Source organism: Variovorax sp. P4_B11, assembly GCF_056402355.1.
The window spans coordinates 55367-110986 of record NZ_JBFUHO010000021.1; the positions used below are offsets into that span (position 1 = coordinate 55367).

Below are 55620 nucleotides of genomic sequence, written 5' to 3' on the forward strand. Positions count from 1 at the left end.
TCGACTTGTCGACACGGTGCGTGAAGGTCAGGTCATCCACGGTCGCCTTGCCCGCCCCGCCGCCGCTGCCGGCGTGCATGGAAGAGTTCTGCGAAATTTTCCAAGACCAGTCGATCACCTCGATCTCGTTCTTGTGACTGGAATCCTGGCTCTCGCCATCGATGCCATCGAGCTTCAGAAAAATGTCTTGTGCCATTGGCTCATCCCTTTTTTAATAGGTGTTGAAAATGCCAGCGAGGAATCGCCGGCCTACTCAGTCTTGCAACTGATCCCTTCGAAGGCAAATTCGCCTTTTGTTTTTTTGAAACGATCCACGCATTGCGTCACGTTGTCGGGCACTCTCGTTGCCATGGAAACCACCTGCATTCCATAGTCGCACCGCATCCATACACCATCCTTTGAGGCCGCGTCTGAACCGAAATCCCATCGGCTCCGAGACACCCCCCTTTCCTTCGAAGACATGGGATCAGGCTTCAGTTCGGCCATTTCACTCGGCGCCCCCGAATAGAATCGAACCCCGAGCAATTTCAATCGCCCATCCGATGGCTCAGCGATCCAGTTCGTCGGCACATCCGTCAGTGCGACCGACACGATGCGTGTCGAAGGCGGGCAAGCGAGGGGCTCTGCGCTGCAAGAAGCGCCGAGCCAAGCCAGCGTGCCGACGACAAGAGAGTTCCACCATATTCCTTCGCTCATCGGGAGGCCTGCTCGATGATTGAGAACGCATCGGCGTTGTTGCTGGGGCGAACAAAGGTCCCATCCTTGTTTGCCCCCAGCGCTTTGATGTAGCGCTTCGTGACTTTCAGCTTTTCAGGGTGCTTCCACTGATCGATCACCCAGATGCCGCCGGCGTTCTGGTTCAGATAAAAGGCGGCATGGTTTCCGCTGCTCTTGTTTGGATACTTCCCTTTGACGAAGGTGGCAATGGCGGTTCCCCTTGCGATTTTGGAATTGCCCAGCACCTTGGATCCTTCTGTCCAACTGCTGGTGTGCGGCACTTTGGCGTAATGCTGCAGCAATGCCACGCATTGGTGCGTGCCCACCAGCTCGGTATCGTGCAACTCTTCGGCCCTTGAGTAGGTATATGGCATGGCGTCCTTTGTGTCTGTGATCTGCGCCCTCAGCGGCCAGAGGGCCTTGCGCCCTCATGACCACGACAGGAATGCCTGGCGTCCTAGGCGGCTTCCTTGAGCGAAGGCAGCTTCGCGACCAGGCGCAGCGAGACTGTGAGGCCTTCGAGCTGGAAGTGCGGACGCAGGAAGAACTTGGCGCTGTAGTAGCCCGGATTGCCTTCGATGTCCTCGACCACCACCTCGGCGGCGGCGAGCGGCCGGCGGGCCTTGGTTTCCTGGGACGAGTTGGCAGGATCGGCGTCGACGTAATGCATGATCCATTCGTTGAGCCAGCGCTGCATTTCGTCGCGCTCCTTGAAGGTGCCGATCTTGTCGCGCACGATGCACTTGAGGTAGTGCGCAAAACGCGTGCTCGCGAACAGGTAGGGCAGCCGTGCCGACAGGTTGGCATTGGCGGTCGCGTCCGGGTCCATGTACTCCTGCGGCTTCTGCATCGACTGCGCGCCGATGAAGGCCGCGTGGTCGGTGTTCTTGCGATGCACGAGCGGAATCAGGCCGGCCTTGGCGAGTTCGGCTTCGCGCCGGTCGGAGATCGCAATCTCGGTCGGGCACTTCATGTCGAAGCCGCCGTCGTCGGTCGGGAAGGTGTGGCACGGCAGGTTCTCGACCGTGCCGCCCGATTCCACGCCGCGGATCATGGTGCACCAGCCGTAGAGCTTGAAGCTGCGGTTGATGTTGACGGCCATGGCGTAGGCCGCATTGCTCCACACGTAGTTGCGGTGGTCGGCGCCTTCTGTTTCTTCCTCGAAGTCGAACTCGTCGACCGGGTTGGTCTTCACGCCGTAGGGCAGGCGCGCCAGGAAGCGCGGCATCGCCAGGCCCACGTAGCGCGAGTCCTCGGTCTCGCGCAGCGAATTCCACGGCGCATGTTCGAGGTTCGAGGTGATCTTGGCCAGGTCGCGCGGGTTGGCGAGTTCCTGCCACGACTCCATGCCGAGCAGCGCCGGCGACGAGCCCGCAATGAAGGGCGCATGCGATGCGGCCGAGATCTTGGCGATGGCGGCCAGCAGCTCGACGTCGGCCGGCGTGTGATCGAAGTAGTAGTCGGCGACCAGGCAGCCGTAGGGCTCGCCGCCCAGTTGCCCGAATTCCTCTTCGTAGACGCGCTTGAAGATCGGGCTCTGGTCCCAGGCGATGCCCTTGTGGCGGCGCATGGTGCGGCGCATCTCGTCCTTCGAGATGTCCATGAAGCGGATCTTGAGCTTCTCGTCGGTCTCGGTGTTGTAGACCAGGTGGTGCATGCCGCGCCAGGCGGACTCGAGCTTCTGGAATTCTTCCTTGTGCATCACGAGGTTGATCTGCTCGGACAGCTTGCGATCGATCTCGGCGATGACCGCCTCGATGTTGCTGTAGGCGTCGTCGGTCATCGTGGCCGCGTTGACCAGCGCCTGCTCGGCCAGGGTACGGACCGCGGCCTCGACGGCATCGCGGGCCTCTTCGGTCTTCGGCTTGAATTCCTTGTCGAGCAAGGACGAGAAATCGGAGATCTCGGCGAATGGGGTCGCGGCGCCGGCGGCCTGCTTGGTATTTGGCTTCATGGGTTTCTCCCTGTCAGACTGGATGTGAATCGGCGCGGTATCAGGCCGTGGCGGCTTCGGCGCCGCTCTCGTCCGCTGCCTTGGGCTTCGGTGCCGCAGCGAGCGACTTCATCAGCGCCGGGTCCTGCATGAGCTTGTTGATCAGGCTCTCGGCCCCGGCCTTGCCATCCATGTAGGTCTGCAGGTTCGAGAGTTGCGTGCGGGCGTCGAGCAGTTGCTTGAGCGGGCCGACCTTGCGCGCCACCGCAGCCGGCGAGAAGTCGTCGATGCTCTCGAAGCTCATGTCGACCATCAGGCGGCCTTCGCCAGTCAGGGTGTTGGCCACCGAGAACGCGACGCGCGGCTGGATCGCCTTCATGCGCTCGTCGAAGTTGTCGATGTCGATGTCGAGGAACTTGCGCTCGCTCACCGTGGGCAGCGGCTCGACCGGCTTGCCCGACAAGTCGGCCAGAACGCCCATGACGAAAGGCAACTCGATCTTTTTCTCCGAGCCGTAGATCTCGACGTCGTATTCAATCTGCACGCGCGGCGCTCGGTTGCGAGCAATGAATTTCTGGCTGTTCTGGTAGCTCATGAAGACTCCGGGGGGTGGATGAAATGAAACAAAGGGGAGTGAAGGGTCGGGCTGCGATGTCTTCAGCCGTACTCGACTTCGCAGGCGAAGTCTCCGTTCGACATGTCGACCGCCAGCCGAACGATCCGTCGCCGCGCCTGCAAGGCACCCAGCCAATGCCGCGAAAGCACCGGCAACAGGTTCTGCTCGATGAAGCCGATCAGGCGGCGCGCGCCTGTCTCGTGGGTGCCGCATCGGTCGATGACGTGCTTGACCAGCGCCGGCGAGTAGCTCAGCGCGATGCCGTGCTGCGCCTGCATGCGGTCGACCACGCGATTCAGGTGCAGCGTGACGATGTCGCCCAGCGCGCTCTCGGCCAGCGGCAGATACGGCACGACGGTCAGCCGCCCGATGAAGGCCGCCGGAAACACCTGTCGCAGTGGCGGCTGCAGGGCCTCGCGCAGCGCGGCTGCGCCAGGAATCAGCGCCGGGTCTTCGCACAGCGACGTGATCAGATCGGAGCCGGTGTTGCTGGTGAGCAGGATCGTGCAGTTGCGGAAGTCGATGCGCCGCCCTTCCCCGTCTTCCATCCAGCCCTTGTCGAAGACCTGGAAGAAGATCTCGTGCACGTCGGGGTGCGCCTTCTCGACCTCGTCGAGCAGGATCACGCTGTAGGGCTTGCGGCGCACGGCCTCGGTCAGCACGCCGCCCTCGCCGAAGCCCACGTAGCCCGGCGGCGCGCCCTTGAGCGTCGACACGGTGTGCGACTCCTGGAACTCGCTCATGTTGATGGTGATGAGGTTCTGCTCGCCGCCATACATCGCCTCGGCCAGCGCCAGTGCGGTTTCGGTCTTGCCCACGCCCGATGGACCCACCAGGAGAAAGACACCCACCGGCTTGTCGGGATCGGTCAGGCGCGCACGGGCCGTCTGGACGCGCTCGGTGATCACCTTGAGCGCATCACCCTGGCCGATGACGCGGCGGTCGAGCGTCGCGTGCAGCTGGAACACGACGGCCACATCGTCCTGCACCATGCGCCCGACCGGGATGCCCGTCCAGTCGGCGACGATGGCGGCGACCACGTCTTCGTCGACCTGCGGGAAGATCAGCGGCGCCTCCTGCTGGCGATCGGCGAGTGCGGCTTCGAGCGCCGTCAGTTCGGCGGACGGCACCGGCACGGCGTCGGCCGCATGCTCGGTGCGCAATGCCTGGATCTTTCGGACCATGGCGAGTTCGTCCTGCCAGCGTCGTTCCTGCGCCGACAGTTCGTCAGTCACGCAAGCTTGCTCCGCCTGGATGGCGGCAATGCGTGCCGAACGGCCTTCCCGGCCCTGGGCGACCACGCGTTCTTTTTCGAGCAGGTCGAGTTCGGTCCGCAAGGCCGCGATGCGCTGGCGCAGATGCTCCACCGCGGCCGGCGGCGTTTGCAGCGACATGGCGACACGGGCGCAGGCGGTGTCGAGCAGGCTGATGGCCTTGTCGGGCAATTGCCGCGCCGGAATATAGCGATGCGACAGCAGCACTGCGGCACGCACGGCTTCGTCGAGCACGGCAACGCCGTGGTGCGCAGCGAAGGTGACGACCAGGCCACGCACCATCTCGATCGCCGAGGCTTCCTCGGGCTCGGCGACCTGCAGCACCTGGAAGCGTCGCGTAAGCGCCGGGTCCTTTTCGATATGGCGCTTGTATTCGCTCCATGTGGTCGCGCCGATGGTGCGCAAGGTGCCGCGCGCCAATGCCGGCTTGAGCAGATTGGCCGCATCGCCGGTGCCGGCCTGGCCGCCGGCACCGATCAAGGTGTGCACTTCGTCGATGAACAGGATGACCGGCTGCGGCGAGCGGCTCGCCTCTTCGAGCAGGCTCTTGAGGCGCGACTCGAATTCGCCGCGCATGCTGGCACCCGCCAGCAGCGCGCCGACGTCGAGGCTCAGCAGGCGGACCTCGCGCAGGCTTGCCGGCACTTCGGCGCGAGCGATGGCGAGCGCCAGCCCCTCCACCACCGCGGTCTTGCCGACGCCCGCCTCGCCGGTGAGCAAGGGGTTGTTCTGCCGCCTGCGCAGCAGGATGTCGACCATCGTGCGAATCTCGTGTTCGCGCCCGATCACGGGATCGATCTCGCCGGCACGTGCGCGCAGCGTCAGGTCGACGCAGTATTTGGCGAGCGCCGACTTTCCGTCGGCTTCCTGCGCGATGGCGCTACTGGCTTCGCCGGGCACGGCCGATGCCAGGCCCGAGCCATCATGGGGCCCTTCGTTCGATTCCGGGGAACCGGCAATCATGGCCGCCACCGACTCGGTCAGCTCGTCGGCCGGTATCTTCTTGAAGGCAGGCGAGATGGCCAGCAGCACGCTGCGCAGTTCGGGGGTTTGCAGCAATGCAGCGAGCAACCAGGCGCTGCGGACGCAATGACTGCCGAACTCGAGGCTGGAAAGGATCCAGGCCCGTTCGATCGCGGTGCCGATGTGATGAGAGAAGTCGCTGAGTGACGAAGCCCCGGAGGGCAACGCAGCCAGCGCCGACCTCAGATCGCGTTCGACCGATTGCGGCTCGATTCGATAGTGGCGGCAGACCCGGTGCAGGTCGCTGTCGCTGAGCTGCCAGAGCTGATGCAGCCAGTGCGTCAGCTCGACATGGGGATTGCCTCGGAGCTTGGCGAATGCCGTGGCCGATTCGATGGCGCGGAACAGGGTGAGGTCGAGCTTGCCGAACAAGGCTCGTCGCGAAATCGCCATGCGCGGCCCTTAGCGTGCGCTGCGCGGAAGCAAGGCGGCGCGGCCATTGCAGCAGTGCGCGAGGGCAGCTGCTCTCGAGTGTGTCTTCATCGGCCCGGCTCCCGTCCTCACGTTCATTCTTGTCGACGCACACTTTAGGTGCGCAAGACAAACGTGTCCGTAGGCCTATTCCGGAAGTCGGCAGCGAAGCATCGAACACATGCAGAGAAATATCTGCATGCGTACTTTCAGCGGAAAATCAGCAGCCCAGCAGATCCGCCAGCGCCCCGATGTCCCGTGCATGCAGCGTGTTGTCGGGCCGCGGCGAGACATCCTTCGGCCGCCCGGGGCCGAACTCCAGGGGCCGCTCGATGTAGCCGGTGCGCAGGCCGCAGGCGCGGGCCGCCGCCAGGTCGTCGTGGTGCGCGGCCGCCAGCATCACCTGCCCTGGCGTGACATCGAACACCGCGGCCACGCCGATGTAGGTACGCGGGTCGGGCTTGTAGGCCTTGAACACCTCCGCCGACAGCACGCAGTCCCAAGGCAGGCCGGCGCGCTTGGCCATCTCGGTGAGCAAACCGATGTTGCCGTTGGACAGCGTGCAGATCGTGTACTTGCGTTTGAGCCGGGCCAGCCCCTCGACCGCATCGGGCCATGCCGGCAGCCGGTGCCAGGCCTTGTTGAGCTCGCGCTTCCTGTCGGCGTCGAGATCGGCCGCGCCGAATTCGCGCAGCACGTCGCCGAGGATGCCCATGTGCAGCTCGTCGAGCAGCGTGAAGCCGCCCTCGCCGGCCGCCAGGCGCTCCATCACGCCCTGCATCGCGGGCTGGTAGCCGGCGCGCCAGGCCAGCGCGAAGGCGCCGCCATCGACACCGGGCAGCAGCCGCTCGGCCTCGGCGGCAATGCCGGAATACCAGTCGACCACGGTGCCGAAGACGTCGAAGGCGATGACCTTCAGTTCGCTGCCTTCCAGGATCTCTCCCATGCCCCGGCCCTCAGCGCGCCAGCTGGCTGGCCTCGCGCGCCAGCGCCTCGATGCGGCCCCAGTCGCCGGCGGCGATGGCGTCGGTCGGCACGATCCACGAGCCGCCGACGCAGGCCACGTTGGACAGCGCGAGGAACTCGTGCGCGTTGCCGGCATGGACGCCGCCCGTGGGGCAGAACTTGACGTCGCCGAAGGGCCCTTGCCAGGCCTTGAGCATCGCCAGGCCGCCGGCCTGCACGGCCGGGAAGAACTTGAGTTCGGTCAGGCCGTCTTCCTGGGCCAGCATGATCTCGCTGCCGGTCGCGACGCCGGGCAGCAGCGGCAGGCCGAGGTCGTGGCAGGCCTTGCCGACCGCCCGCGTGTAGCCGGGGCTGACGCCGAATTTCGCGCCGGCCAGCGCCGAGGCCTGGGCGTCGGCGGCGCTGCGGATGGTGCCCGCACCGGCCACGGCCTCGGGCACTTCCTTGGCGATCAGCTCGATGCACTCGAGCGCCTCGCGGGTGCGCAGCGTCACTTCGAGCATGCGGATGCCGCCGGCCACCAGCGCGCGCGCCAGCGGCACCGCGTCCTTGACGTCGTGCAGCACGATCACCGGGATCACCGGGGCGTCGCGCATCACGTCGAGCGCGGAAATCGAATCGTTCACAGCCATGAGCAGGCTCCTTCTTCAGCAGTCAATGCATTGCGCCGCATGCCGGCGAACAGGTCACGGCCGAGGCCGCGGCCATTGGCGGCACGCGCTTCGTCGGGCATGGTCGCGGTTTCGCGGGCCGCCCATTCGTCCTCTGGCAACAGCACGGCGAGCGTGCCAGCCACGCCGTCGAGCCGGATCAGGTCGCCGTCGCGCAGCTTGGCCAGCGGCCCGCCGGCGGCGGCCTCGGGCGAGACGTGGATCGCGGCCGGCACCTTGCCCGAGGCGCCGCTCATGCGGCCGTCGGTCACCAGCGCCACCCGGAAGCCCTTGCCCTGCAGCACCGACAGCGGCGGCGTGAGCTTGTGCAGCTCGGGCATGCCGTTGGCCTTCGGGCCCTGCCAGCGCACCACGCAGACCACGTCGCGCTCCAGTTCCCCAGCCGTGAAGGCCTGCTGCAGCGCGGCCTGCGAATCGAAGACCCGCGCCGGCGCCTCGATCACGTGGCGGTCGGCCGGCACCGAGGAGATCTTGATCACGCTGCGGCCCAGGTTGCCCTGCAGCAGCTTGAGTCCGCCAGTGGCGCTGAAGGGCGCCGAGACCGGGCGCGCGACCGTGTCGTCCTTCGAGGGCGCGGCGGACTCCCACTTGAGCGGTCGTTCGTCCGTGGGTGCGCCGGCCAGCACCGGGATGCCGGCGAACTCGCGGATGCCGCCGGCGCGCACGCTGAGCACGTCGGCATGCATCAGGCCGGCGTCGAGCAGTTCGCCGATCACGAAGCCCGGGCCGCCGGCGGCCTGGAAGCCGTTGACGTCGGCGACCCCGTTGGGATAGACCCGCGTCAGCAGCGGCACCACCTCCGAGAGTTCGGCGAAATCGTTCCAGTCGATCAGGATTCCGGCGGCCCGCGCCACCGCCACCCAGTGGATCAGGTGGTTGGTCGAGCCGCCGGTGGCCAGCAGCGCCGCCATGGCGTTGACGATCACGCGCTCGTCGACCAATTCGCCGATCGGCGGCACCGCGAAGGCGCTGTCGGACGCCCGGCCCAGCACGGTGCGAACCGCCTCGCGCGTGAGCGCCTCGCGCAGGTTGTCGCCGGGCTGGATGAAGGCCGAGCCCGGCACATGCAGGCCCATCGCCTCGAGCAGCATCTGGTTGCTGTTGGCCGTGCCGTAGAAGGTGCAGGTGCCCTGCGCATGGTAGGCCTGCATCTCGGCGTCGAGCAGGCCCTGGCGGCCCACCAGGCCCTGCGCCGCCTGCTCGCGGACCTTGGACTTGGCGGTATTCGAGAGGCCCGAGGGCATCGGGCCGGCCGGCACGAAGACGGTCGGCAGGTGGCCGAAATGCAGCGCGCCGATCAACAGGCCGGGCACGATCTTGTCGCAGACGCCGAGCAGCAGCGCGGCATCGAACATGTCATGGGTGAGCGCCACCGCGGTCCCCATCGCGATCACGTCGCGGCTGAACAGGCTCAGCTCCATGCCCGGCGTGCCCTGGGTGACGCCGTCGCACATCGCCGGCACGCCGCCCGCCACCTGGGCGGTGGCGCCGAGCCGGCGGGCCTCGTGCTTGACGATGTCGGGGTAGGCCTGGTACGGCGCATGGGCCGAGAGCATGTCGTTGTAGGCGGTGACGATGCCGATGTTGGGCGCCCGCTCGCTCACCACCCTGAACTTGTCGTTGGCCGGGATGCCGGCCACCGCGTGCGCGACGTTGGCGCAGCCCATGCGGTCGGAACCGCGATCGCGGCCGCGGGTCTCGGCCAGGTCTTGCAGGTAGGCGCTGCGCAGGCTCAGGCTGCGCGCGCGGATGCGCTCGGTGACAGCGCGGACGGTGGAATGAGTGGTCATGGGGCTTTGTCGCTCTGCCGGTGAGCCAACGTGGGCGGCTCGGAAGCGCATGGTAACAAGCCCGCATGAAAAAGCCCGGACACACCCGGGCTTTTTCCGAAATGAAGAACACCCTCTTGCGCTGCGGCTTCAGTCGAGCAGCTTGACTTCGACCCTGCGGGCCTCGGCGTTGTTGCCGGTGCCGGCGGTCACGGCCGGCTTCTGCAGCTCGACCTTGTCGGCCGGCACGCCCAGGCCGGTCAGCACGTCGCGCACCATCTCGGCGCGCTTCTTGGCCAGCGCCTCGTTGATCGCCGGATCGCCGGTGGTGTCGTGGAAGCCCGAGATCACCGCCTTGCGGCCGCTCTCGACGCCCTTGATCACCGCCGCCAGGGCCTCGGCGGCGCCCGGCGCCAGGTCGGCGCTGGCAGTCGCGAAATAGAAGTTCACGACCCCGCCGACGACCCGGATGCTGGCACCGTCGGGAATCACCACCGTCACGGTCTCGGTGACCACCGCCAGGGTGGTCGCCGGCGCGGCCGCGGCCACCGGCGCCGTCGCCGCCGCCGGGCCCGGTGCGTGGCTGCGGGCGTACAGCACCATCGCGATCACGAACAGGATCACCAGGGCGATCAGGCCGAGCACGAAAGCGAGGATGAAGTTCTGCTGGCTCTCGTCATGGCTGGTGGCGGACATGGGCGGGTCTCCGTAGTTGAGGGGTCGGTAAATAATGGTGCGGTGAACCATGACCGCGAAATTGTAGGTGTCGCCTCCCCGGCCCCGGGCGGCGACCCCGGGCCGCCCGGCCTGGACCCCCTGCCGAAGCCCCTGCGCGACCCGCAGCCGATGCTGGAGCGCGTGATCGACGAATGGGGCGGCCACGAGGATCTCTGGCTGTTCGGCTACGGCTCGCTGATCTGGCGGCCCGACTTCGGCTTCGTCGAACGGCATCCGGCCCGGGTCCACGGCTGGCACCGGGCGCTCAAGATGTGGAGCCGGATCAACCGCGGCACGGTCGAGAACCCGGGACTGGTCTTCGGGCTGCTGTCGGGCGGCAGTTGCCGTGGCATGGTCTTCAGGGTGCCGGCCGCCGACGGGCTGGAGACGCTCGGCCGCCTCTGGCTGCGCGAGATGCCCACCGGCGTCTACGACCCGCGCTGGCTCGAATGCGCGACGCCGCATTCGACCGTTCGGGCGCTGGCCTTCACGCTGTCGCGGCGCAGCCCGAACTTCACCGGTGAACTGAGCGACGAACGCTATGCCCACATCTTCGCCAATGCGGTCGGCCGCTACGGCAGTTCGCTCGACTACGCCCAGCAGACCCTGCTGGAACTGCGGCGGCACGCGATCCACGACGCGGCGCTGGCGCGGCTGGTGAAGCTGGCCGATGCCCGCCTGTCGGCCCAGACCCACAGCGGCGAGCGGCTCGCTCGGGTATACCCTTGCGGGTCAGCCTCAACCAATGACATCAAGGAGTAACCCGACCATGCGCCCTCGCCTCATCGCCCCTGCCCTCGCCGTTGCCGTGGCCAGCCTGCTCGCCGCCTGCGGCACCCTGGGCCCCAAGGCCGGCGCCACCGCCGAGCTGGCGCCGACCGGCGCGATCTCGCCGAATCCGACCATGGGCAAGGTGAGCTTCACGGCGCTGGAGCACGGCGTGCGGGTCAAGGGCGAGGTGCGCGGCTTCGCGCCGGGCACCGAGCACGGTTTCCACATCCACGAAAAGGGCGATTGCGGCGACAACGGCAATGCCTCGGGCGGCCACTTCAACCCGGCCGGCGGCACCCATGGCAAGTTCGCCGCCCCGGGCAGCCATGCGGGCGAGCTGCCGAGCCTGGTGGCCGATGCCGCCGGCGTGGCGCGCTTCAGCGTCGACGTGCACAACATCTCGATGACCGAGGGCGCCGCCAACAACGTGATCGGCCGAGCGCTGGTGGTGCACCGCGATCGCGACGACTTCACGACCCAGCCGGCCGGCAATTCGGGCCCGCGGATCGCCTGCGGGATCATCGCCCGGAACTAGGGCCGCGCCTTCATCAAGGCCTCGGCGCGCGCGAGTTCGTCGGGCGTATCGATGTCGGTCACGACACCGATGTCGTCGACCTCGATGTCGGCCACCTGCCCTGCCTCCCTGAGCGCACGCAGCACGGGGGCAGCGCCCTGGTTGCCCGACAGCTGCGAAAGCGGGTCGAAGCAGCTGGCGGCGAAGCCCACCGGGTGGCCGCGCTGGCCGCCGTAGTGCGGCTGCGCCGCCTGCACCGCCGGACCCAGCGCACGCGCCACGGCATTCAGGGTCGCGGGCTGCACCAGCGGCAGGTCGGCCGGCAGGATCAGCCAGCCCGCGGCGTCGGCCGTGGCCCGCACCGCGGCGGCGATCGAGTCGCCCATGCCCGGATGGCCCGCGTCCTCCAGATGCCAGGGCAGGCCGCTTGCGCGCACCGCGGCCAGCGTGTGCGCGAGCACGGTGGCGCCGGCCAGCGGCGCCCTCAGCTTGTGGCCTTCGCCGCCGGCGGCACGGAAGCGCTCGCCGCGCCCCGAGGCGAGAACGATGACGGTCGGCGGGCGGAATTCGGGCGTGGCGGCATTCATGGCCGCAGTATGTCCGCTTCGCTTGGGCAACAATGACGGCATGAGTTCCTCCAATGAATCGCTGGCCGCACTGCGCAAAAGCTACGAGCGCGCCGCGCTCGACGAAACCAGCAGCGCCGCCGACCCGCTCGACCTGTTCGAACGCTGGCTTGCCGAGGCGATCGACGCCCAGGTGCCGGAACCCAACGCGATGACCCTGGCCACCGTCGGCGGCGACCTGCGCCCCTCCACCCGCATCGTGCTGATCAAGGGCTACGGCGCCCGCGGCATCGTCTGGTACACCAACTACCAGAGCCGCAAGGGCCAGGAGCTGGCCGGCAATCCCTACGCGGCGCTGCAGTTCCACTGGGTCGAGCTCGAGCGCGTGGTGCGCATCGAGGGCCGGGTCGAGAAGGTCGATGCCGCCGAGAGCGACGCCTACTTCGCGAGCCGCCCGCTCGATTCCCGCATCGGCGCCTGGGCCAGCCCACAGAGCGAGGTCATCAGCGGACGCGACGTGCTGGTGAAGAACGCCGCGGTACAGGCCGCGAAGCACCTGTTCTCGCCGCCGCGGCCGCCGCATTGGGGCGGCTTCCGGCTGGCGCCCGACCGCTGGGAGTTCTGGCAGGGGCGCAAGAGCCGGCTGCACGATCGGCTGCGCTATCGCGCCGAGGGCGGCGCCTGGGTGCGCGAGCGGCTGGCACCCTGACAAGGCCTCAGAGCCGGCCCGCGAGCGCCATCACCACCGAGACCGAGGCCAGCGCCATCACGGTCGAGACCACCACGCTGGCGGTGATCAAGCCTTCCGAGCTCCGGTAGCGCTGCGCGAACAGGAACACGTTGGCGCCGATCGGCAGCGACGCCGCCACCACCATCACGGTCAGCGGCAGGCCGCGCAGGCCGAAGGCCAGTGCGAACGCGGCGACCAGCGCCGGATGGACCAGATTCTTGATCGACGCGTGGGCCAGCGCCTGCCGCCAATGCCGGCCGACCGGCGTCAGCGCCAGCGTGATGCCGACCAGCATCAGCGCCACCGGGCTGAAGGCCTGCCCCAGCAGGGCGAGCGGCCGGTCGAGGACCGCCGGGATCGCGAGCCCGGTCTGCGCGAACAGCAAGCCCAGCAGGATCGGCGCCTGCACCGGATGGATGATCGCGTTGCGCAAGGCGCGCCCCACCGTGCGCGCCATCGGCGGCCGCCCTTCGCCACCGGACGGCAGGCGCTGCGCATCCTCCTGCGCCAGCGCGAGCTCGAGGAACACGGTGGCGCTGGTCAGCAGCACCAGCGAATGCAGCGAGATCAGCGTCAGCAGCACCACCATGCCCTCGGGCCCGTAGGCCAGGCCCACGAGCGCGATGCCGATCATCACGGTGTTGCTGTAGGTGTTGGCCAGCGCCAGCACGACGCCGGTGCGGTTGAAGCCGCGCCACACCAGCGTGGCCGCGAAGATCAGGCCGGCGGCGAGGAAATAGGCCGCCACCGGCTTCAGGCTCAGCTGCTCGACGCGCACCGCGCTCATCGAGCGGAACAGCAGCGGCGGCGCCAGCAGCAGAAACACCAGGTTGGACAGGTCCTTGACCGAATCGCCGCGGATCCAGCGCTTCCTCCCCGCCAGCCAGCCGACCGCGATGAGGATGACCACGGGCAGCAGCGAGGAAACGACGGGACCATTCATGCCCGTCGAGAATAGCCGACGGACCCGACCGCTGCCGGGCCCTAGAAAGTCGCGCGCAGCCCCAGTTTCAAGCTGCGCCCCGGCAGCGGCGCATTCGGATACACGGTCGTCGTCAGGATCGAGGTCGCGCTGTAGGCCAGCGCGTTGCCGATGTTGTCGACGCGCGCATACCACGTGAGGTTGGCGCGCTGCACCTGCTGCTTGTAGCTGATCGACGCATTCCACAGCGTGTAGGCCGCGGTCGCGCGGTCGCCCATCGGCGGCACCCGGTTCTGCGCCGCGTTGTAGTCGAAGCCCAGCCGTGCGGTCCACGCGCCCCGGCCCCAGGCCAGCGTGCTGCCGATCCGCCAGGGCGCGATCCGCGGCAACGGCTCGCCGGTGTCGGTGTTGGTGGCCCGCACCAGATCGCCACGCCATTCGAGATCGAGGGTCGAGCCGTCGCCCGCGCGGGAGAAGCCCTCGGCACCGAGCAACTGCAGGTTGCCGTTGGCTTCGAGGCCGGTGAAGCGGGCTCGCACGCCGTGGTAGACGTAGTCTGCGAAGACCTCGGGGAACAGCAACTGCCCGTCCGCCGTCTCGACCGGCGGCGGATTGAGTTCGCCGTCCGCACTGCGCACGTTGCCGGTGGCCGTGAGCCCGATGTAGTTGCTGAAGCGGGTCACGTAGGCATTGAACTTGGCCGTGTTGGCGCCGGACCTCCATTGGGCGCCGAGGTCGAGGCCGGTCGACGCCTCCTTCCGGAGGTTCGGGTCGCCGGTCTCCCAGGCCGCCGTCGCCACGTGCGGGCCGTTGGCGAACAGCTCGTAGTCCTTGGGCGCCCGCTCGGTGTAGGCCAGGTTGGAAGTCAGCTGCCACTGCGGCGTCAGGTTCACCAGCGCGCCGAAGGCCGCGCTGTTCGGGTGGAAGTCGCGCTCGCCGACGAAGAAGCGCGTGACTTCCGGGTTGGTCGGATCGCCGAGCGACCGCACCTTGACCTCTTCGGTGCGGGCGCCGAAGCTCAGGCGCCCCCACGAAGTGCCGAGCTCCTCGTGCAGGAACAGCGCGTTCGACTTCGTGCGGCTGTCGGGCGCGAAGGCCTCCTCGCCATTGGCCGAGAAGCGGCCGCTTTCGCTCGTGAAACCGACCACGCCCTCGAGCTTGCCGATCCGGCGATGCCGCGCCTCGATGCGCAGGTCGTTGCTGTCGTTGGCGAAGGTGGTGCCGGGCAGCGGACCCTCGTACTCGGTGTGCTGGTACTCGGTGCGGCTGAATTTCGCGTGCACGTTGCTGAAGAAGCCGCCGGCCCGCCATTCGCCCTCGAGCGCGTAGCGGTCGGACTTCATGCCGATCGTGACGTCGTCCTCGGCCACCGTGCCATAGGTGCTGCGGTAGGTGCTGGCCGAGGCGCCGATCCAGCCCTGGTCGAAGAACAGCGTGCCACCGAATGCGCCGCCGTCGGCCTGGTTGGCCGAGTTGCAGATCTTGCGCGCGAAGCCCGGCCGCTTCGGGTTCTCGCAGGCCAGCTCGATCGGCACCGAGACGTCGTCGGAATCGCGGTGGAAGGCATCGACGTGCAGCGCATAGCGGCCGGTGCCACCTTCCAGCACCACACCGCCCGCCTTCTCCCGGTTGCCGGTGGCGTAGCCGAGATCGGCCCGCCCCCCGAAGCCCTCGATCGGTTCGGTCGGGATCCGGTTGTCGATCACGTTGACCACGCCGCCGACCGCGCTGCCGCCGTACTGCAGCGCGGCCGGTCCGCGCAGCACTTCGAGCCGGTCGGTGACCAGCGCATCGACCGGCACCGAGTGGTCGTAGCTCAGGGCCGAGGCATCGGGCGCGCTGCCGCCGTTCTGCAGGATGCGGATGCGATCGCCGTCCTGGCCGCGGATCGTCGGCCGGCTGGCGTTGGGGCCAAAGTTGGTGCTGGCGACGCCCGGCAGGCCGTTCAGCGTCTCGCCAAGCGTGGATTGCGAGCGCAGCAGCAGCGACTCGTTCGACAGCGAAGTGGTCGGCGCGATCAGCTCGGTGGCGCCGAGCGGATTGCCGGTGACGGTGATCTCGGCGAGCGAGGGGGCGGGCGCCTCGGGAGCGGCCTGCTGCGCCCAGGCAGTGAGGGACGTGCAGGACAGGAGGGACAGCACCGCGACGCCGACGCGATGGCGAGGAAAGGGAGAAGGCATGAAAAACACTCGTTGAATCGATGAACAGCCGGCCGCGACCCCGCCACGCGGGATCGGCAACCGGAACACAGGGGGTTCAGCGAGTGGAAGGCGGACCGCGCGCGTCGAACAGCGCGATCCAGCGGGCGAAGACTTCGCCCTCGAGCCAGACGAAGCTGGCGGCCGGCAGCAGCACCGGCAGGAAGACCGGGGGCACGCAAGGCGCGGCCGACCCGTGGGACAGCTGGTCGTAGAGCCGGCACTCGGCCTCGGTGTGGACACCGAAAAGCGCCGACAGCCCCCGCGGGGCCTCTTCCTCGGCGACATGCGCAGAGACGGCGGCCGCCGGCGCCGGAGGCGCACCGTGCAGCGTGCCGTGCAGCGTGCCGTGCATGAGGCCCAGCGTGGTCGCGGCCCAGAGCGCGAACGCCAGCACGCACAACAGGGTGCGGCTGCGGAGGGAGCGCTGGGCAAAAGGCATCTTTAGTCAGTCGAGGACAGAGCAAAAACTGCTTCGCAGTTTCTTGGTCTGTCCCGCGAGGTCTCAGGTTGGTCGAGGACAGAGCAAAAACTGCTTCGCAGCTTCTTGGTCTGTCCCGCGAGGTCTCAGGTTGGTCGAGGACAGAGCAAAAACTGCTTCGCAGCTTCTTGGTCTGCCCCGCGAGGTCTCAGGTTGGTCGAGGACAGAGCAAAAACTGCTTCGCAGCTTCTTGGTCTGCCCCGCGAGGTCTCAGGTTGGTCGAGGACAGAGCAAATGCTTCGCAGCTTCTTGGTCTGTCCCGCGAGGTCTCAGGCCTTGACGCGGGCCGCGAAGGTCTTCTGGAACTTCTCGACCTTGGGCCCGACCACGAAGGCGCAGTAGCCCTGGTTCGGGTTGTTCAGGAAGTAGTCCTGGTGGTAGGCCTCGGCGGCCGAATAGTTGGCCAGCGGCTCGACCTCGGTCACGATCGGCGAGCTGTAGGTCTGGCTGTCGCCGATCTCGCGGATCACCTCCTCGGCCACCCGCTGCTGCGCCGGGCCGACGGTGTAGATGCCGCTGCGGTACTGGGTGCCGACATCGTTGCCCTGCCGGTTCAGCGTGGTCGGATCGTGCACCACGAAGAAGATCTCGAGGATCTCGCGCAGCGAGATCTGCGCCGGATCGAACACCACCTTGACGACCTCGGCGTGCCCGGTGCGGCCGGTGCAGACCTGCTCGTAACTCGGATTCGGAGTCTGGCCGTTGCTGTAGCCGGACTCGACGTCGACCACGCCCTGCACGCGGTCGAACACGGCTTCGGTGCACCAGAAGCAGCCGCCGCCGAGGACGATGGATTCAGTGGACGAGGATGGCGATGACATGGCAGCTCCGGCGAAATTCGAGACCTATCGCACATTGTGCCGGCTTGACGCAGTGCAACGGCCTCACTACATTACTAACCCGCCAGTCATTAATTAACATGCCCGCCTCCCGATTCCTGAAGGACAAGCTCTGTCCCGTGAGCGCCAAGCGCGAACGGCGCAAGGAAGCCCGTCCCGGCGAGCTGCTGGAGGCGGCGCTCGACCTGTTCGTCGAGAAGGGCTTCGCCGCCACCCGATCGGAAGAAGTCGCGGCCCGCGCCGGCGTCTCCAAGGGCACCCTCTTCCTCTATTTCCAGAGCAAGGAAGAGCTGTTCAAGGCGGTCGTGATCGAGAACCTGGCCGGCCGCTTCACCGAGTGGAACCGCGAGTTCGACGAATTCGAAGGCAGCACCGCCGACATGCTGCGCTACTGCATGCGCGTCTGGTGGGAGCGGGTCGGCGCCACCAAGGCCTCGGGCCTGACCAAGCTGATGATGAGCGAGGGTCGGAACTTTCCCGAGCTGGCCGATTTCTATCGCCGCGAAGTGGTGAAGCCGGGCCACGAACTGCTCCGGCGCATCGTCCAGCGCGGCATCGACCGCGGCGAGTTCGCGCCGGTCGAGGTCGACCTGGCGATCTACACCGTCGTCGCGCCGATGATCTTCCTGATGCTCACGAAGCATTCGCCTGCCATCTGCTTCGACCACACCGCCGACATCGACCCCGAGAAATACCTGGCGCTCCAGGCCGAGACCGTGCTGCACGGACTCAGCCTGCCGCCGAAGGCTGCCGCATGAAAAGAACGATGAAGTGGGCCATTGCGGCACTGATCCTGGTGCTGCTCGTCGGCGGCGCGCTGCGCGCCATCGGCGCGCGCAAGGCGCAGCAGGCCAGGCTGGCGGCCGGCAGCACGGCGGCCGAAACCGTGGTCGAGCTGTCGTCGGCCGACGTGGTGCGGGTGGCCCGCCGCGAGCTGGCCGAGATGCTGCCGGTCTCGGGCACGCTGCGCGCAGTCGATTCGGCACAGGTCAAGGCGCGCGTCGCCGGTGAATTGATCGGCCTCACGGTGCGCGAAGGCGACACCGTCGCAGCCGGACAGGTGATCGCGCGCATCGATCCGGTCGAGTACCAGTCGCGCCTGCGGCAGGCCCAGGAGCAGGCCGATTCGTCGCGCGCCCAGGCCGAAGTGGCGCAGCGCACCTTCGACAACAACAAGGCGCTGGTCGAGCAGGGATTCATCTCGCGCAACGCGCTCGAAACCTCGCAATCGAACCTCAATTCGGCCTTGTCGACGCACCGCGCCGCGCTGGCGGCGGTCGAGATGACCCGCAAGTCGCTCGACGACACGGTGCTCAAGAGCCCGATCGCGGGCCAGGTGTCGCAGCGTCTCGCCCAGTCGGGCGAGCGCGTCGGCATCGACGCGAAGATCATCGAGGTGGTCGATCTGAGCCGGATCGAGGTCGAGGCCACGCTGGCCGCGGCCGACTCGGTGGCGGTGCGGGTCGGCCAGCGCGCCAGCCTGCAGATCGAGGGCAGCAGCGCGACCGACCCGAAGAGCGGCGAACGCAGCGTCGGCGCCAGCGTGGTGCGCGTCAATCCGAGCGCGCAGGCCGGCAGCCGCAGCGTGCTGGTCTATCTGCGGCTCGACCGCTCCACCGGCTTCCGCCAGGGCCTGTTCGCGCAAGGCACGATCGACGTCGGCCGCACCGAAACCCTGGCCCTGCCGTTGACCGCGGTGCGCACCGACAAGCCGGCGCCCTATGTGCAGAGGGTGGTCGACGGGCGCATCTTGCATCGCCCGGTCGAGACCGGCCTGCGCGGCCAGGTCGACGGCCAGACGATGGTCGCGGTGCGGGGCATCGACGACGGCGCGCTGGTGGTGGCCGGCAGCCTCGGGCCGCTGCGCCAGGGCACGGCGGTGCGGCTGATGCCGGTCGCCGCGACGCCGGCGCCGACCGCCTCCCCTTCGGCGCGCAGCGCGCCCTGAGGGTCGACCAGCATGTGGTTCACCCGCGTCAGTCTCAAGAACCCGGTCTTCGCGACCATGCTGATGCTCGCGCTGGTGGTGCTGGGCGCCTTCTCGTATCAGCGGCTGCAGGTCGACCAGTTCCCGAACATCGACTTCCCGGTGGTGGTGGTGATCACCGAGTACCCGGGCGCCTCGCCCGAGATCGTCGAGAGCGAGGTCACGAAGAAGGTCGAGGAAGGCGTCAATTCGATCGCCGGCATCAACGCGCTGACCTCGCGCAGCTATGAAGGCCAGTCGGTCGTCATCATCGAGTTCCAGCTCTATGTCGACGGCCGCAAGGCGGCCGAGGACGTGCGCGAGAAGGTGGCCGGCGTGCGGCCGCTGTTCCGCGACGAGGTCAAGGACCCGCGGGTGCTGCGCTTCGACCCGGCCTCGCGCGCGGTGTGGTCGGTGGCGGTGCTTCCGGAAGGCCCGAAGGAGACCCAGCCCAGCGCCGTCGAGCTGACCAACTGGGCCGACCAGGTGCTCAAGAAGCGGCTCGAGAACGTGCGCGGCGTCGGCTCGGTGACGCTGGTCGGCGGCACCAAGCGCGAGATCAACATCTATCTCAACCCGCAGGCCATGGAGGCCTTCGGCGTCAGCGCCAGCCAGGTGGTCGATGCGGTGCGCAGCGAGAACCAGGCGCTGCCGGTCGGCTCGGTGCGTTCGCTCGAACAAGACCGCGTGGTCCAGATCGACGCCCGCATGGAGCGGCCCGAGGACTTCGGCCGCATCATCGTCGCCCGCAAGGGCGGCGCGCCGATCCGCGTCGACCAGGTCGCGACCGTGCGCGACGGCGCCCAGGAGATCGACAGCCTGGCGCTCTTCAACGGCCAGCGCACGCTGCTGCTGTCGGTGCAGAAGGCGCAGGACGAGAACACCATCCAGGTGGTCGACGGCCTGGTCAAGGCGATCGCCGAGATCAAGCCGCAGCTGCCGCCCGGCGTGCGGCTGGAGCCGATCGCCGACGCTTCGCGGCCGATCCGCGTCGCCGTCGACAACGTGCGCCGGACCCTGATCGAAGGCGCCCTGCTGACCGTGCTGATCGTGTTCCTGTTCCTGAACTCCTGGCGCTCGACCGTGATCACCGGCCTGACCCTGCCGATCGCGCTGATCGGCACCTTCTGGTTCATGGCGATGTTCGGCTTCACGATCAACATGATCACGCTGATGGCGCTGTCGCTGTGCGTCGGCCTCCTGATCGACGACGCGATCGTGGTGCGCGAGAACATCGTGCGCCACGTGCAGATGGGCAAGGCGCCCTACCAGGCCTCGCTCGACGGCACCCAGGAAATCGGCCTGGCGGTGCTGGCGACCACGCTGTCGATCGTCGCGGTGTTCCTGCCGATCGGCTTCATGGAAGGCATCATCGGCAAGTTCTTCCACGAGTTCGGCATCACGATCGTGGCCGCCGTGATGATCTCGATGTTCGTGAGCTTCACGCTCGACCCGATGATGTCGAGCATCTGGCACGACCCGGCCATCAAGTCCGGGTCCGCTCATGGTTCGCCGGCGATCGGCCTGCACGGCGAGAACGAGGCCCCGGCCGGCTTCTACGACAAGACCATCGGCCGCGTGACCGGCTGGTTCGACCGCGCCACCGAGCGGCTCGCCGAGGGCTACCAGGGCATCCTGCGCTGGTCGCTGGTGCACAAGCTGGCCACGGTGCTGGCGGCCGTCGGCATCTTCGTCGCCAGCATCTTCATGGTGCCGCTGCTGGGCACCGAGTTCGTGCCCAAGGCCGACTTCTCCGAGACCGCGATCAGCTTCTACACGCCGGTCGGCTCCTCGCTCGAAGTGACCGAGGCCAAGGCGCAGCAGGTCGAGGCGGTGCTGCGCGAGATGCCGGAAGTGCGCTATACGCTCACCACCATCAACAGCGGCGACGCCCAGGGCAAGATCTACGCGAGCCTCTACGTGCGGCTGGTCGACCGCCGCTCGCGCAGCCGCAGCGTCGACCAGATGTCGACGGTGCTGCGCGAGCGCCTGCGCTCGATCCCCGGCATCACCGTGACGCACGTCGGCCTGCGCGACTCGGTCGGCGGCAACAAGCCGATCGAGTTCTCGCTGCAGGGGCCCGACCTGAAGGAACTCGAGCGCCTGACCCGCAAGGTGATGGAGTCGATCCGCCCGATCCCCGGCCTGGTCGACCTCGACTCCAGCCTGAAGCCCGACAAGCCGACGGTCAGCGTGGTGATCCGGCGCGATGCCGCCTCCGACCTCGGCCTCGGCGTGGCGCCGATCGCGGCCGCGCTGCGCACGCTGGTGGCCGGCACCACGGTGGGCAACTGGCGTGCGCCCGACGACCAGACCTACGACGTCAACGTGCGGCTGGCACCCGAGGTGCGCAACTCGCCGGCCGACCTGGCCCGCCTGCCCTTCCTGAGCACCGCGGTGGGCGCCAACGCCGACGGCTCGAGCCGCATCGTGCGCCTGGCGCAGGTGGCCGAGGTGCGCGAATCCGCCGGCCCGAACCAGATCAACCGCCGCGCGCTGGCGCGCGAGGTGAGCATCAACGCCAACGTCGACGGCCGCTCGGCCGGCGAGGTCTCGGCCGACGTCCGCGCCGCGCTGGCCGGCATCGCCTTCCCGCCGGGCTACGGCTGGCAGTTCAGCGGCTCGACCAAGAACATGCAGGAATCCTTCGGCTATGCGGTCTCGGCGCTGGCGCTGGCGGTGATCTTCATCTACATGATCCTGGCCAGCCAGTTCAGGAGCTTCCTGCAGCCGCTGGCGCTCATGACCGCGCTGCCGCTGACCCTGATCGGCGTGGTGCTGGCGCTCTTGATCTTCCGCTCGACGCTGTCGATGTTCTCGATCATCGGCGTGGTCATGCTGATGGGCCTGGTGACCAAGAACGCGATCCTGCTGGTCGACTTCGCGATTCGCGCCCGCGAGCCCGGCGTCGCCGAGGACGGCACGCCGGTGCCGGGCCTGCCGCGCGCTGAAGCCCTGCTGCTGGCCGCCCGCGTGCGGCTGCGCCCGATCCTGATGACCACGCTGGCGATGATCTTCGGCATGGTGCCGCTGGCCTTCGCGGTCAGCGAAGGCTCCGAGCAGCGCGCGCCGATGGGCCAGGCCGTGATCGGCGGCGTCATCACCTCGTCGCTGCTGACGCTGGTGGTGGTGCCGGTGGTCTATTGCTACATGGACGACCTGGCCAACTGGGCCCGTCGCCGCTGGGCCGGCAAGACCCCGCCGGCCGCCGAGGCGACGCCCGTGCCGGCGCCTAAAATCGAAAGTTTGTCCTGATTCCGCGAGGAGAGACCCCATGAACCCCACCCCCACGCTGGAGCGCCTGCGCTTCAACATGATCGAACAGCAGATCCGTCCCTGGGACGTGCTCGATCTCGACATCCTCGACCTGCTGGCCCAGATCCGGCGCGAGGACTACGTGCCCCAGGCGCACCGTGCGCTGGCCTTCTTCGACATGGAAATCCCGCTCGAGGGCGCCAGCACCGCCCGCGAGCCCGGCCAGTGCATGCTGTCGCCCAAGGTCGAGGCCCGCATGCTGCAGGACCTGCACATCCAGAAGCACGAGAGCGTGCTCGAGATCGGTTCCGGCAGCGGCTTCATGGCCGCCCTGCTGGCCCACCGCGCCGCCCAGGTGCTGACCCTGGAAATCGACCCTGGCCTGGCGGCCATCGCCGCCGGGAACCTGCGCCGCAACGGCGTGATGAATGTCGAGGTGCGCAACGCCGACGGCGCCCAGCCGCTGCCGAGCGGGCCGACCTTCGACGTCATCGTGCTGAGCGGCTCGGTCGCCCGCATCCCGCAGGGCCTGCTGGGCTCGCTCAACATCGGCGGCCGGCTGGCGGCCATCGTCGGCGACGAGCCGATGATGCGCGCCCACTTCGTGACCCGCACCGGCGAAGCCAAGTGGGACGTGCTGCAGCCCTGGGATACCGTGGCGCCGCGACTGCTGAACTTCCCCGTGCCTTCCCGCTTCAACTTCTGATCCGCCCCCTTCATGATCGACCAAATACGCCCGTCCGAGCTCGCCGACTGGTTCGCCAGGAATCCCAACGCGACGCCGGTCGTACTCGACGTGCGCGAGCCCTGGGAGCTGCAGACCGCGAAGGTGGCGCCCCTGGGCTTCACACTGGCGACGATCCCGATGAACGAGATCCCGGCCCGCGTCGGCGAGCTCGATCCGGGACAGCGCATCGCCTGCCTCTGCCACCACGGTGCACGCAGCCAGCGCGTGGCCGCCTTCCTGGCGCAGAACGGCTTCGACGAGGTGGCGAACATCGCCGGCGGCATCGATGCCTGGTCGGCCCAGCACGACCCCGCAGTCCCCCGCTACTGACCCCCGGCTTCCAAGTCAACGAGTTTTCTGAACCCAAGGACGCTTCATGCCCGTTCCCAGGCCTCTTCCTCTTTCGGCAGCGCTCGCGACCCTGTTCGCAGCGGCGATCGCGCTGCCGGCCCATGGCCAGAGCCTGATCGAACTCTATGACGCCGCGCGCGGATACGACGCCACCTACCAGGGCGCACGGGCGCAATACGACGCCAATCTGGCACGGGCAGCGCAGGCCAAGGCGGGCATCCTGCCGGCGGTGGGGCTGTCGGCCAACGCCACGGCCACGCACCAGGAGCTCTCGACCGACAACCTTGCGATCACCCGCGGCATCCCGACGCAGGCGGCCGGCATCAATGCCACGCAGCCGCTCTACCGGCCCGCCAACTGGGCCACCTACGAGCAGAGCAAGCGGCAGCTCGACATCGCCGAGGACGTGCTCAAGATCGCCGAGCAGGATCTCGTGGTGCGCGTGAGCCAGGCCTACTTCGACGTGCTCTCGAGCCAGGACAGCCTGGCGCTGGTGCGGGCGCAGAAGATCGGCGTCGCCGAGCAGCTCGCCTCGGCCAAGCGCAACTTCGAGGTCGGCACCTCGACCATCACGGACACGCGCGAGGCCCAGGCCCGCTACGACCTGGTGCTGGCCCAAGAGATCGCGGCCGAGAACGACCTGCAGGTCAAGAAGATCGTGCTCGACCAGCTGGTCGGCCGCACCGGCACCCAGCCGATCCCGCTGGCGGCGCCGGTGGCGCTGCCGACGGTGCAGCCGGCGGACATCAATGCCTGGGTCACCCAGGCCGACGAGGTGCACCCGGCCATCGATCAGGCGCGGCTGGGCCTCGAGGTGGCGAAGCTCGAGGTCGAGAAGGCCCAGGCCGGCCACAAGCCGACGCTCGATGCGCAGCTGGGCTACAACGCCACCAACAACCCGAACGGCAGCACCACCAGCACGACCACCGGCAAGGTGCGCGTGAATGCCGCGAGCATCGCCCTGGTCTTCAACATGCCGCTGTTCGCGGGCTACGCGACCGAGAACCGCGTGAAGGAAACGCTGGCGCTCGAGGAGAACTCGCGCCAGACGCTGGAGTCGACCCGCCGCAGCGTCTCGCAATCCACGCGCTCGGCCTACCTCGGGCTGATCTCGGGCGCCGGCCAGGTGAAGGCGCTGGAAGCGGCCGAGGCCTCGAGCCAGAGCGCGCTCGACGCCAACCGGCTGGGCTACCAGGTGGGCGTGCGCATCAACATCGACGTGCTGAATTCGCAGGCGCAGCTGTTCCAGACCAAGCGCGACCTCGCGGTGGCGCGCTACAGCGTGCTGGTGGGCAACCTGAAGCTGCGCCAGGCCAACGGCACGCTGAGCGCCGACGACCTGCAGGCGATCAACGACACGCTGGCGATCGGCGGCCGCGCCAGCGTCCAGAGCGAAGCCTCGCCGAACCAGCCCTCGGCCGCGACGCAGAGCCCGGTGCCGGTGCCGCCCGCCTCGCTGCCCTCGCCGGTGCCGTCCGCGATTCCGGTCGTGCCGCCGGTGATCACGCCGCCCTTCAATCCACAGCCGCCGATCATGCCGGTGCCGCCCCCGCCACCCGAGATCGTGCGGCCGCCGCAACGCTAGGCGGTTCGATGGGTGGCCCCCGAACGCCCCGCAGGCGCTACTTCAGTTCACTCAGGCTCACCGGCTTGATCCTGCCGCCTTCGACCGTGGCGACCAGCGGATCGACGATGGTGCCGCCGACCGCGTCGACGCCCTTGAATTCGCCGGCGTTGGTCTCCTTCGGCATCTTGGTCAACGCTTCGCCGACCTTGGCGCGGATCGCGGCCGCATCGGTGGTGGTGCCGGCCAGCTTCATCGCGCCGGCCAGCGCGTGCGTCAGCGTGTAGTTGTAGGAAGACTCGGTGGTCGGGTCCTTGTCGGCGCCGTAGGCCTTGCGGTAAGCAGCGGCGAAGGCCTTGGGCCCGACACGTTCGTCGTACGACACGGGCAGCACGCCGATCGATCCCTCGAGCGGCGCGAGGCCGCCCGTGACCTTGGCCATCTCGTCGAGCTTGGCCTGGTCCATGAGCAGGAAGCCGCCCTTGAAGCCCAGTTCGCGCGCCTGCTTGACCACCAGCGCGGTCGGCTCCGACGGACCGCCGATGAACAGCACATCGGGCTTCTCGGCCAGCACGCGGCTCACGCCGCTGTAGAAGTCGGCCGAGCGGTTGTAGGACATCGGGTTGTTGGAGGCGACCGTGCCGCCGGCCTTTTCCCAGGCCGGGCCGAAGAGCTGGGTCCAGTTCTTGGCGTACTCGTGGTCGCCCGGCAGCATGCCGACCTTCTTGCCGAACTTCTTCATCTCGTAGCTCGTGAAGGGCTCGATGTAGGAGTTGAAGGTCGGCGGGATGCGGATCGTGAGCTTGTTGCCGGTCTCGGTGATCTTCGGCGTGCTCGAGTACGCCATCACGATGAACTTCTCCTGCTCGTTGAAAGCCTGCATCGCGTAGATGCCGCCCGAGTGCGGCACGAACACCGCCGGGCTCTGGTACTGCTGCACCAGGCGGCGGGCGTTGATCGCGGCCTCGGCCGGCGCGTACTTGTCGTCCAGCGCCACCAGTTCGAGCCTGACCTTCCTGCCGGCGACCTCGAGGCCCGCGGCGTTGATCTCCTTGATGGCCATCTCCATGCCGTTGACCACGTTCTTGCCGTAGAGCGCGGCGCCGCCGCTCAGCGGCCCGGTGAAGCCGATCTTGACCGTTTCCTGCGCCAAGGCGCCGCTGGCGCCGAAGGCCGCTGCGAGGGCCAGGGCGAGCGGCAGCATGGTGCGGCCGGCGTGGATGTCTTTTTTCATGCGGGATGTCTCCGGGTGGTGGAAGAAAGAAGAACGGCGCTCAGGCACCTATGTATGCCGCACGCACCGCCTCGTTGTGCAGCAGCGAGTCGCGGTCGCCTTCGAGCGCGATGCGGCCGCGCTCGATCACGTAGGCCCGGTCGGCGATGGCCAGGGCGGAGTACGCGTTCTGCTCGGCCAGCAGCACCGTGGTGCCGGCCTGGTTGATGCGCTGGATGACCTCGAAGACCTGCTTGACGATCAGCGGCGCGAGGCCCAGCGAAGGCTCGTCGAGCAGCAGCAGCCGGGGCCGGCCGAGCAGGGCGCGGCCGATCGCCACCATCTGCTGCTGGCCGCCCGAGAGCGAGCCGGCCGGATGGTCCTGCTTCTGCGCCAGGATCGGGAACAGCGCGAACACCTCGTCGAGCGATCGCTGGATGCCGGCCGCGTCGCGCCGGTGCACGTAGGCGCCGAGCGTGAGGTTCTTCTTCACCGACATCATCGCAAACAGCTTGCGGCCCTCGGGGCAATGCACGAGGCCCGAGGCGACGATCTGTGCCGGGCGCCGGCCCACCAGCTCTTGCTCGCCGAAACGAATGCTGCCGGCGCTCGGCTTGTGAATGCCGCTGGCGGCCATGAAGATCGAGGTCTTGCCGGCGCCATTGGCGCCCAGCAGCACCACCAGTTCGCCGGGCGCCGCGTGCAGCGTGACGCCGGAGAGCGCACGGAAGCTGCCGTAGTGGAGGTCGACGCCTTCAAAGCGCAGCATGGTCGACTCCGAGATAGGCGTCGATCACCTGCGGGTCGCGCCGGATCTGCTCCGGCGTGCCCTCGGCGATCTTGGCGCCGTTGTTCAGCACGACGATCTTGTCGGCCAGTCGCATGATCATGTCCATCTTGTGCTCGATCAGGCAGACCGTCTTGCCATGGTCCACCAGCTTGCGGATCAGGGCCGCGAGGCCCGCCGTTTCTTCGGGGTTCACACCGCCGGCCGGCTCGTCGAGCAGCAGCAGCTCGGGGTCGGTGGCCAGCGCCATCGCGAAGGCGACGCGCTTGCGCTCCTCCTGCGTGATGTCGGCCGCGATGCGATTCGCCACATGCGACAGGCCGACGAAGTCGAGCGCCTCGCGCGCCTTGTCGCGGCACAGCCGCTCTTCGTCCTGCAGCCGGCGCGTGTTGGCGAGCACGTCCCACAGGCCCGACTTCGTGCGCAACCGGTGACCGACGATCAGGTTGTCGAGCACGCTGGCGTTGTCGAACAGGTGCGTGGTCTGGAAGGTGCGCGCGATGCCGAGCTTCGCCACATGGTCGGGCCGCAGGCCGGTGACCTCCTGGCCGTTGAAGCGGATGCGGCCCGAGCTCGGCTTGTGCGTACCCGCCACCAGGTTGAAGAAGGTGGTCTTGCCGGCGCCGTTGGGCCCGATGATGGCGCTGACCTGGCCGCGCTCGAAGCGGGTCGAGATGTGGTCGACCGCGGTGAGGCCGAAGAACTGCTTGGTCAGCGATTCGATTTCAAGCATTGTTCTGCACCTCCTGCGCGCCCACGGGGGCCGCATGGGTCGCCTTCGCGGCATGGGCTGCATCCGCGCGCTGGGCCCGCCGCTTGAGCCAGGTGCCGACGATGCCGTCCGGCAGGAAGATGATCAGCGCGATCAGCACCGGGCCGAACACCACCATGCGGTAGTCCTGCAGGAACTGCAGGCTCTGCGTCAGCCAGGTCACCAGGAAGGTGCCGAGCAAGGGCCCCAGCAGCGTGCCGATGCCACCCACCAGCACGAACATCACGAGGTCGAAGGTCACGGCCTCGCTAGCCAGGTCGGGGCCAAGGAAGCGCACCTGCCCCGCGTAGAGCGCCCCCGCAAAACCCGCATAGACCACCGACAGCACGAAGGACAGCGTCTTGGTGCGCATCAGGTCGATGCCCAGCGCCTCGGCCAGATCGTCGCTGTTGCGCACCGCCATGAAGCTGCGGCCCAGCAGCGAGCGCACGATGCGCGCCATGATCCAGAGGCCGAGCACCAGGAAGGCCAGCACCAGGTAGTACTGCGACAGCGGTGTGCCGAACTGAAGCGGGCCGATGCCGGCCGGCGCCGGGATCCCCATGATGCCGACCGGCCCGTGGGTCAGGCTTTCCCACTTCTCGATCAGCAGGAACATGATGTAGCTGACGCACAGCGTGAAGATCGAGAAGTAGTGGCCGCGCAGGCGCAGCGACAGCAGACCGATGAAGTAGCCCAGCACCGCGGTCACGACGCCGGCCGCCACGAAGGCGATCCAGAAGGGCACGTGGTGGTCGACCGTCAGGATGCCGACCGTGTAGGCGCCGACCGCCATGAAGGCGCCGTGCGCGAGGTTGAACTGCCCGGTGTAGCCGGTGATCAGGTTGAGCCCGAGCGCCGCGATCGCCATGATGAAGGCCTGCGTCGCGACCGAGATCAGGTAGCTGTTCTGCGCGAACAGCGGAAACGCGAGCGCGGCCACGGCCAGCAGCGCCCAGCCGGTCTTTCCTTGCAGCCAGTTCATCAGCGCGCCCCTTTCGCGGTGAACAGGCCCTGCGGGCGGAACGACAGGATCACCACCAGCAGCACGAAGGCGATGATGTCCTTGTAGTCGGTCGAGAAGTAGAAGCCGCCGAAGCTCTCGGCCATGCCGATGATCAGCCCGCCGACGATCGCCCCCGGGAAGCTCCCCATGCCGCCGAGGATGATGATCACGAAGGCCTTGGTGATGACCAGGTTGCCCATCGCCGGATAGACCAGGTTGATCGGCGCGTAGAGCACCGCCGCGATCGCGGCCAGCGCGCCCGAGATTGCGAACACCAGCAAGGTCACGCGCGTGGCGTCGATGCCGACCAGCGCGGCGCCATCGCGGTTCTGCGCCATCGCGATGATGGTCGAGCCGATCACCGTGTGGTTCAGGAACAGGTGCAGCAGCACCATCAGGCCGAAGGCGCCGGCGATGATCAAGAGGCGCTGCAGCGGAGCGGTGAGCCCGAAGACCTCGACGATCTGTCCGTAGGGCGTCGGCATGCGATGGAAGTCGGCGCCGAACAGCGCCTGCGCGCCGGCCTCGAGGAACAGCAGCACACCGATGGCGGCGATCATGTCGTGCAGTTCGGGCGCGTTGCGCAGCGGGTGGAACACCAGCCGCTGCGTCAGCATCGAGATGCCCGCCACGATCGCCGCGGCGCCGGCCATCGCCAGCCAGTAGTTGAGGCCCAGCTTGGCCATCAGGTAGTAGCCCGCGAAGGCGCCCGCCATGTAGAACGCGCCATGGGCGAAGTTCGGTACGTGCAGGATGCCGTAGACCAGCGTCAGGCCCAGCGCCACCAGGCTGTAGACACCCCCGACGGTCAGGCCGTTCAGGAGTTGCTGAAAGAACATTTCCACATGAATCCTCGGTTGACCCAGGCGATGCGGCCACGGCGGCATCGAACGCGCCGGGCCATTGTGGAAGCGGGGGCGACGGCGCCACCTAAGGTTTCTCCGGAGGCGGCGTCGCCTTGGGGACTCGCGCTCCTACCGCCCGGTAGGGTGCAGAATGCGGCGCCAGGAGGCTCCCATGACACGTACGATTGCCCAGAAACGCGCCGACTTCCGCTCGCTCCACGCCGCGGGCTGCTTCGTGATCCCGAACCCCTGGGACGTCGGCAGCGCCCGCTACCTCGAGGGCCTTGGCTTCAAGGCGCTGGCGACCACCAGTTCGGGCTGCGCCTGGTCGCTCGGCCGGCCCGACGGAGCGCTGTCGCGCGAGACCGTCCTGGCCCATCTGCGCGCCATCGTGGCGGCCACCGACCTGCCCGTGAATGCCGACTTCGAGAGCGGCTTCGCCACCGATCCGACAGGCGTTGCGCAGAGTGTCCGGATGGCGATCGACACCGGCGTGGCCGGTCTCTCGATCGAGGATTCGACCGGCGACCCTGCGCATCCGCTGCATGACATCGACGTTGCGGTCGCGCGCCTGCGTGCTGCCCGCGCCGCCATCGACGAAGCCGGCGGCGACGTGCTGCTGGTCGGGCGGGCCGAGAACTTCTTCGCCGGCCGGCCCGACCTCGACGACGCCATCGCGCGCCTCAAGGCCTACGCGCAAGCCGGCGCCGATTGCCTCTACGCACCGGGCATCCGCACCCGCGAGCAGATCGCGGCCGTGGTCGCCGCGGTGGCGCCGAAGCCGGTCAACCTGCTGGTCGGCTCGACCAGCGAGCTCACGATGAAGGACATCGAGGCGCTCGGCGTGCGGCGGGTCAGCGTCGGCGGCGCGCTGGCGCGTGCGGCGTGGGGAGGGTTCATGCGTGCTGCGCGCGGGATCGCCGACGAGGGCCGCTTCGATGGCTTCGCGGATGCGGCGCCGGGCAACGAACTGAACGCGCTCTTCAAGGGTGGCGGCGCCTGAAACCGATGCGGCGGCACAGCCCTTCAGCATTCAGGCGCGCTGCCGATAAGGTTCTCATGAACACCTACCCCACCTCCAGCCAGGCGACCGGTGTCGCCCGCACGCTCAGCAAGCGCACGCCCTGCACGATCGTGGTCTACCAGACGGCCGAACGCGAGTTCGTGACGGCCCGCTCCAACGACCGCGTCAGCGGACTGATCCAGGGCGTGTACCGCGACGGCTATCTGCTGCCGCCGGCGTATCGGCCTGAGCCGATCACGCGGTGATTTCCACCCGGTTGCCGTCCGGATCGAGTACCACGCTCTCGTAGTAGCCATCGCCGGTTCGGCGAGGCCCGTCGAGCACCGGATAGCCATCGGCCTTGAGCCGTCGCGTCAGTTCGTCGACCTGCGCTTCGGAGCCCAGCGAAACCGCGAAATGCGTCAGGCCCATGCGCTGGGCGCCGGGCTCGATGGCGACGGGGCGGAGCGTGGAGGTGGACATTGCCTCGATCCGCGCGCCGTCCTCGAAGCTCAGGAAGCAGGACGCGAAGCCCTTCGCGGGATTGACATAGCCGCTGCCCGCCACGGCACCGAAGTAGTCGACGTAGAAGCGCTTGAAGCGTTCAAGGTCCTGGGTCCAGAGGGCGATGTGTTCGATGCGCATGGGTCGCTCCGCTTGAGGTCGACGGCATTTTGCATCCAAGCCCCGGGGTCCATGGCGCCGTGCACCTTCTGCAACGCGAGACTCGAAACAGGCGTTCGGAGTCACGCATGCTTGACCTTGAGGTGTGAGACACGAACCGCCCCAGCGATATTGGGCCGACGCCTGAATTGCTCACCCGAGTGCTGCGCCGCCCCAGTGCAGCCAAGCTGCCACGAACACAGCGAGGAATATTGTCTCGCCGACCATCAGAGCGATTGGCTTCCATCCCACCGTTGCAAGCTCTTTCAACTGGGTCTTCATGCCGATCGCGGCGATTGCGGCGACGAGGCACCATTGCGAAAGGTCCACGCCAGTTTGTGTGACAGCCTTGGGCACCCAGCCCGTGCTGTTGATCGCGACCAGTACCGCGAAGCCGATCGCGAACAAGGGCAATAGCGGCGGACGCTTGCCTTCGACGGCGCTGCCTTGATGGGCTCGCGTCAGGAAGCCCGCGAACGCGATCACCGGCAGGAGCATTGCAACGCGCAGGAGCTTCACGAAGGTGGCGGCATCGCCCGTGGCGACGGACATGCCATAGCCGGCACCTACGACTTGGGCCACGTCATGAATCGTGCCCCCGAGGAAAATCCCCGCCTGTACCGGATCGAGGCCCAGCGCACGCACGATCATCGGATAGATGATCATCGCCAGCGTCGACAGCGCGCTGACGCTGATCACGGTGAAGAGCGTGGCACGCTCACGCATGGCATGGTTCGGCATGGCCGCCGAAAGCGCCATGGCCGCCGAGGCGCCGCAGATCGCGACCGAGCCGCCCGTGAGCAGGCCGAAGAAGCTTCGATACCCCATCAGCTTGGCGAAGCCGATGCCCAGTCCGATGGTGAGCGCTACCGAAGCGACCACCATCAATACCGGATGCCAGCCCATGGCGGCGATCTGGCCAGTGGTGATGCGCAAGCCCAGCAGTGCGACGCCCAGGCGCAGTACCTGGCGTGCCGTCCACTCGATGCCGGCGGTGCAGGGGCCGTCGGCGGACAGGAAGTTCATTGCCATGCCGAGGAGCAGCGCGAAGAGCATGACAGGCGCGCCATAGTGCTGCGACAGAAACGTGGCCGCTGCGGCCACGACGACACTGGCGAGGACGCCGGGGAACAGCTGACGTCCGAGCGTGGGCCAACCGGCCAAGGTCAATGCGGTCATTGGACGATCAGAAGACGTGTCGGATGCCGACGTCATAGCCAGTCGACGACTGTGGCGTCGGCACTGAGCCGTTGATCGCCTTCGTGAAGTAGGCGGGCCCGCCAACTGTCAGGTCGGCACCATTCTTGTTGTCGATCCGTGCAGCCGTCGCGTAGAGAGCCGTACGCTTCGACAGGTTGTACACGTAGCCGAGGGCGAACTTCTCGGACTTTGGGTCCGGAGACAGGCCAGGAGCGATCTGATTGGCGGCAGTGACGTTGTTGTACTTCACCTGGGTATAGACGGCACGAATCAGCCCGGGTCCGACCGGTACGGTCACGCCGACCAGCGCGCCGTTGGCTCCCGGGCTGGTGAAGCCAAAAGCGTTCGCGACCGGCGGGATGCCGGAGAAGTCTGTCTTTAGCTTGTTGTTCGAGTACTCGCCGAACAGCTTGATGACGCCGAAGTCGTACGTGGAGGCAACGTTCCAGATCTGGAGGTTGCTCGTCGTTCCCAGGAAGAATTGGTCTCCAATCGTGCTTCGACCTGCCGCCACTGCAACATCCAGGGGGCCCTTCGTGTAGCCGAAGCGACCGCCGACGTAGCGCCCGGATCGCTGGCTGTTCGGTGCGTTCGGTGTCAACACGCCCGGGTCGTACTTGATCGCTTCGTTGAAGGCGTACATCACCTGGCCGTAGAAGCCGCCCAGGTTCGGCGGCAGGAAGTAGCCCACCGAGTTGGAAGCGCGAATGTAGTTGGGGTTCGCCTGGAACCCGTTTGCTGCCTGGCCTGGTGTGTTGAAGCCACTCGCGGTAGCAATCAGGTTGATGCCCACGCCGTTGGAGGTGAACGGATCGGCCACGGCGTCGTTCCAGAACGTGGGCGTGTAGTCCCTACCGAGGCGGAGTTCACCCATGAACCCTGACAGGCTGACCGTCGAACGACGGTTGAAAGCAAGACCCCCTCCAGACGCGAAGCCGGCGCCGGTGTCGTTGAGTATCCCGGCTTCGAGCCAAAAGTTGGCAGCCGCACCGCCACCGAGATCCTCCGTGCCGCGGACGCCCAGGCGACTGCTGGCGTAGCCTCCACTGTTCTGTACTGTGCTGCTGGTTGTGACGGCGATGCCGAGCGGCGTCTCGGCCTTGTTCGAATAGCCGCTGACCGTCGCGTCCATGACACCGAACATCGTGATAGAGGACTGAGCCGCAGCGCCACCGGCGGTGAGGACAGTCAAGGCGATCAGGGGTTTTCTCATGGGGTCTCTTCGTTATTGAAAAATGATGCGGGGGCGAGCGTCCGACCGCGGATTGCGCCTGTGTGAATCGGCCGAAGTCAGACGCACGGGCGGCTGGCGCCCCGAACTACATGGCGGTCTTGCCGCCATTGACCGCGCTGCACTTGCTGGGCGTTGCTCCTCGCGAGCCGCCCCGGCCCGTCCCGCAGCGAGTCCTCGAGCCCGACACGAACGTTCCCTCCCAACGAAGCCGCCATGGATAGCCGCGCCCGCCTCCGCGGCCGCAATCGCCTCGCGGGCGATTTCGTCCGCCGTGATCGGAAGATAGGGCGACATGGTCGGCGTGCGGATCGCTCCGGTCACCGCACACGTCACGATGACCTTGCTTTGGGGGGCTGCCATGGCAGGTTTCTCCGTTCGATGTCTTGATTCAAGTGGAATGAATCAGGCGATGGGGAGGGCCTGATTCCTTGATCCAGTATCTGGCGCCGCAACCCTTGTCGCTTGTCCTTTTGGGACACGAACTTGCCGATCTGAGACAGCCCTTGCGATCGAGCGCAGCCAAGAACGCAGCAGGCCGAGAATTGCCGACCGATCAGGGCGTCCCGTGCTCTTCCGCCGCCGCCGCCGCCATGTCCGCCGCTTGCTTGATCCATTGCGAGGCGCTGCAGCCGAATTGACTCTGGAACCAATGACTGAAGCTGCTGGCGTTGGAGAAGCCCAGCAGCTCTGCCACCTCGCTCAGCGGCAGGTCGCTCTCGCGCAGATGGCGCTTGACCAGGTCCGAGCGCACCTGGTCGAGCAAGCTACTGAAGGTGAGGCCCTCCGCAAAGAGCCGGCGGTGCAGCGTGCGACGATCGACGCGCAGGTGCCGAGCAACCTCCCTCGCGCTGCAGGCGCCACCAGGCAGCAGTGCGAGGATGAGCTCGCGACAGCTGTCATGCACGCTTTCACTGCGATCCCTGAGGGCCGCTTCCAGGTACTTGCGCGCGAAGCCCGCCGCCACCTGGTCTCCCGGCTCGCGCGGCTTGGACAGGTCGATCGCCAGGCAGACCAGGCCGTTGAATTCCTGGTTGAACTTGACGCGCCGTCCGAAGAAGGCGCGGTGGCTGGAGACGTCCATGGGTGGGCGATGCGTGAAGCAGACTTCCAGCGGTCGCCAATGCGGGCCGATCAAATCGCTCAGCATGCGAAACATGGTGCCCACGGCGAGTTCCACCGACTGTCGCATCGGAAGCCCGGGGCTTGGCAGCAAGTCTTCCCGGATGACCACCACGCTGCCGGTGTCTTCGACATGGACGCTCAGCGAGGCATTGACCAGCTTCAGGTAGCGGCACAGCGTGTCGAGGGCGTCCCTCGGCGTGGCCTCCTCCCTCAGCACGAGGCTGATGGGCCCGAGGGCGGAGAGCTTGCGTTGCGCCGCAAGACGCAGCGCCAGATCTTCGGTCTGCGTGGCACGCGCGGTGATCTCCAGCAATTCGCGCACCGCATCTCTCGGGATCAGCGTCTCGGGATCTTCGAGGAACGTCGGCTGCAGCCCCACGGTTCGCATGAAGGCATAGGGGTCCCGACCGAGCGACTTCACCAACTCGACGTAACCGCTCAAGCTGGCGCTGCGCATGAGTCGTGCAATGTGTCTCATGGGACGGTGCAGTAGCGCCATTATGGTACCGACCTCGCCCCCGGAATCGCGGACCGCGATCGCACGTCGCTCAGGGAACGAGGACGGTGGAGCCGATCGTCTTGCGGCCTTCGAGCGCGCGGTGCGCTTCTGCGGCATCGGCCAGGGCGAAGCTTTGCTTCGGCTCGCTGACGATGTGCCCGGCGAGCACATGGTCGAACAGCTCCCGCGCCATGTCGAGCATGTGCGCACGCGGCTCGATGTAATGCCTCATCGCCGGCCGGGTGAGCCAGATGGAACCCTTGGTCGCCAGCAGCCTGGTGTCGAGGATCACCGGGCCCGACGACGTGCCGTTGCTCACCAGCGTTCCGCGAGGCTGCAGGCAGTCGAGCGAAGCTTCCAGCGTGTCCTTGCCTACCGAGTCGTAGACGACGGGAACGCCCTTTCCTTCGGTGATCTCCTTCACACGCTCGGTGATGTTCTCGCGCGATGTCACGATGGTGTGCGCGCAGCCGTTGGCCTTCGCGATGGCGGCCTTTTCGTCGGTGCTGACGGTACCGATCATGGTCACGCCCATGGCACGCGCCCACTGGCAGGCGATCAGACCGACGCCGCCCGCCGCCGCGTGGTAGAGGATGGTCTCGCCTCCCTTCAGCGGGTAGACCTGGCGAAACAGATATTGCGCGGTCATGCCCTTCATGATGAGCGACGCGGCGGTGCGATCCGTGATGCCGTCGGGCAGGGGAATGAGCACCTCGGCAGGCATCACGCGCGCTTGCGCGTAGGCGCCCGGCGGTCCGACCAGGTAGCCCACCCTGTCGCCCACGCGGATGTCCGTCACGCCGGGCCCGACGGCCTCGACCATACCCACCGCATCGGTACCCAGGCCGTTCGGCAGCGCCATCGGATAGAGGCCGGTGCGAAAGTAGATGTCGGCGAAATTGACGGCAATGAAGCTGTGGCGCACGCGGGCCTGGCCCGCGCCGGGTTCGCCGACTTCGACGTTCTCGAGTCTGAGGACGTCTGCGCCCCCGGTTTCATGAAGGCGAATGGCCTTGGTCATGGTTCGTGTCCTTGTAAATGCATGTGGAGATGCGATTCTTGAGGGACGGCTCCCGGACTGGAAGCGCGACGTCGGCAATGCCCCAATTCGACAACTTCATGTCCCCGATAAGCAAGTACAGGCTGCCGGTGCGCCAGATACTGGACCCGCTGACAGATTTGTCGGAAACGAACAGGAAATGGAGACTAGAAATGAAACTGCATCAGTTTGCTCGCCCCGCGATGGCGTTGATCACATGTTCGCTGGCGCTCAACGTCTGGGCCGCCTCCGGCGACAAGCCCCTGAGGGTCATCGTTCCCGCACCGGCGGGCGGAACGATGGACACCGCCGCCCGCGTGGTCGGGCAACAGATTTCCGTGGACATCGGCCGTCCGGTGATCGTCGAGAACCGCCCCGGTGCAACGGGCTCGATCGGGCTCAACGCCATGCTGCAGGCGGCCCCGGATGGCAACACCATCCTGCTGGGGGCGAACAATCTTCTGGTGGAAGCGCCGCAGGTGATGAAGGTACCGTACGACCCGCTGAAGGACATCGTCACCATCGCCAGGGTGGCGTCGTCGAGCTACGTACTCGTGTCCGGTGCAAGCTACCCGGCCAAGGACTTCCAGGGCCTCGTCGCGCAGCTGAAAACGCGCAAGGGCAAATCCAGCTTCGCCAGCTACGGCATGGGAACGGTGTCGCAATACTCGGGACTGATCTTCAGCAGCCAGGCTGAACTGGACATGCAGCACGTCGGCTACGCCGGATCGCCGCCCGCGCTCCAGGACCTGATCGGCGGCCAGGTCGACATCATGTTCGATGGCGTAGTGACCTCATTGCCCCTGATCAAGAGCGGCATGCTGCGCCCCTATGCGGTCTCCGGGAAAAGCCGGTCCAGGTACTTCCCGGACGTGCCGACCATGACCGAACTCGGCTACCGGGACATCCAGTTCCAGGGACAGGTCTGCTTCTACGGCTCCAGCAAGCTACCGGCCGACGTCCTGGCGAAGCTCCAGGCAATCATCAAGAAGGCAGCCGATGCGCCCGCGGTGCAACAGAAGCTGATCGACGTGGGCGTGGAGCCCGATGTGAGCATCGATTCGGCTGCGCTGCTGGCCGAGAACAAGTTGCTGTCCCAGCGCAACGCCGCCATCGTCAAGAAGTTCAACATCCAAGCGAATTGACCAAACCCTGCAATTCCTCCAGAGAGCAAAAAATGCAGATCAAGCAAATCACGCCGGCCATTGGCGCCGAAGTCAGCGAAGTCCATCTCGGCGAAGCGGCGCGAAACCCCGAGCTCTTCGCACAGGTCAAAGCCGCGCTGCTCAAGCACAAGGTGCTTTTCTTTCGCAACCAGGACATCACGCGCGCCGACCACGTGGCCTTCGCGAGTTGCTTCGGCAAGCTGGAAGACCACCCCGTGGTCAACAGCGATCCCAAGTACCCGGGCCTGGGGCTCATCTATCGCAGCGACAGCAGGCACAGCTACGAAAACTCGTATCACTCCGACGGTCTGTGGCGCCAGAACCCTGCCATGGGTGCCGTGCTGCGCTGCATCGAATGCCCGGAGATCGGCGGCGACACCATCTGGGTCAACATGGTTCAGGCGTACGAGGAACTGCCGGAGGAGATCAAGCAAAAGATCCTGAAGTTGCGCGCCAAGGCCAGCATCGAGCCTTCTTTCGGCGCCGTCATGCCGGAGGAAGCGCGCAGGAAGCTGGACCGGGACAACCCGCCGGTCGAGCATCCCGTCGTGCGCACGCATCCCGAAACGGGCGAGAAGATCCTGTATGTAGGCGGCTTCACCACGCATTTCGTCAACTACAACACGCCGGAGAACATCCGCCACGGCATCGACAAGTTGCCGGGCGCATCACTGCTGCTGAACTACCTGACGAGCCGGGCCACCATTCCCGAGTACCAGGTACGCTGGTCCTGGCAGCCCGGGGACGTGGCCGTCTGGGACAACCGCAGCACGCAGCACTACGCAGTCAACGACTACTGGCCCGCACCTCGCAAGATGGAGCGCGCCGGCATCGTGGGCGACGTGCCGTACTGAGTACCTGAAGTCTTTTCATCCCGTTCGACATTCTCGACGTCACATTTCAACTCGGAGACCCATCCTCATGAACTTCCTCGACGGCCACCTGTACCCTGAGAACCAGCAGCCCCTGATCATCACGGCCGCGCCCTATGCGCCGGGCTGGATCCCCTCGGACTTTCCGGAAGACATCCCTGTCACGATGGAGGATCAGATCCAGAAGGCGGTGGATTGCTACGAAGCCGGCGCCACCGTGCTGCACCTGCACGTGCGCGAACTCGACGGCAAGGGCAGCAAGCGCCTGTCGAAGTTCAACGAGTTGATCGCCGGGGTGCGCGCCCGCGTGCCGGAGATGATCATCCAGGTGGGCGGCTCCATCAGCTTCGCGCCCGAATCGGACGGCGCAGCCGCCAAGTGGCTGAGCGACGACACCCGCCACATGCTCGCCGAGCTCGATCCGAAGCCCGATCAGGTGACGGTGACCGTCAACACATCGCAGATGAACGTGACGGAGCATGCGGGCCTGGACGACTTCAAGGGCGTGTCGCGGGGATTCCCGCACCTCTATGCAACCTACAAGGACATGGTCGTGCCCGCCAATCCCAGCTGGGTCGAGGAACACATCCGCCGCCTGACAGCGGCCGGAATTCAGAGCGAATTCCAGTGCTACAACATCAACAGCTTTGAAACGATCGAGCGAATGATCCGCCGTGGCATCTACAAGGGGCCACTGGTGATGAACTGGGTGGCCATCAGCGGCGGCATGGATCAGGCGAACATCTACAACCTGGCCAACATGCTGCGTGCCGTGCCCGACGGCGCGGTGGTCACGGTGGAAAGTTCGGTGCTGAATGTGCTTCCCGTGAACATGATCGGCATTGCCTTGGGCCTGCACGTGCGGTGCGGTATCGAGGACGTGCTCTGGAATCAAACCCGCACGGGAAAGATGAGCTCCGTCGAGCAGATCAAGCAGTTGGTGCGCATCGCCGGCGAATTCGGCCGCCCCATCGCGACAGCGAAACAGGCACGAGAGATCATGAAGATCGGGGTTTTCTACGGCACGGCGGAAGAGACGCTTCAGGCCAATGGCTTCGCGCCCAATCGCAACGGGGGCAACCAGGGGTTCCTGCGCAAGCCGGACAGCGAACTGATGGCTTGAAACATGAGACTTCTGCGACTTGCGCGCGCCTCCATGGCGCTGATCGGATGCTCGCTGGCGCTCAGCGCCTGGGCCTTTGGCGATCGGCCGGTGCGGCTCATCGTCCCGGCGCCCCCGGGCGGAACGATGGACATCGTCGCCCGCGTGCTCGGGCAACAGATGGCTGTCGACATCGGTCGACCGGTGATCGTTGAGAACCGCCCCGGCGCAGGCGGCTCGATCGGCCTCCAGGCCATGCTGCAGGCCGCGCCGGACGGCAACACGATCGTGGTGGCGGCGAGCAACGTACTGGCCGAGACGCCGCAGGTGATGAAGATGCCCTTCGACCCGCTCAAGGACGTGGTCCCGATCGCGTCGGTAGCCAGGTCGGGCGTCGTGCTCGTGACCACGTCAGGCTACCCCGCCAAGGACTTCCAGGGCCTGGTCGCGCAATTGAAGACGCGCAAGGGCAAGTCCACTTTCGCCAGCTACAGCCCGGGCACCGTGTCGCAGTACGCGGGACTGATCCTCAGCGATCGGGCCGGGCTGGACATGCAGCACGTGGGTTATCCCGGATCGCCGCCCGCGCTCCAGGACCTGCTCGGCGGCCAGGTCGACATCATGTTCGACGGTATGGTGACCTCCATGCCGCTGATCAAAGCCGGCAAGCTGCGCCCCTATGCCTTCTCCGGGAAAAGCCGCTCCAGATTCCTCCCTGATGTGCCGACTACCGCAGAACTCGGCTATCCGGAACTTCAGTTCCAGGGATGGGTCGGTTTCATAGGCTCCAGCAAGCTGCCGGCCGACGTGCTGGCGAAGCTTCACGCAACTATCGAAAAGGCAGCGCAGGCGCCTGCGGTGCAGCAGAAGCTGATGGACGTGGGCCTCGAGCCCGAGCTGAGCGTCGACACGCCGTTGCTGCTCGGCGAGACCAGGGCGCTGTCCGAGCGCAACGCCGCCATCGTCAAGAAGTTCGGCATTCGAGCGAACTGACGCGAGCCAGCATTCGTGGGCGACGCTTGCGTACCGAGCTGCTTCCAATCCTTCCGACATCCGCATTGCAACCCGAGACAAAACGACATGAACTTCCTAGACGGCCACCTGTTTCCCGAAAACCAGCAGCCCCTGATCATCACGGCCGCTCCTTATGCGCCGGGCTGGCTTCCGTCGGACTTCCCGGAAGAAATCCCGGTCACGATGGAGGATCAGATCCAGAAGGCGGTGGACTGCTACAACGCCGGCGCAACGGTGCTGCACCTGCACGTTCGCGAACTCGATGGCAAGGGCAGCAAGCGCCTGTCCAAGTTCAACGAGCTCATCGCCGGCGTGCGTGCGCGCGTGCCCGAGATGATCATCCAGGTGGGCGGCTCGATCAGCTTCGCGCCGGAGTCCGAAGGCGCGGCCGCCAAGTGGCTGTCCGACGACACGCGCCACATGCTGGCCGAACTCGATCCGAAACCGGATCAGGTGACGGTGACAGTCAACACCTCGCAGATGAACGTGACGGAGCACGCCGAACTGGCAGACTTCAAAGGCACTTCGCGGGAAATCCCCGCCATCTTCGAGGCCTACAAGGAGATGACGGTGCCGGCCCAGCCCGGCTGGGTCGAGGAGCACATCCGCCGCCTTACGGCCGCCGGCATCCAGAGCGCCTTCCAGTGCTACAACATCAACAGCTTCGAGTCGGTCGAGCGACTGATGCGCCGCGGCGTCTATAAGGGCCCGCTGGTGATGAACTGGGTGGCGATCAGCGGTGGCATGGACGCACCGAACATTTACAACCTCGCCAACTTCCTGCGCGCCGTTCCCGATGGCGCGGTGCTCACCGTGGAAAGTTCGGTCCGCAACGTGCTGCCCGTGAACATGATGGGTATCGCCATGGGTCTGCACGTGCGCTGCGGTACCGAGGACGTGCTTTGGAACCAGACGCGCACGGCCAAGATCGGCACCGTGGCACAGATTGAGCAACTGGTGCAGATCTCGCGCCAGTTCGGTCGCCCCATCGCGACCGCCCAACAGGCGCGCGAAATCTCGAAGATCGGTGTCTTCTACGACACGGCGGAAGAATCGCTTCTGGCGAATGGCTTCGCACCCAATCGCAACGGCGCCAACCAGGGATTTCTGCGCAAGGCGGCCTGACTCCTCCTCGAGGGTGTCTCGCACGCCCTGCGTTTTGAAGTACTCGGCCTGTCTTGCCCGGTTCAGGATACCCCGTCATCTTCATGATCCGCCGCGGCGGCGGCCTGCGTGCATCGGTCGCTGCCCACGACGCGAGGGCGAGCTGGTAGGCCGTGCCCGTCGAGAAGACCGGCGGATGGGCGTCAGCGCAGTTCGACGCGGTCGCCGACACGCAGCCTACCGGGCGCGGCCACCACCGCGTAGACGCCCGCGCAAGGAAATTCGGCCAGGGTGCTGACCTGCTGCTTGTTGTGCTGCACCAGCGCCCGCAGCACGTCCGTATCCTTGGGCAGATCTTCCTGCGCGAGCGTCGTCATCACGCAGCGCGGATCGGGCCAGGTCACGCCCAGCCTCGCGGCCTCGCCCACGGCCAGTTCGCTGCCCACCCAGTCGTTCTCGACGAAGCCGGACCGCTCTGTCTCGATGATCACGTTCATTCGGAAGCGTCGTTCGTCGAAGCGGCTCTGCGGTTGCAGTTCGTTCAGCCGGTCCAGAGTGCCAGTGGTCAGCACCGATATTGGAAACACGTCCAGAAAGGCACCCCGCGACACCGGGGATGCCTGGCCGATCGCGGCGAAGAGGGCCGAGCCCAGCGGCTGCGGCACGACCTTGTCGCGATTGCCGCCTGGATCCGCCCCCTCCACGTCCGGGTGGTACTGGTCGATCGTGAAGTCCTCGGGCGCCGCGCGCGACAGTTCTACGTTGCGCTTGAAATGGGCAGAGAGTTGCCGGTCGGCGTCGGGCGCATCGCTTAGCACTGTCGTGCCGTCGGGCAACGTGATGCTGACCGGCGGCATCGCGTCGCCGGCCCGAGGCGGCGAGACGAACGTTGCCCGGCAGGCCAGGATGTCCGGGAACAGCTTGACGCTCTTGGCGCTGACCACCCTGCCGGTATCGATGTCGATCAGCGCATAGGCCCGGTCGCCGAGCACGCCGTGGGCCGTTAATTCGACCTCCTCCAATCGCTCGCCCTGCATCGACTTGACAGGAAAGCGCCAGAGCCCCGTGATGCTACCGACCGCGCTGCCGGTGGTGTTGCTGCTCATGTTCATTCTCCAAGAAGCCCGACTGCCGGGCGGTGCGGGTGGGCTTGATTCATCGAAATGACAGGACTGCAGTGGCAAGATGGCTTCGCCAATTCGGCAGGCTGCTAATACCGTCGCCTCCAGAAGGTGCAGCCACGCTTACCCTGCGCGAACATCTTGTTTAAGTTTCCGGTGATGTGCGACGTAGCGCAAGCGCGCCTAGGGTTTGTACCCGCCGCGGCACCCGCCCTTGCCAATCCGGTCTCAAGCCGATGGGACGCGTTGAATGGCCGACGACAACGCTGTCGCCTTGCTGGCCCGCTATGCCTTCAGCGTGTTCTTGTGGATCCTGCCGTCCTTCATGACGATCAGAAGGCTGCTGTCGGGATTTGCAAGCAGCGCGATGTTCTCGATGGGATTGCCGTCGACGAGCAGCAGATCCGCATACGCGCCCTCCTCGATGACACCCAGTTTTCCAGGATAGGGATTGCGCGGCCCTGAAAGACCCAACACCTCCGCATTGGAGGATGTGGCCATGGTGAGGATCTCGCTGTTCGAGTACCACTTCGTCAGGTGTGTCAGCATCGTGCCCTGGCGGGTCGCCAGCGCCGGAGAGAACAGCATGTCCGAACCCCACGCGGTCTTGATTTTGTGCTTCCTGGCGAGCCTGTAGGCGTTGTCGGTTCCCGCGAACACCTGGAGCGCCGCCACCCGGTTCGGGCCGCTCAGGGGGCCCGTGTCTTCGTCCGACAGGAAAGGCTGGATGCTCAGCCAGACGCCCTTGTCGGCCATCATCTTCGCGGTCGTCTCGTCCATCAGATGCGCATGCTCGACGCAGCGGGCGCCTGCCGCGATGGCGCGTTGCACGGTCGTTGGCGCATAGGCATGTACCGTGACATAGGTGTTCCAGTCTCTCGCTGCCTCCACGCCTGCCCGCAACTCAGCCTCCGAAAGCGTGGTCAGATCCAGGGGACTGCGCGGCGAAGAGACGCCACCGCCGCCCACGAGCTTGATCTGCGATGCGCCCTGCGTCAGTTGCTCGCGCACCCGCAGCCGGATCTCGTCCGGGCTGTCGACGATGGCCGCGGCGCCAGTCTGCTCCGTGAAGCTCGGGGTGCCCGGATTGCGTGGCACGTCGGACAAGGGGCGCAGGTCGCCGTGTCCGCCGCTGCCCGTGATCATTGCGCCGGAAGGGTAGATGCGCGGGCCCGGCGTCAGGCCCTGGTCGATCGCCTGCTTGAATGCGAACGCCGGGCCACCCAGGTCACGCACGGTCGTGAAACCCCTCAGCAGTGTGCGTTGGGCTTCCCCGCTGGCCGCGACATGGATGTAGCCGATGTTGCCTTGCAGCAGCACCTGGAGCGGCAAGGCTGCAAACATCGAATGCCAATGGGCATCGATCATTCCAGGCATGACGACCCGGCCGCCGCAGTTGATCGTCTGAGCGCCCGTCGGTGCGGCCGGCGCGCCGCTGCCCACCGATTTGATCCGGTCCCCCTCGACCACGAGGTGCATGCCGTCGCGCAGCGTCGCGCTCTTGCCATCGAAGAGCCGGAAATTGGTGAGCAGGATCGGCCTTGCCTGCGTCGTCGGCGCGGGCTGCGCGATGGCACCGAAAGGAAGCCCCAGCGCCGCGACCGAGGCGGCCATGCCGGCGACAAAGCCGCGCCTCGACAGGTCCGCGTTGATCAGTCGGGTCAGCCTTCCGACCTCGGGCCGATGACAGAAGCAGATGGCATGGTTCACTTGCGAGCCGTCCACCATGGATTCGCAGGCGTACATAGATGACCTCCAGGCCTCGAGTTTGCCCGCTTGATGCGACCTGAAGCCGCAGGCTTGTCGTTCCAAACGGTGCCGGCGGCTCGAACGGGTTGGAAGACCGGGCAACCTTTTTCAAGAAACCGGCATCCTATTGCATTTGGCGCACGAAACAGGGTGCCTCCGCGATCCGATCCATCGCCCGGGCAACCCCGGCTCCCCCATCCCCGTAGGCGCATCCGCACTGGGCACCGTGAACACCGAAATCTGCGGCATATCCGTCATCCGCGGCACCACGAAGTCCCCGAAGCTGCTCGGCTGCACCCCCCGTCCTTCAGCGTGATCGCAGCGCCCGGCAGGCACAGCGTCCGCGCGCCAGCCATTGAAGTGGCGAGGACCGCACGGGCCGCGTGCCGAGAAGGCCTTGCCTCAGAGGCGCCCCTGCCCCTACTCCAGCCGCGGCTCCGCCCGCTCCTCGCCCACCGGCGAGGCCGCCTCCGCGATCGCCAGCAGCGCGCTGGCGGTGCGCTCGGCCGCGCCGCGGTTGGCCGACGCGAAGGCCAACGCGGCCTGCGCCATCGCCTCGCGGCGCTCGGGGTTCTCGGTCAGCTTGAGCGCCGCGGTCACCGCGTGTTCCATGTCCGGCACACGCAGCGAGGCACCGGCCGCGAGCGACAGTTCGGCGGCTTCCGCGAAGTTGAAGGTCGACGGCCCCATGATCACCGGGCAGCCGCAGGCCGCGGCCTCGATCAGGTTCTGGCCCCCGAGCGGCTCGAAGCTGCCGCCGAGCAGCGCGACATCGGCCAGGCCGTAGTACAGCGCCATCTCGCCGAGCGAGTCGCCGAGCCAGATCTCGGCCTCGGCCGGCGCGCCCGCGGCACTTCGGCGCGCGACCGCGAAACCATGCGACTCGACCAGCGCCGCGACCTCGTCGAAGCGCTGCGGATGCCGCGGCACGATCATCCACTGCACGTCGTGCACGCGCCGCGCGATCGAGCGCACCGCCTCCTGCTCGGGCGGCACCGGCGCCAGCGCACCGAAGCGCTTGAGCACCTCGAGCAGCTGCCGCTCCTCGCCATCGCGCGAACTCGCGAAGACCACGATCGGCCGCGGCAGCTGCGTGCGCAGCTTGGCCGCCGCGTTGAGCTGCCGCAGGTCCGGCGTGGCGTCGAACTTGAGGTTGCCGTAAACGCCTGCGACCTTGGCGCCCAACGACACCAGCCGATGCGAATCGGCTTCGGTCTGGGCCCACACGGCGGCCAGCGCCGAGTAGGCGGGCCGCGCCAGCCAGGCCAGACGCTCGGCCCCGGCCAGCGACTTCTCGTTCAGGCGCGCGTTGGCCAGCACCAGCGGAATGCCGCGCTCGGTGCAGGCGGCGGTCATCTCGGGCCAGACCTCGGTCTCCATCAGCACGCCGATGCGCGGACGGAAGCGATCGAGAAAGCGGGCCACGGCGCCCGGTGAATCCCAGGGCTGCCAGACCTGCAGGTCGCCGGGCTGGAGCAGCTTGGCACCCTCCTCGCGGCCGGTCGCGGTGCCGTTGGTGAGCAGGATCGGGATGCCTGGGTACTGGCGGCGCAATTCCTCGATCAGGATGCCGGCGGCACGCGCCTCGCCGAGCGAGACCGCGTGGACCCAGCACCAGCCGGTGCCGACCGCCTCGGTGCCGTAGTGGCCGAAGCGCTCCTCGACCGCATGCGCGTAGCCGGGCTCGGCCACGGCGCGGCGCCGCAGCTTGCGCCGCACCAGCGGCTGGGCCAGGGTGGTGAAGGCGCCATAGAGGCGCAAGAGCAGGGAACGCACGTTGTCCGTATCGATGTCAGTTCTTCATCAAGTGGTCGACTGACCCACGACGCATGACACCGGCACAGGCCCATGCCAGGGATACCGCGGAACCGGCTTCGCCGGGCCGCTGGTATCGCCCCCTTGAGGGGGAGGCGCCGCAAGGCGCATCGGGGGAGAGCGTCATCTCAGTGCGCAGATTCTGCGAACTTCGCGCCGGGCTTGACGCTGCGCAGCAGCGCCAGCATCTCGCCCTCGATGCGATGCAGCGCGGCCTCGGTCTGACCCTCGAAGCGCAGAACCAGCACCGGCGTCGTGTTCGACGCACGGATCAACCCGAAGCCGTCGGGCCAGTCGACCCGCACGCCGTCGATGGTCGAGACCTGCGCCGGCGGCGCGAACTCCGCGCTCTCGATCAGTTGGGCGACCACGCTGTGAGGCTCGCCCTCGGCGCAGGCCACGTTCAGCTCGGGGGTCGAGAAGCTGGTCGGAAGCGCGTTCAGCACATCGCTCGCATTCGGGCTCTTGCTCAGGATCTCGAGCAGGCGGCAGCCGGCATAGGTGCCGTCGTCGAAGCCGAACCAACGCTCCTTGAAGAAGATGTGGCCGCTCATCTCGCCGCCCAGCGGCGAATCGATCTCCTTCATCTTGGCCTTGATCAGCGAGTGGCCGGTCTTGTAGATCAGCGGCTTGCCGCCCGCCGCCGCGATCGCCGGGCCGAGCCGCTGCGAGCACTTGACGTCGTAGACGATGGTGCCGCCCGGCACCCGCGACAGCACGTCCTGCGCGAACAGCATCATCTGCCGGTCGGGATAGATGTTGCTGCCGTCCTTGGTGACGATGCCCAGGCGGTCGCCGTCGCCGTCGAAGGCCAGGCCGAGCTCGGCGTCGCCCGACTGCAGCGCGGCGATCAGGTCCTTGAGGTTCTCGGGCTTGCTCGGGTCGGGATGGTGGTTGGGGAAATTGCCGTCGACCTCGCTGAACAGCTCGACCACCTCGCAGCCGATGGCGCGCAGGATCGCCGGGGCCGAGGCGCCGGCGATGCCGTTGCCCGAATCGACCACGATCTTCAGCGGCCGCGCCAGCTTGATGTCGCCCACGATGCGCTGCGTATAGGCCTCGGTGACATCGACCTTGCGCACGCTGCCGCCGTCGGCCAGCCGGGCACTGCCCGCTTCCATGACCTGGCGCAGGCCCTGGATCTCGTCGCCGTAGATCGCGCGGCCGGCCAACACCATCTTGAAGCCGTTGTAGTCCTTCGGATTGTGGCTGCCGGTGACCTGGATGCCGCTCGCGCACAGCGTATGGGCGGCGAAGTAGAGCATCGGCGTGGTGACCGCACCGACGTCGATCACCTCGATGCCGGTGGCGACCAGGCCCGCGATCAGCGCATTGGCCAGCGCCGGCCCCGACAGCCGGCCGTCGCGGCCCACCGCCACGGTCTTCTCGCCGGCCGCGCGCGCGGCGCTGCCGAAGGCCCGGCCGAGCGCTTCGGCGACTTCCGCGTCGAGCGTGGCGGGCACCACGCCGCGAATGTCGTAGGCCTTGAAGATCGATGCGCTGAGTTGCATGAAAGCTATCCCCTGAAAGTTCCAAAAACGTAGAACATTGTAGGCATGACCCCAGGGGGCCAGATGTCCGAAAATGGCTACTTTCACTCAAATTGCGGCCGTATCATCGCCGCATGCCAGCCGCCCCCGCCTCCACCGCCGGACTCGAAAGCGACGCTTGCTACCTGGCCATGAAGGCCCACGATGCGCGCTTCGATGGCTCTTTCTTCACCGGCGTGACCTCCACCGGCGTCTATTGCCGGCCGGTTTGCCGCGTCAAGCTGCCGCGGCGCGAAAACTGCTGTTTCTTTCGCCACGCCGCGCAGGCCGAGGCGGCCGGCTTCAGGCCCTGCCTGCGCTGCCGTCCCGAACTGGCGCCGCGCGCCGCCAGCTGGTCGACCGAGGACGCCTCGCGCATCCTGGCGCTGCAGGCCGCGCGCCTGATCGACGAACCCGACGCCTGGAGCGACGACGGGCCAGGGGCGGCCCGCATCGCCGCCCGGCTCGGCGTCAGCGATCGCCACCTGCGCCGCATCTTCGAGTCGCAGTTCGGTGTCTCGCCGCTGCAATACCTGCAGACCCGCCGACTGCTGGCCGCCAAGCAGCTGATCGCCGACACCCGCCTGCCGATGACCCAGGTCGCGCTGGCCAGCGGATTTGCCAGCGTGCGGCGCTTCAATGCCGCCTTCGTCACGCACTACGGCCTGAATCCCAGCGCCCTGCGCCGCGCCGGCGCCGCGAGCGGCGGCCGCGAAGGCGAATCGGTCGACGTGCGGCTGGGCTATCGCCCGCCCTACGACAGCGCCGCGATGCTCGGCTTCTTCGGCCGCCGGGCGCTGCACGGCATCGAGCAGCTGAGCGACAGCGCCGGCCAGCCCCGGTTCGCGCGCACGCTGCAGGTCTCGCAGGCCGGCCGCAGCCTGGCGGGCTGGCTGCAGCTGCGCTTCGATCCCGAGCGCGAACAACTGCTGCTGCGCGTCGGCGATTCGCTCGCCGCCGTGCTGCCGACCGTGATCAGCCGCGTCCGCGCCCTGCTCGACCTGGACGCCGAGCCGATGGTCATCAACAGCGTGCTGCATGCCAGCTTCCCCGACGGCGACGGCCTGCGCGTGCCCGGCACGGTCGACGGCTTCGAGCTTGCGGTGCGCGCGGTGCTGGGCCAGCAGGTCACGGTGGCCGCCGCCCGCACGCTGGGTTCGCGGCTGGTCGAGGCCTTCGGCGAGCCGATCGCGACGCCGATCGAGGGGCTCGACCGGCTGTTCCCGACGCCAGCAGCCATCGCCGGCGCCAGCGGCGACGCGCTGGGCCGGCTCGGCATCGTGCGCCAGCGCCAGGCCGCACTGCGCGCGCTGGCGCAGGAGATGCTGGAAGGCCGGCTCGCGCTGCACGCCGGCGCCGACCTGCCCGCGACCCTCGCGGCCCTGCAGGCACTGCCGGGCATCGGCGACTGGACCGCGCAATACATCGCGATGCGCGCGCTGCGCTGGCCCGACGCCTTTCCGGCCGGCGACATCGCGCTGCAGAAGGCGCTCGGCGCCGGCACGGCGCGCGCCGCCATCGAGGCCTCGCAGGCCTGGCGCCCCTGGCGCGGCTACGCCGTGCTGCGCGCCTGGCACCGCCCCGTCCCGCCGCCGATGGTGGACGCGGCCACCCCGACGACACACCCTGCTTTCACCCGCGCCGGCGCCATCGCCTGACTGCCATGAAGTTCAAGACCTCGACCCTCCACAGCACCCATATCGACAGCCCGCTCGGCGGCATCACCTTGGCCGCCACCGACCAGGGCCTCGCCGGCGCCTGGTTCGACCACCAGCGCCACTGGCCCGACACCCGCGGCTGGCAGACCGACGATGCGCACCCGGTGCTGCGCCGGGCCGCCCGCCAGCTCGGCGATTACTTCGCCGGCCGGCGCGACCATTTCGACCTGCCGCTGGACCTGTCCCACGGCACCGCGTTCCAGCAGTCGGTGTGGCAGGCGCTGCTGGCCATCCCGGCCGGCCGAACCACCAGCTACGGCGCATTGAGCGCCGAGGTCGGCAAGCCGGCCGCGGTGCGCGCGGTCGGCGCAGCGGTGGGACGCAACCCGATCAGCGTGATCGTGCCCTGCCACCGCGTGCTCGGCGCCGACGGCTCGCTGACCGGCTATGCCGGCGGGCTCGAGCGCAAGACGACGCTGCTGGAACTGGAAGGCGCGTTGTGAGCCAGGGAGAATGCACCGCCAGCCCGCAAGCCGAGATTGCCGCCAAGACCCCGCTTCCTCGGTCCGCCAGCCGCGCCTGGCTGCTCGACCTGCTGCTGCTTGGCGCGCTGTGGGGCGCTTCCTTCCTGTTCATGCGCATCGGCGCGGCCGAGTTCGGCGCCCTGCCGACCGCGGCGGTGCGAGTCGCGATCGCGATGCTGTTCCTGCTCCCGCTGCTGTTCCTGCGCGGCCAGTGGCCGGCGTTCCGGCAGCACTGGAAGCCCGCGCTCGGCATCGGCATCCTGAACTCCGGCCTGCCCTTCGCCTTCTTCGCCTTCGCGCTGCTGACCCTCAACAGCGGGCTCGCGGCGGTGATCAACGCCACGGTGCCGATGTTCGGCGCACTGGTGGCCTGGGCCTGGTTCAAGGACCGGCCCGACCGCTCGCGCATCGTCGGCCTGGTGATCGGCTTTGCCGGCGTGGCGATGCTGGCCGGCCGCAGCGCCGGCTTCCATTCGGGCGCCGACGAGGGCGCCGCGCGCTGGGCCATCGCGGCCTGCCTCGCGGCCTGCATCTGCTATGCCTTCTCGGCCAACCTGACGCGCAAGTACCTGACCGGCGTGCCCGTGATGGCCACCGCGACCGGCAGCCAGATCGGCGCCACGCTGGCGCTGGCGCTGCCTGCCGCCTGGCTGTGGCCGGCCCAGATGCCGAGCCTGAAAGCCTGGCTGGCGCTGATGGCGGTGGGCATCGCCTGTACCGGCCTGGCCTACATCCTGTTCTTCCGGCTGATCGAGCGGGCCGGACCGGCGCGCGCGCTCACCGTCACCTTCCTGGTGCCGGTCTTCGCGCTGTTCTACGGCGCGGTGTTCCTGGGTGAGCGGATCACGCCGTGGATGCTGCTCTGCGCGGCGGTGATCGTCTGTGGCGTCGCGCTATCGACAGGACTGGTCAAGCTGGGCCGACGCCGCAGCGCCGCCCGCTGATGCGCCGGCGCCGGTGCCGCCCTGCATCGAAGAGGCCACGACGTTGATGGACAGCGCCAGCACCAGCATGTTGAAAGCGAACGAGAGCACGCCATGCACCAGCGTGATGCGGCGCATTTCGTGCGACGTGACCTGCACGTCGGACACCTGCGAGGTCATGCCGACCACGAAGGAGTGATAGAGAAAGTCGAAGTAGTCCGGCGCCAGCTTGCCCGGAAACTTGAGGCCCGGCCCCTGCGGCTTCGGATCGATCTCCGACTGGTAGTACCGGTGCGCGTAGTGAAAGGCGTAGATCGTGTGGATCGTGAGCCACGAGCCGGTCAGTGCCACCAGGCCGAGCACGATGTGGCCGACGCGCTGGGCGCCGCACAGTTGGGGCACGCGCTGCAGCAGCATCGCGATCACCACCATGCTGACGCCGACCACGCTCACCATGGTGGCCAGGATCAGCGCATTGGGCTGGTCCTGCGACTGGGCCCGCGAGCGGGTGCGGTCGGGGTCGCAGGTCTCGGCCAGCCACCAGGCCGGCAGGAGGTAGGTCGCCGCCCCGACGCACCAGCCCAGCAGCCCGCGCGAAACGCCGTCGATCGGCCGGGGCGACCACCCGAGCCCCCAGCCGACCAGCAGTCCGACCGCGGCGCCGCACAAGAGCCGCAACCACCCCGGCATCTGGAGGTATCGAAATCGCATCCGGCGACTGTAGCCGCTCGCCCCCCAACTGATCCGATCGATTGGCGCCAGACTGAGCCTGTTCTTTTCGGTCCCGATCGCCGACAGTCGAGGGCTAAAAAAAAGCTGCCACGCATGAAAATCAACCGCCTTCTGCAGACCCTGCTGCTCGCCGCCTGGAGCCTGACGGCCTCCGCCGCCACGCCGCCGATGCAGGTTCCCGACACCATCGCCCAGCGCGCGGCGGCCTGCATCGCCTGCCATGGGCGGGAGGGCGCCAGCACCGCCGGCGGTTACTTCCCGCGCCTGTCGGGCAAGCCCGAGGGCTACCTGTTCAACCAGCTGCTGAGCTTCCGCGACGGCCGCCGCTTCAATGCCGACATGACGCACATGGTGCAGCACCTGTCGGACGCCTACCTGCGCGAACTCGCGGCCTACTTCGCCGGGCTCGACCTGCCCTATCCGCCGATTCCGGCCAAGACCGACGCCTCGCCCGAAATGCTGGCGCGCGGCAAGGCGCTGGTGTTCCAGGGCGATGCCGCGCGCGACATACCGGCCTGCGCGCAATGCCACGGCCAGGCGCTGACCGGCGTGCAGCCCGGCATTCCGGGCTTGCTCGGCCTGCCGCGCCTCTATCTCTCCTCGCAACTCGGCGCCTGGCTCACCGACGACCGCCATGCGCTGGCGCCCGATTGCATGGCCGAGGTCGGCAGGAAGCTCAGCAGCGCCGACGTCAACGCCGTGGCCAGCTGGCTGGCGCTGCAGCCGATGCCCGCCGACACCCGCGCGCTGGCGGCGCTCCCCGGCCCGCTGCCGACGCCCTGCAGCGCAACGAACCGCTGAACCCGCCATGCGACGCTTCTTCTATTTCCTGCTCTTCCTGGCGACCCTGGCGCTGCTGGCAGCCCTGGCCATCGTGGCGTTGAACCTTCGCGGCGAGGACAGGCTGCCCGACATCGCCGCGGCCGCCCTCACCCCGACCGCGGCGCAGGTCGAGCGCGGCCGCTACCTGGCGCTGGCAGGCAACTGCGCCGGCTGCCACACGACCCGCGGCGGCGCCGCCTACGCCGGCGGCGTCGGTATCGAGACGCCCTTCGGCACGGTGTTCTCGAGCAACCTCACGCCCGACCCGAAGGCCGGCATCGGCAGTTGGAGCGCGGCTCACTTCTGGCGCGCGATGCACAACGGCCGCTCGAAGGACGGGCGCCTGCTCTACCCGGCCTTCCCGTACCCGAGCTTCACGCGCGTCACGCGCGACGATTCCGACGCCCTCTTCGCCTACCTGCAGAGCGTTCCGCCCGCGCCGACGCCGAACATGGCGCACAAGCTGCGATTCCCCTACGACACCCAGGCCGCGCTGGCGGTCTGGCGCGCGCTGTCCTTCACCCCGGGCAGCTTCGCCCCCGCCCCGGACCGGCCGGCCGAATGGCAACGCGGTGCCTACCTGGTCGAGGGCCTGGGCCACTGCATCGCCTGCCACGGCACCCGCAACGTGCTCGGTGCCACCGAAGAGAAACTCGGGCTTTCGGGGGGGCTGATCCCGGTCGAGAACTGGTATGCACCCTCGCTGACCTCGCGGCGCGAAGCCGGCGTCGGCGACTGGGACCCGCACGACATCGTGGCGCTGCTCAAGACCGGCCGCTCGCCGCGCGGCTCGGTGATGGGCCCGATGGCCGATGTGGTGTTTCGCAGCACCCAGCACCTGGACGAGGCCGACCTGCGCGCCATGGCCGTGTACCTGAAAGCGCTGCCGGAAGCGGGCCCCGGGCCGGACGCGCCTGCCACGCCCTCCCATGCGCCGGTGCGCCGCGACGCCCGGGTGATGGAGCGCGGCGCGAAGGTCTACGACCAGCGCTGCGCCTACTGCCATGGCGATGTCGGCCAAGGCGCGCAGGGGGCCTACCCCGCGCTCGCCGGCAACCGGGCGGTGCTGATGGATTCCACCGCCAACCTGATCCAGGTGGTGCGCCATGGCGGCTTCCTGCCGGCCACGGCCGGCAATCCGCGCCCTTACGGCATGCCGCCCTTCAACCAGGTGCTGGACGACAGCGAGGTGGCCGCGGTGCTGACTTTCGTGCGCGCCTCCTGGGGCAACGACGCGCCGGCGGTGGCAGCACGCGACATGCTCCGCCGGTGACCCGGCGCCCTCAGAACGAGCCGGGGGGTTGATTCGCGAACCGGCGCATGCGACCGAAGGGCGCGGCAATCCGCGCCAACGAAGACAGCCCCGCGCCGATCGCCTTGCCGATCGGCGCCTTGATTCGGTCCGCGACGGCGGACTCGCCCGGGTAGGCCGGCGACAGTCCGCACTTGCGCAGCACCCGGTTGAGCTGATGCACGCGCGCCGCCTGGCGCGTGGCCGAGGTATAGAAGGTCACGCCGATCGAGATCGCGACGCCGTCGCCCGGTCGGGTCCAGTCGGGATCCGAGCGCGTCATGTGCGGCGACGTGCTCGGGAAATAGATGCCGTCGCCCGCCTGGGTGTCGTACTGGTAGCCGCGCGCCTTGAACTCTTCCTTGAGCCGGACGTTCTTCAGCGAACCGCTGACGATGAAGTTCTCCACCTCGGGCGCAGGCACCACGACCCGGTCGGTCGCTTCCCAGACGTTCATGACCTTGCGACCCCGCAACTGCAGCCAGAAATTGTTCTCGCGGTCGATATGGAATGGCGTCACCGACGGCGGTGCGGAAATGAAGATGAACCCGGTCACCAGGAAGATGCCCGGCTGCTCGCGCTCGACCGTCTCGCGCATGGGGTCCAGGATGCTGTCGAGCAGGGCCTGGTAGCGCGCAACGACCTCGACATCGTAGAGCGCGATCCACGAGCCCGGCTCCTCGATGCGACGGAAGACGTCCTCGACGCCGCGCCCGTCCGGGTGTTCGCTGGCGTGCGTGAAGGCGGAGGCCTGCGTCACGCCCGGCCTGACGAAGCGGCACTGCTTCAGGGGCATCAACTCCTTGGCCAGCGCCTCGAGTTCAGGCAGCTGGAACAGCGGATGCCGGTGATAGTTGTGATGGAACCGGCCCACCTTGCGGGTCGTGAAGCCGGCAGGGTCGTCCACCCATATGCGGCAGTCGGTGGTGGTGGACATCATCTGGTCGATCTCGCTCGCGCCCATGGCATCTCCTTAGCCGGCGCAGCATAAACGATGTAACAAGAAAATACTAACTTTCGATCGGCGTATGGCGAACGAAAGGCACGTGGAACGCGCTTGACCATCCCATGATGGGAAGGTTGATACTTCCGGCATGGAATCAATGAACAGCAGCCTGGCACTGTCGCCTGGCGCCGCCGGGCTGCAGGAGTTTTCGCTGCCGATCGAGGGCATGAGCTGCGCATCCTGCGTGGCCCGCGTCGAGAAAGCGCTGGGCGCCGTGGCCGGCGTCACCGAAGCCAGCGTCAACCTGGCGACCGAAGCGGCCAGCGTGCGCACCAACGGCTCGGTCGCGCTCGACAGCTTGCGCGCCGCGATCGAGAAGGCCGGCTACGGCGTCGGCCTGGCACACCTCGAAGGCGAGGAGCCGGCCCTCGACGAGTCCGGCGTGGCCGCCGCGCCAATCCACCGCCGCGACGAAGGCTGGCGGGTCGCCATCGCGGCGATCCTGTCGACCCCGCTGGTGCTGCCGATGTTCGGGATGCTGGCCGGCAGCGATTGGATGCTCCCCGGCGGGTTGCAGCTGGCGCTGGCCACGCCGGTCCAGTTCTGGCTCGGCGCGCGCTTCTACCGCGCCGGCTGGAAGGCCCTGAAGGCCGGCGCCGGCAACATGGACCTGCTGGTCGCCCTGGGCACCAGCGCCGCCTACGGGCTCAGCGTCTACCTGCTGTTCGCGCATGCCGGCCATGGCATGCCGCCGCACCTCTACTTCGAGGCTTCGGCCGTGGTTGTCACCTTGGTGCTGCTGGGCAAGTGGCTCGAGACGCGGGCCAGGCGCCAGACCACCGAGGCCATCCGCGCGCTCCATGCGCTGCGCCCCGAGCGGGCCCGGGTGCGCCGCAACGGCGCCGAGCA

At 67.6% G+C, this 55620-nt stretch carries 54 protein-coding genes and 1 pseudogene (2 of these 55 only partly in view); 22 read left to right on the plus strand and 33 right to left on the minus strand.

The genetic code is table 11. The annotated features are described in order from the left end of the window. From AC1DYD_RS19510 to AC1DYD_RS19555, 10 genes are all read right to left on the minus strand, one after another. Positions 1–196: the beginning of an Hcp family type VI secretion system effector gene (locus AC1DYD_RS19510; protein ID WP_478174402.1), read on the minus strand. Its footprint begins 287 nt before the window's first position; 196 of the gene's 483 nt are visible here — the first part of the coding sequence; the start codon lies at positions 194–196; its stop codon lies beyond the left edge, outside the window. A 53-nt stretch (positions 197–249) separates the two neighbouring features. Next, positions 250–696, minus strand: coding sequence for an STY0301 family protein (locus AC1DYD_RS19515; protein ID WP_478174403.1), 447 nt, complete (start codon positions 694–696; stop codon positions 250–252). Beyond that, a complete protein-coding gene (locus AC1DYD_RS19520) occupies positions 693–1091 on the minus strand; it encodes a BPSL0067 family protein (RefSeq protein WP_478174404.1) in 399 nt (132 codons plus the stop codon). Before AC1DYD_RS19520 ends, AC1DYD_RS19515 begins: the two co-directional genes overlap by 4 nt. Before the next feature lie 83 nt (positions 1092–1174). Then, a complete protein-coding gene (gene tssC, locus AC1DYD_RS19525) occupies positions 1175–2671 on the minus strand; it encodes a type VI secretion system contractile sheath large subunit (protein WP_478174405.1) in 1497 nt (498 codons plus the stop codon). Positions 2672–2711: 40 nt separating this feature from the next. Next, positions 2712–3245, minus strand: coding sequence for a type VI secretion system contractile sheath small subunit (gene tssB / locus AC1DYD_RS19530; RefSeq protein WP_478165823.1), 534 nt, complete (start codon positions 3243–3245; stop codon positions 2712–2714). 62 nt (positions 3246–3307) lie between these two features. Continuing rightward, positions 3308–5956, minus strand: a complete 2649-nt coding sequence (gene tssH / locus AC1DYD_RS19535) for a type VI secretion system ATPase TssH (protein ID WP_478174406.1) — start codon at positions 5954–5956, stop codon at positions 3308–3310. A gap of 238 nt (positions 5957–6194) precedes the next feature. Beyond that, positions 6195–6920, minus strand: coding sequence for a haloacid dehalogenase type II (locus tag AC1DYD_RS19540; protein ID WP_478174407.1), 726 nt, complete (start codon positions 6918–6920; stop codon positions 6195–6197). Positions 6921–6930: 10 nt separating this feature from the next. Further along, the gene (eda, locus tag AC1DYD_RS19545) at positions 6931–7572 is read right to left on the minus strand and encodes a bifunctional 4-hydroxy-2-oxoglutarate aldolase/2-dehydro-3-deoxy-phosphogluconate aldolase (protein ID WP_478174408.1); all 642 of its coding nucleotides are present in this window, start codon (positions 7570–7572) and stop codon (positions 6931–6933) included. Then, positions 7563–9401: a phosphogluconate dehydratase gene (gene edd, locus AC1DYD_RS19550; protein ID WP_478174409.1), complete on the minus strand. Its 1839-nt coding sequence runs from the start codon at positions 9399–9401 to the stop codon at positions 7563–7565. The genes eda and edd overlap by 10 nt, the downstream gene beginning before the upstream one ends. Positions 9402–9530: 129 nt before the next feature. Then, positions 9531–10076, minus strand: a complete 546-nt coding sequence (locus tag AC1DYD_RS19555) for an OmpA family protein (protein WP_478174410.1) — start codon at positions 10074–10076, stop codon at positions 9531–9533. Positions 10077–10196: 120 nt separating this feature from the next. Between AC1DYD_RS19555 and AC1DYD_RS19560 the strand changes: the two genes are divergently transcribed. Both AC1DYD_RS19560 and AC1DYD_RS19565 read left to right on the plus strand, forming a co-directional pair. Continuing rightward, positions 10197–10859 carry a gamma-glutamylcyclotransferase gene (locus AC1DYD_RS19560; RefSeq protein ID WP_478174453.1) on the plus strand — a complete coding sequence of 221 codons (663 nt, stop codon included), beginning with the start codon at positions 10197–10199 and terminating at the stop codon, positions 10857–10859. A 7-nt stretch (positions 10860–10866) separates the two neighbouring features. Further along, the gene (locus AC1DYD_RS19565) at positions 10867–11403 is read left to right on the plus strand and encodes a superoxide dismutase family protein (RefSeq protein WP_478174411.1); all 537 of its coding nucleotides are present in this window, start codon (positions 10867–10869) and stop codon (positions 11401–11403) included. On the opposite strand, the gene AC1DYD_RS19570 is transcribed toward AC1DYD_RS19565, so the two are convergent. Next, a complete protein-coding gene (locus AC1DYD_RS19570) occupies positions 11400–11969 on the minus strand; it encodes a nucleotidyltransferase family protein (RefSeq protein ID WP_478174412.1) in 570 nt (189 codons plus the stop codon). The genes AC1DYD_RS19565 and AC1DYD_RS19570 overlap by 4 nt on opposite strands. 40 nt (positions 11970–12009) lie before the next feature. On the opposite strand from AC1DYD_RS19570, the gene pdxH reads away from it, so the two are divergent. Next, a complete protein-coding gene (gene pdxH / locus AC1DYD_RS19575; protein ID WP_478174413.1) occupies positions 12010–12657 on the plus strand; it encodes a pyridoxamine 5'-phosphate oxidase in 648 nt (215 codons plus the stop codon). A 7-nt stretch (positions 12658–12664) separates the two neighbouring features. Here the strand turns inward: pdxH and AC1DYD_RS19580 are convergent, their stop codons facing one another. From AC1DYD_RS19580 to msrA, 4 genes are all read right to left on the minus strand, one after another. Further along, complete coding sequence (locus tag AC1DYD_RS19580) at positions 12665–13621, minus strand: AEC family transporter (protein ID WP_478174414.1); 957 nt, start codon at positions 13619–13621, stop codon at positions 12665–12667. Positions 13622–13662: 41 nt separating this feature from the next. Beyond that, positions 13663–15780 (minus strand): TonB-dependent receptor, encoded by a 2118-nt coding sequence (locus AC1DYD_RS19585; protein ID WP_478174415.1) that lies wholly within the window; start codon positions 15778–15780, stop codon positions 13663–13665. Between the two features lie 76 nt (positions 15781–15856). Then, positions 15857–16240 (minus strand): hypothetical protein, encoded by a 384-nt coding sequence (locus tag AC1DYD_RS19590; protein ID WP_478174416.1) that lies wholly within the window; start codon positions 16238–16240, stop codon positions 15857–15859. A 308-nt stretch (positions 16241–16548) separates the two neighbouring features. Further along, positions 16549–17100, minus strand: a complete 552-nt coding sequence (gene msrA, locus AC1DYD_RS19595; protein ID WP_478174417.1) for a peptide-methionine (S)-S-oxide reductase MsrA — start codon at positions 17098–17100, stop codon at positions 16549–16551. Between the two features lie 98 nt (positions 17101–17198). Here msrA and AC1DYD_RS19600 point away from each other — a divergent pair, with 98 nt between their 5' ends. From AC1DYD_RS19600 to AC1DYD_RS19625, 6 genes are read left to right on the plus strand one after another with little or no spacing between them, the layout of a single operon-like run. Next, entirely contained in the window at positions 17199–17876 is a 678-nt protein-coding gene (locus AC1DYD_RS19600; RefSeq protein WP_478174418.1) for a TetR/AcrR family transcriptional regulator, read from the plus strand. Next, a complete protein-coding gene (locus tag AC1DYD_RS19605) occupies positions 17873–19066 on the plus strand; it encodes an efflux RND transporter periplasmic adaptor subunit (protein ID WP_478174419.1) in 1194 nt (397 codons plus the stop codon). The genes AC1DYD_RS19600 and AC1DYD_RS19605 overlap by 4 nt, the downstream gene beginning before the upstream one ends. 12 nt (positions 19067–19078) lie before the next feature. Further along, positions 19079–22339, plus strand: a complete 3261-nt coding sequence (locus AC1DYD_RS19610; RefSeq protein WP_478174420.1) for an efflux RND transporter permease subunit — start codon at positions 19079–19081, stop codon at positions 22337–22339. A gap of 19 nt (positions 22340–22358) precedes the next feature. Next, the gene (locus AC1DYD_RS19615) at positions 22359–23045 is read left to right on the plus strand and encodes a protein-L-isoaspartate O-methyltransferase family protein (protein WP_478174421.1); all 687 of its coding nucleotides are present in this window, start codon (positions 22359–22361) and stop codon (positions 23043–23045) included. A 12-nt stretch (positions 23046–23057) separates the two neighbouring features. Then, positions 23058–23396 carry a rhodanese-like domain-containing protein gene (locus tag AC1DYD_RS19620; protein ID WP_478174422.1) on the plus strand — a complete coding sequence of 113 codons (339 nt, stop codon included), beginning with the start codon at positions 23058–23060 and terminating at the stop codon, positions 23394–23396. A 46-nt stretch (positions 23397–23442) separates the two neighbouring features. Then, complete coding sequence (locus AC1DYD_RS19625) at positions 23443–25002, plus strand: TolC family outer membrane protein (RefSeq protein ID WP_478174423.1); 1560 nt, start codon at positions 23443–23445, stop codon at positions 25000–25002. Between the two features lie 37 nt (positions 25003–25039). Here AC1DYD_RS19625 and AC1DYD_RS19630 read toward each other — a convergent pair whose 3' ends face one another. Genes AC1DYD_RS19630 through AC1DYD_RS19650 form a run of 5 tightly spaced genes read right to left on the minus strand, consistent with a single transcriptional unit; the run spans position 25040 to position 29583 of the window. Then, entirely contained in the window at positions 25040–26215 is a 1176-nt protein-coding gene (locus AC1DYD_RS19630; RefSeq protein ID WP_478174424.1) for an ABC transporter substrate-binding protein, read from the minus strand. A 40-nt stretch (positions 26216–26255) separates the two neighbouring features. Continuing rightward, complete coding sequence (locus AC1DYD_RS19635) at positions 26256–26963, minus strand: ABC transporter ATP-binding protein (protein WP_478174425.1); 708 nt, start codon at positions 26961–26963, stop codon at positions 26256–26258. Continuing rightward, positions 26950–27714 carry an ABC transporter ATP-binding protein gene (locus tag AC1DYD_RS19640; RefSeq protein ID WP_478174426.1) on the minus strand — a complete coding sequence of 255 codons (765 nt, stop codon included), beginning with the start codon at positions 27712–27714 and terminating at the stop codon, positions 26950–26952. The genes AC1DYD_RS19635 and AC1DYD_RS19640 overlap by 14 nt, the downstream gene beginning before the upstream one ends. Continuing rightward, entirely contained in the window at positions 27707–28717 is a 1011-nt protein-coding gene (locus AC1DYD_RS19645; RefSeq protein WP_478174427.1) for a branched-chain amino acid ABC transporter permease, read from the minus strand. Before AC1DYD_RS19645 ends, AC1DYD_RS19640 begins: the two co-directional genes overlap by 8 nt. Next, entirely contained in the window at positions 28717–29583 is an 867-nt protein-coding gene (locus AC1DYD_RS19650; protein ID WP_478174428.1) for a branched-chain amino acid ABC transporter permease, read from the minus strand. Before AC1DYD_RS19650 ends, AC1DYD_RS19645 begins: the two co-directional genes overlap by 1 nt. Before the next feature lie 172 nt (positions 29584–29755). On the opposite strand from AC1DYD_RS19650, the gene AC1DYD_RS19655 reads away from it, so the two are divergent. After that, a complete protein-coding gene (locus tag AC1DYD_RS19655; RefSeq protein ID WP_478174429.1) occupies positions 29756–30586 on the plus strand; it encodes an isocitrate lyase/PEP mutase family protein in 831 nt (276 codons plus the stop codon). 56 nt (positions 30587–30642) lie between these two features. Then, on the plus strand, positions 30643–30852 hold the full coding sequence (locus AC1DYD_RS19660) for a hypothetical protein (protein WP_478174430.1): 210 nt from the start codon (positions 30643–30645) through the stop codon (positions 30850–30852). On the opposite strand, the gene AC1DYD_RS19665 is transcribed toward AC1DYD_RS19660, so the two are convergent. The 7 genes and pseudogenes from AC1DYD_RS19665 to AC1DYD_RS19695 all read right to left on the minus strand — a co-directional run bounded on the left by AC1DYD_RS19665 (position 30842) and on the right by AC1DYD_RS19695 (position 36325). After that, positions 30842–31231, minus strand: coding sequence for a VOC family protein (locus AC1DYD_RS19665; protein WP_478174431.1), 390 nt, complete (start codon positions 31229–31231; stop codon positions 30842–30844). The two genes, AC1DYD_RS19660 and AC1DYD_RS19665, sit on opposite strands and share 11 nt — an antisense overlap. 171 nt (positions 31232–31402) lie before the next feature. Further along, positions 31403–32428 carry a YeiH family protein gene (locus AC1DYD_RS19670; RefSeq protein WP_478174432.1) on the minus strand — a complete coding sequence of 342 codons (1026 nt, stop codon included), beginning with the start codon at positions 32426–32428 and terminating at the stop codon, positions 31403–31405. Positions 32429–32435: 7 nt separating this feature from the next. Beyond that, positions 32436–33662, minus strand: a complete 1227-nt coding sequence (locus AC1DYD_RS19675) for a porin (RefSeq protein WP_478174433.1) — start codon at positions 33660–33662, stop codon at positions 32436–32438. A gap of 77 nt (positions 33663–33739) precedes the next feature. After that, positions 33740–33898 (minus strand): 3-keto-5-aminohexanoate cleavage protein, encoded by a 159-nt coding sequence (locus AC1DYD_RS19680; RefSeq protein ID WP_478174454.1) that lies wholly within the window; start codon positions 33896–33898, stop codon positions 33740–33742. Between the two features lies 1 nt (position 33899). Beyond that, positions 33900–34043 (minus strand): annotated as a pseudogene (locus tag AC1DYD_RS19685) (3-keto-5-aminohexanoate cleavage protein); the annotation flags it as partial. A gap of 193 nt (positions 34044–34236) precedes the next feature. Beyond that, positions 34237–35283, minus strand: coding sequence for an AraC family transcriptional regulator (locus AC1DYD_RS19690; RefSeq protein ID WP_478174455.1), 1047 nt, complete (start codon positions 35281–35283; stop codon positions 34237–34239). 70 nt (positions 35284–35353) lie between these two features. Further along, complete coding sequence (locus tag AC1DYD_RS19695; protein ID WP_478174434.1) at positions 35354–36325, minus strand: quinone oxidoreductase family protein; 972 nt, start codon at positions 36323–36325, stop codon at positions 35354–35356. Between the two features lie 191 nt (positions 36326–36516). On the opposite strand from AC1DYD_RS19695, the gene AC1DYD_RS19700 reads away from it, so the two are divergent. The 5 genes from AC1DYD_RS19700 to AC1DYD_RS19720 all read left to right on the plus strand — a co-directional run bounded on the left by AC1DYD_RS19700 (position 36517) and on the right by AC1DYD_RS19720 (position 41622). Beyond that, positions 36517–37488 (plus strand): tripartite tricarboxylate transporter substrate binding protein, encoded by a 972-nt coding sequence (locus AC1DYD_RS19700; protein ID WP_478174435.1) that lies wholly within the window; start codon positions 36517–36519, stop codon positions 37486–37488. A gap of 32 nt (positions 37489–37520) precedes the next feature. Then, positions 37521–38363 (plus strand): TauD/TfdA dioxygenase family protein, encoded by an 843-nt coding sequence (locus AC1DYD_RS19705; RefSeq protein WP_478174436.1) that lies wholly within the window; start codon positions 37521–37523, stop codon positions 38361–38363. A gap of 67 nt (positions 38364–38430) precedes the next feature. After that, the gene (locus AC1DYD_RS19710; RefSeq protein ID WP_478174437.1) at positions 38431–39504 is read left to right on the plus strand and encodes a beta-keto acid cleavage family enzyme; all 1074 of its coding nucleotides are present in this window, start codon (positions 38431–38433) and stop codon (positions 39502–39504) included. Positions 39505–39507: 3 nt separating this feature from the next. After that, a complete protein-coding gene (locus tag AC1DYD_RS19715; RefSeq protein ID WP_478174438.1) occupies positions 39508–40476 on the plus strand; it encodes a Bug family tripartite tricarboxylate transporter substrate binding protein in 969 nt (322 codons plus the stop codon). An 87-nt stretch (positions 40477–40563) separates the two neighbouring features. Next, positions 40564–41622 carry a beta-keto acid cleavage family enzyme gene (locus AC1DYD_RS19720; RefSeq protein WP_478174439.1) on the plus strand — a complete coding sequence of 353 codons (1059 nt, stop codon included), beginning with the start codon at positions 40564–40566 and terminating at the stop codon, positions 41620–41622. Positions 41623–41804: 182 nt separating this feature from the next. On the opposite strand, the gene AC1DYD_RS19725 is transcribed toward AC1DYD_RS19720, so the two are convergent. The 4 genes from AC1DYD_RS19725 to AC1DYD_RS19740 all read right to left on the minus strand — a co-directional run bounded on the left by AC1DYD_RS19725 (position 41805) and on the right by AC1DYD_RS19740 (position 47797). Further along, positions 41805–42707 (minus strand): MOSC domain-containing protein, encoded by a 903-nt coding sequence (locus AC1DYD_RS19725; RefSeq protein WP_478174440.1) that lies wholly within the window; start codon positions 42705–42707, stop codon positions 41805–41807. Positions 42708–43007: 300 nt separating this feature from the next. Continuing rightward, positions 43008–44336, minus strand: coding sequence for a metal-dependent hydrolase family protein (locus tag AC1DYD_RS19730; protein ID WP_478174441.1), 1329 nt, complete (start codon positions 44334–44336; stop codon positions 43008–43010). A 555-nt stretch (positions 44337–44891) separates the two neighbouring features. Then, complete coding sequence (locus tag AC1DYD_RS19735; protein WP_478174442.1) at positions 44892–46247, minus strand: 3-deoxy-D-manno-octulosonic acid transferase; 1356 nt, start codon at positions 46245–46247, stop codon at positions 44892–44894. A gap of 167 nt (positions 46248–46414) precedes the next feature. Continuing rightward, positions 46415–47797: a phosphomannomutase/phosphoglucomutase gene (locus AC1DYD_RS19740; protein ID WP_478174443.1), complete on the minus strand. Its 1383-nt coding sequence runs from the start codon at positions 47795–47797 to the stop codon at positions 46415–46417. Between the two features lie 113 nt (positions 47798–47910). On the opposite strand from AC1DYD_RS19740, the gene AC1DYD_RS19745 reads away from it, so the two are divergent. Genes AC1DYD_RS19745 through AC1DYD_RS19755 form a run of 3 tightly spaced genes read left to right on the plus strand, consistent with a single transcriptional unit; the run spans position 47911 to position 50941 of the window. Beyond that, positions 47911–49473, plus strand: a complete 1563-nt coding sequence (locus AC1DYD_RS19745; protein ID WP_478174444.1) for a DNA-3-methyladenine glycosylase 2 family protein — start codon at positions 47911–47913, stop codon at positions 49471–49473. A 5-nt stretch (positions 49474–49478) separates the two neighbouring features. Beyond that, on the plus strand, positions 49479–49976 hold the full coding sequence (locus AC1DYD_RS19750) for a methylated-DNA--[protein]-cysteine S-methyltransferase (protein WP_478174445.1): 498 nt from the start codon (positions 49479–49481) through the stop codon (positions 49974–49976). Positions 49977–50011: 35 nt separating this feature from the next. Then, positions 50012–50941 (plus strand): DMT family transporter, encoded by a 930-nt coding sequence (locus tag AC1DYD_RS19755; protein WP_478174456.1) that lies wholly within the window; start codon positions 50012–50014, stop codon positions 50939–50941. On the opposite strand, the gene AC1DYD_RS19760 is transcribed toward AC1DYD_RS19755, so the two are convergent. Then, the gene (locus tag AC1DYD_RS19760; RefSeq protein ID WP_478174446.1) at positions 50891–51610 is read right to left on the minus strand and encodes a DUF1345 domain-containing protein; all 720 of its coding nucleotides are present in this window, start codon (positions 51608–51610) and stop codon (positions 50891–50893) included. The two genes, AC1DYD_RS19755 and AC1DYD_RS19760, sit on opposite strands and share 51 nt — an antisense overlap. 135 nt (positions 51611–51745) lie before the next feature. Here AC1DYD_RS19760 and AC1DYD_RS19765 point away from each other — a divergent pair, with 135 nt between their 5' ends. Continuing rightward, on the plus strand, positions 51746–52453 hold the full coding sequence (locus tag AC1DYD_RS19765; RefSeq protein ID WP_478174447.1) for a c-type cytochrome: 708 nt from the start codon (positions 51746–51748) through the stop codon (positions 52451–52453). Between the two features lie 7 nt (positions 52454–52460). Then, positions 52461–53747 (plus strand): c-type cytochrome, encoded by a 1287-nt coding sequence (locus AC1DYD_RS19770; RefSeq protein ID WP_478174448.1) that lies wholly within the window; start codon positions 52461–52463, stop codon positions 53745–53747. A 10-nt stretch (positions 53748–53757) separates the two neighbouring features. Here AC1DYD_RS19770 and AC1DYD_RS19775 read toward each other — a convergent pair whose 3' ends face one another. Continuing rightward, a complete protein-coding gene (locus AC1DYD_RS19775) occupies positions 53758–54729 on the minus strand; it encodes a JmjC domain-containing protein (RefSeq protein ID WP_478174449.1) in 972 nt (323 codons plus the stop codon). A gap of 139 nt (positions 54730–54868) precedes the next feature. On the opposite strand from AC1DYD_RS19775, the gene AC1DYD_RS19780 reads away from it, so the two are divergent. Next, positions 54869–55620 carry the 5' portion of a heavy metal translocating P-type ATPase gene (locus AC1DYD_RS19780; RefSeq protein WP_478174457.1) on the plus strand. Its footprint extends 1492 nt past the window's final position, so only the first 752 of its 2244 coding nucleotides appear in the window; it begins with the start codon at positions 54869–54871; its stop codon lies off the right edge, out of view.

Bases quoted from the DNA above. Each gene is read 5' to 3' on its own strand.
- AC1DYD_RS19515 (WP_478174403.1), bottom strand. From the start codon at position 696: ATGAGCGAAGGAATATGGTGGAACTCTCTTGTCGTCGGCACGCTGGCT.
- AC1DYD_RS19520 (WP_478174404.1), bottom strand. From the start codon at position 1,091: ATGCCATATACCTACTCAAGGGCCGAAGAGTTGCACGATACCGAGCTG.
- tssC (WP_478174405.1), bottom strand. From the start codon at position 2,671: ATGAAGCCAAATACCAAGCAGGCCGCCGGCGCCGCGACCCCATTCGCC.
- tssB (WP_478165823.1), bottom strand. From the start codon at position 3,245: ATGAGCTACCAGAACAGCCAGAAATTCATTGCTCGCAACCGAGCGCCG.
- tssH (WP_478174406.1), bottom strand. From the start codon at position 5,956: ATGGCGATTTCGCGACGAGCCTTGTTCGGCAAGCTCGACCTCACCCTG.
- AC1DYD_RS19540 (WP_478174407.1), bottom strand. From the start codon at position 6,920: ATGGGAGAGATCCTGGAAGGCAGCGAACTGAAGGTCATCGCCTTCGAC.
- eda (WP_478174408.1), bottom strand. From the start codon at position 7,572: ATGGCTGTGAACGATTCGATTTCCGCGCTCGACGTGATGCGCGACGCC.
- edd (WP_478174409.1), bottom strand. From the start codon at position 9,401: ATGACCACTCATTCCACCGTCCGCGCTGTCACCGAGCGCATCCGCGCG.
- AC1DYD_RS19555 (WP_478174410.1), bottom strand. From the start codon at position 10,076: ATGTCCGCCACCAGCCATGACGAGAGCCAGCAGAACTTCATCCTCGCT.
- AC1DYD_RS19565 (WP_478174411.1), top strand. From the start codon at position 10,867: ATGCGCCCTCGCCTCATCGCCCCTGCCCTCGCCGTTGCCGTGGCCAGC.
- AC1DYD_RS19570 (WP_478174412.1), bottom strand. From the start codon at position 11,969: ATGAATGCCGCCACGCCCGAATTCCGCCCGCCGACCGTCATCGTTCTC.
- pdxH (WP_478174413.1), top strand. From the start codon at position 12,010: ATGAGTTCCTCCAATGAATCGCTGGCCGCACTGCGCAAAAGCTACGAG.
- AC1DYD_RS19580 (WP_478174414.1), bottom strand. From the start codon at position 13,621: ATGAATGGTCCCGTCGTTTCCTCGCTGCTGCCCGTGGTCATCCTCATC.
- AC1DYD_RS19585 (WP_478174415.1), bottom strand. From the start codon at position 15,780: ATGCCTTCTCCCTTTCCTCGCCATCGCGTCGGCGTCGCGGTGCTGTCC.
- AC1DYD_RS19590 (WP_478174416.1), bottom strand. From the start codon at position 16,240: ATGCCTTTTGCCCAGCGCTCCCTCCGCAGCCGCACCCTGTTGTGCGTG.
- msrA (WP_478174417.1), bottom strand. From the start codon at position 17,100: ATGTCATCGCCATCCTCGTCCACTGAATCCATCGTCCTCGGCGGCGGC.
- AC1DYD_RS19600 (WP_478174418.1), top strand. From the start codon at position 17,199: ATGCCCGCCTCCCGATTCCTGAAGGACAAGCTCTGTCCCGTGAGCGCC.
- AC1DYD_RS19605 (WP_478174419.1), top strand. From the start codon at position 17,873: ATGAAAAGAACGATGAAGTGGGCCATTGCGGCACTGATCCTGGTGCTG.
- AC1DYD_RS19610 (WP_478174420.1), top strand. From the start codon at position 19,079: ATGTGGTTCACCCGCGTCAGTCTCAAGAACCCGGTCTTCGCGACCATG.
- AC1DYD_RS19615 (WP_478174421.1), top strand. From the start codon at position 22,359: ATGAACCCCACCCCCACGCTGGAGCGCCTGCGCTTCAACATGATCGAA.
- AC1DYD_RS19620 (WP_478174422.1), top strand. From the start codon at position 23,058: ATGATCGACCAAATACGCCCGTCCGAGCTCGCCGACTGGTTCGCCAGG.
- AC1DYD_RS19625 (WP_478174423.1), top strand. From the start codon at position 23,443: ATGCCCGTTCCCAGGCCTCTTCCTCTTTCGGCAGCGCTCGCGACCCTG.
- AC1DYD_RS19630 (WP_478174424.1), bottom strand. From the start codon at position 26,215: ATGAAAAAAGACATCCACGCCGGCCGCACCATGCTGCCGCTCGCCCTG.
- AC1DYD_RS19635 (WP_478174425.1), bottom strand. From the start codon at position 26,963: ATGCTGCGCTTTGAAGGCGTCGACCTCCACTACGGCAGCTTCCGTGCG.
- AC1DYD_RS19640 (WP_478174426.1), bottom strand. From the start codon at position 27,714: ATGCTTGAAATCGAATCGCTGACCAAGCAGTTCTTCGGCCTCACCGCG.
- AC1DYD_RS19645 (WP_478174427.1), bottom strand. From the start codon at position 28,717: ATGAACTGGCTGCAAGGAAAGACCGGCTGGGCGCTGCTGGCCGTGGCC.
- AC1DYD_RS19655 (WP_478174429.1), top strand. From the start codon at position 29,756: ATGACACGTACGATTGCCCAGAAACGCGCCGACTTCCGCTCGCTCCAC.
- AC1DYD_RS19660 (WP_478174430.1), top strand. From the start codon at position 30,643: ATGAACACCTACCCCACCTCCAGCCAGGCGACCGGTGTCGCCCGCACG.
- AC1DYD_RS19665 (WP_478174431.1), bottom strand. From the start codon at position 31,231: ATGCGCATCGAACACATCGCCCTCTGGACCCAGGACCTTGAACGCTTC.
- AC1DYD_RS19670 (WP_478174432.1), bottom strand. From the start codon at position 32,428: ATGACCGCATTGACCTTGGCCGGTTGGCCCACGCTCGGACGTCAGCTG.
- AC1DYD_RS19675 (WP_478174433.1), bottom strand. From the start codon at position 33,662: ATGAGAAAACCCCTGATCGCCTTGACTGTCCTCACCGCCGGTGGCGCT.
- AC1DYD_RS19680 (WP_478174454.1), bottom strand. From the start codon at position 33,898: ATGGCGGCTTCGTTGGGAGGGAACGTTCGTGTCGGGCTCGAGGACTCG.
- AC1DYD_RS19690 (WP_478174455.1), bottom strand. From the start codon at position 35,283: ATGAGACACATTGCACGACTCATGCGCAGCGCCAGCTTGAGCGGTTAC.
- AC1DYD_RS19695 (WP_478174434.1), bottom strand. From the start codon at position 36,325: ATGACCAAGGCCATTCGCCTTCATGAAACCGGGGGCGCAGACGTCCTC.
- AC1DYD_RS19700 (WP_478174435.1), top strand. From the start codon at position 36,517: ATGAAACTGCATCAGTTTGCTCGCCCCGCGATGGCGTTGATCACATGT.
- AC1DYD_RS19705 (WP_478174436.1), top strand. From the start codon at position 37,521: ATGCAGATCAAGCAAATCACGCCGGCCATTGGCGCCGAAGTCAGCGAA.
- AC1DYD_RS19710 (WP_478174437.1), top strand. From the start codon at position 38,431: ATGAACTTCCTCGACGGCCACCTGTACCCTGAGAACCAGCAGCCCCTG.
- AC1DYD_RS19715 (WP_478174438.1), top strand. From the start codon at position 39,508: ATGAGACTTCTGCGACTTGCGCGCGCCTCCATGGCGCTGATCGGATGC.
- AC1DYD_RS19720 (WP_478174439.1), top strand. From the start codon at position 40,564: ATGAACTTCCTAGACGGCCACCTGTTTCCCGAAAACCAGCAGCCCCTG.
- AC1DYD_RS19725 (WP_478174440.1), bottom strand. From the start codon at position 42,707: ATGAGCAGCAACACCACCGGCAGCGCGGTCGGTAGCATCACGGGGCTC.
- AC1DYD_RS19730 (WP_478174441.1), bottom strand. From the start codon at position 44,336: ATGGCCGCCTCGGTCGCGGCGCTGGGGCTTCCTTTCGGTGCCATCGCG.
- AC1DYD_RS19740 (WP_478174443.1), bottom strand. From the start codon at position 47,797: ATGCAACTCAGCGCATCGATCTTCAAGGCCTACGACATTCGCGGCGTG.
- AC1DYD_RS19745 (WP_478174444.1), top strand. From the start codon at position 47,911: ATGCCAGCCGCCCCCGCCTCCACCGCCGGACTCGAAAGCGACGCTTGC.
- AC1DYD_RS19750 (WP_478174445.1), top strand. From the start codon at position 49,479: ATGAAGTTCAAGACCTCGACCCTCCACAGCACCCATATCGACAGCCCG.
- AC1DYD_RS19760 (WP_478174446.1), bottom strand. From the start codon at position 51,610: ATGCCGGGGTGGTTGCGGCTCTTGTGCGGCGCCGCGGTCGGACTGCTG.
- AC1DYD_RS19765 (WP_478174447.1), top strand. From the start codon at position 51,746: ATGAAAATCAACCGCCTTCTGCAGACCCTGCTGCTCGCCGCCTGGAGC.
- AC1DYD_RS19770 (WP_478174448.1), top strand. From the start codon at position 52,461: ATGCGACGCTTCTTCTATTTCCTGCTCTTCCTGGCGACCCTGGCGCTG.
- AC1DYD_RS19775 (WP_478174449.1), bottom strand. From the start codon at position 54,729: ATGGGCGCGAGCGAGATCGACCAGATGATGTCCACCACCACCGACTGC.